Annotated in this window: 57 protein-coding genes (1 of these 57 running past the window's edge); 32 read left to right on the top strand and 25 right to left on the bottom strand. The window is 60.8% G+C overall.

All coding sequences use genetic code 11. The features are described 5' to 3' along the window. A protein-coding gene (locus ACP7A2_RS02735) for a methyl-accepting chemotaxis protein (RefSeq protein WP_426132989.1) crosses the window boundary here: on the top strand, positions 1-1,450 show its 3' portion. Its footprint begins 527 nt before the window's first position; only the last 1,450 of its 1,977 coding nucleotides appear in the window; its start codon lies beyond the left edge, outside the window; the stop codon is at positions 1,448-1,450. Between the two features lie 76 nt (positions 1,451-1,526). Here the strand turns inward: ACP7A2_RS02735 and ACP7A2_RS02730 are convergent, their stop codons facing one another. Both ACP7A2_RS02730 and ACP7A2_RS02725 read right to left on the bottom strand, forming a co-directional pair. Then, a complete protein-coding gene (locus tag ACP7A2_RS02730; RefSeq protein ID WP_426132988.1) occupies positions 1,527-3,023 on the bottom strand; it encodes a YifB family Mg chelatase-like AAA ATPase in 1,497 nt (498 codons plus the stop codon). Between the two features lie 216 nt (positions 3,024-3,239). Further along, entirely contained in the window at positions 3,240-3,503 is a 264-nt protein-coding gene (locus tag ACP7A2_RS02725) for an accessory factor UbiK family protein (protein WP_348061344.1), read from the bottom strand. 423 nt (positions 3,504-3,926) lie between these two features. Between ACP7A2_RS02725 and glnK the strand changes: the two genes are divergently transcribed. The 4 genes from glnK to sutA all read left to right on the top strand — a co-directional run bounded on the left by glnK (position 3,927) and on the right by sutA (position 6,712). Continuing rightward, on the top strand, positions 3,927-4,265 hold the full coding sequence (glnK, locus tag ACP7A2_RS02720) for a P-II family nitrogen regulator (protein ID WP_002555808.1): 339 nt from the start codon (positions 3,927-3,929) through the stop codon (positions 4,263-4,265). 35 nt (positions 4,266-4,300) lie between these two features. Then, positions 4,301-5,641: an ammonium transporter gene (locus ACP7A2_RS02715; protein ID WP_426132987.1), complete on the top strand. Its 1,341-nt coding sequence runs from the start codon at positions 4,301-4,303 to the stop codon at positions 5,639-5,641. Positions 5,642-5,852: 211 nt separating this feature from the next. After that, positions 5,853-6,278: a secondary thiamine-phosphate synthase enzyme YjbQ gene (locus ACP7A2_RS02710; protein WP_375065487.1), complete on the top strand. Its 426-nt coding sequence runs from the start codon at positions 5,853-5,855 to the stop codon at positions 6,276-6,278. A gap of 101 nt (positions 6,279-6,379) precedes the next feature. Further along, entirely contained in the window at positions 6,380-6,712 is a 333-nt protein-coding gene (sutA, locus tag ACP7A2_RS02705) for a transcriptional regulator SutA (protein WP_375065485.1), read from the top strand. A gap of 105 nt (positions 6,713-6,817) precedes the next feature. Here sutA and ACP7A2_RS02700 read toward each other — a convergent pair whose 3' ends face one another. From ACP7A2_RS02700 to lptM, 6 genes are read right to left on the bottom strand one after another with little or no spacing between them, the layout of a single operon-like run. Then, positions 6,818-7,513, bottom strand: a complete 696-nt coding sequence (locus ACP7A2_RS02700) for an HAD family hydrolase (RefSeq protein WP_426132986.1) — start codon at positions 7,511-7,513, stop codon at positions 6,818-6,820. After that, the gene (gene xerC / locus ACP7A2_RS02695) at positions 7,510-8,409 is read right to left on the bottom strand and encodes a tyrosine recombinase XerC (protein WP_426132985.1); all 900 of its coding nucleotides are present in this window, start codon (positions 8,407-8,409) and stop codon (positions 7,510-7,512) included. Before xerC ends, ACP7A2_RS02700 begins: the two co-directional genes overlap by 4 nt. Positions 8,410-8,411: 2 nt before the next feature. Beyond that, the gene (locus tag ACP7A2_RS02690) at positions 8,412-9,128 is read right to left on the bottom strand and encodes a DUF484 family protein (protein ID WP_426132984.1); all 717 of its coding nucleotides are present in this window, start codon (positions 9,126-9,128) and stop codon (positions 8,412-8,414) included. 13 nt (positions 9,129-9,141) lie between these two features. Continuing rightward, positions 9,142-9,972 carry a diaminopimelate epimerase gene (gene dapF, locus ACP7A2_RS02685; protein ID WP_426132983.1) on the bottom strand — a complete coding sequence of 277 codons (831 nt, stop codon included), beginning with the start codon at positions 9,970-9,972 and terminating at the stop codon, positions 9,142-9,144. Positions 9,973-9,975: 3 nt separating this feature from the next. Continuing rightward, positions 9,976-11,223, bottom strand: coding sequence for a diaminopimelate decarboxylase (gene lysA, locus ACP7A2_RS02680; protein ID WP_426132982.1), 1,248 nt, complete (start codon positions 11,221-11,223; stop codon positions 9,976-9,978). Positions 11,224-11,232: 9 nt separating this feature from the next. Further along, positions 11,233-11,403, bottom strand: coding sequence for an LPS translocon maturation chaperone LptM (lptM, locus tag ACP7A2_RS02675; RefSeq protein ID WP_078739734.1), 171 nt, complete (start codon positions 11,401-11,403; stop codon positions 11,233-11,235). 238 nt (positions 11,404-11,641) lie between these two features. On the opposite strand from lptM, the gene cyaY reads away from it, so the two are divergent. The 3 genes from cyaY to rnk all read left to right on the top strand — a co-directional run bounded on the left by cyaY (position 11,642) and on the right by rnk (position 12,737). Then, on the top strand, positions 11,642-11,974 hold the full coding sequence (cyaY, locus tag ACP7A2_RS02670; RefSeq protein WP_426132981.1) for an iron donor protein CyaY: 333 nt from the start codon (positions 11,642-11,644) through the stop codon (positions 11,972-11,974). Positions 11,975-11,976: 2 nt separating this feature from the next. Continuing rightward, positions 11,977-12,195, top strand: coding sequence for a DUF1289 domain-containing protein (locus ACP7A2_RS02665; protein WP_426132980.1), 219 nt, complete (start codon positions 11,977-11,979; stop codon positions 12,193-12,195). A 131-nt stretch (positions 12,196-12,326) separates the two neighbouring features. After that, a complete protein-coding gene (gene rnk, locus ACP7A2_RS02660; protein WP_426132979.1) occupies positions 12,327-12,737 on the top strand; it encodes a nucleoside diphosphate kinase regulator in 411 nt (136 codons plus the stop codon). 11 nt (positions 12,738-12,748) lie between these two features. On the opposite strand, the gene ACP7A2_RS02655 is transcribed toward rnk, so the two are convergent. The 3 genes from ACP7A2_RS02655 to ACP7A2_RS02645 form a co-directional block, all read right to left on the bottom strand. After that, positions 12,749-15,589, bottom strand: a complete 2,841-nt coding sequence (locus ACP7A2_RS02655; protein ID WP_426132978.1) for a class I adenylate cyclase — start codon at positions 15,587-15,589, stop codon at positions 12,749-12,751. Between the two features lie 168 nt (positions 15,590-15,757). Further along, complete coding sequence (locus ACP7A2_RS02650) at positions 15,758-16,012, bottom strand: TIGR02647 family protein (protein ID WP_078739728.1); 255 nt, start codon at positions 16,010-16,012, stop codon at positions 15,758-15,760. 198 nt (positions 16,013-16,210) lie between these two features. Continuing rightward, positions 16,211-16,495, bottom strand: coding sequence for a hypothetical protein (locus ACP7A2_RS02645; protein ID WP_395610020.1), 285 nt, complete (start codon positions 16,493-16,495; stop codon positions 16,211-16,213). A 127-nt stretch (positions 16,496-16,622) separates the two neighbouring features. On the opposite strand from ACP7A2_RS02645, the gene ACP7A2_RS02640 reads away from it, so the two are divergent. Further along, a complete protein-coding gene (locus tag ACP7A2_RS02640) occupies positions 16,623-17,282 on the top strand; it encodes a glutathione S-transferase family protein (RefSeq protein ID WP_426132977.1) in 660 nt (219 codons plus the stop codon). A 116-nt stretch (positions 17,283-17,398) separates the two neighbouring features. Here the strand turns inward: ACP7A2_RS02640 and argH are convergent, their stop codons facing one another. Beyond that, positions 17,399-18,793, bottom strand: coding sequence for an argininosuccinate lyase (gene argH, locus ACP7A2_RS02635; RefSeq protein ID WP_078739725.1), 1,395 nt, complete (start codon positions 18,791-18,793; stop codon positions 17,399-17,401). A 501-nt stretch (positions 18,794-19,294) separates the two neighbouring features. Here argH and ACP7A2_RS02630 point away from each other — a divergent pair. The 7 genes from ACP7A2_RS02630 (at position 19,295) to rsd (ending at position 25,700) form a co-directional block, all read left to right on the top strand. Beyond that, on the top strand, positions 19,295-20,041 hold the full coding sequence (locus ACP7A2_RS02630; protein ID WP_375065462.1) for a LytR/AlgR family response regulator transcription factor: 747 nt from the start codon (positions 19,295-19,297) through the stop codon (positions 20,039-20,041). Between the two features lie 138 nt (positions 20,042-20,179). Continuing rightward, entirely contained in the window at positions 20,180-21,121 is a 942-nt protein-coding gene (gene hemC / locus ACP7A2_RS02625) for a hydroxymethylbilane synthase (RefSeq protein ID WP_426132976.1), read from the top strand. Continuing rightward, positions 21,118-21,867, top strand: a complete 750-nt coding sequence (locus tag ACP7A2_RS02620) for a uroporphyrinogen-III synthase (protein WP_426132974.1) — start codon at positions 21,118-21,120, stop codon at positions 21,865-21,867. The genes hemC and ACP7A2_RS02620 overlap by 4 nt, the downstream gene beginning before the upstream one ends. A 41-nt stretch (positions 21,868-21,908) precedes the next feature. Next, the gene (locus tag ACP7A2_RS02615) at positions 21,909-23,024 is read left to right on the top strand and encodes a uroporphyrinogen-III C-methyltransferase (RefSeq protein ID WP_426132973.1); all 1,116 of its coding nucleotides are present in this window, start codon (positions 21,909-21,911) and stop codon (positions 23,022-23,024) included. A gap of 5 nt (positions 23,025-23,029) precedes the next feature. Further along, the gene (locus ACP7A2_RS02610; protein WP_426132972.1) at positions 23,030-24,271 is read left to right on the top strand and encodes a heme biosynthesis protein HemY; all 1,242 of its coding nucleotides are present in this window, start codon (positions 23,030-23,032) and stop codon (positions 24,269-24,271) included. Positions 24,272-24,510: 239 nt separating this feature from the next. After that, positions 24,511-25,032 carry a disulfide bond formation protein B gene (locus ACP7A2_RS02605; protein WP_426132970.1) on the top strand — a complete coding sequence of 174 codons (522 nt, stop codon included), beginning with the start codon at positions 24,511-24,513 and terminating at the stop codon, positions 25,030-25,032. A gap of 209 nt (positions 25,033-25,241) precedes the next feature. Beyond that, positions 25,242-25,700 (top strand): sigma D regulator, encoded by a 459-nt coding sequence (rsd, locus tag ACP7A2_RS02600; protein WP_426132969.1) that lies wholly within the window; start codon positions 25,242-25,244, stop codon positions 25,698-25,700. Between the two features lie 54 nt (positions 25,701-25,754). On the opposite strand, the gene ACP7A2_RS02595 is transcribed toward rsd, so the two are convergent. After that, a complete protein-coding gene (locus ACP7A2_RS02595) occupies positions 25,755-26,426 on the bottom strand; it encodes an FKBP-type peptidyl-prolyl cis-trans isomerase (RefSeq protein WP_426132967.1) in 672 nt (223 codons plus the stop codon). A 192-nt stretch (positions 26,427-26,618) separates the two neighbouring features. Here ACP7A2_RS02595 and ACP7A2_RS02590 point away from each other — a divergent pair, with 192 nt between their 5' ends. After that, positions 26,619-27,785, top strand: a complete 1,167-nt coding sequence (locus tag ACP7A2_RS02590; RefSeq protein WP_426132966.1) for an AlgP family protein — start codon at positions 26,619-26,621, stop codon at positions 27,783-27,785. Here the strand turns inward: ACP7A2_RS02590 and ACP7A2_RS02585 are convergent. Next, the gene (locus ACP7A2_RS02585; protein ID WP_426132965.1) at positions 27,782-28,240 is read right to left on the bottom strand and encodes a TIGR02444 family protein; all 459 of its coding nucleotides are present in this window, start codon (positions 28,238-28,240) and stop codon (positions 27,782-27,784) included. The two genes, ACP7A2_RS02590 and ACP7A2_RS02585, sit on opposite strands and share 4 nt — an antisense overlap. Before the next feature lie 50 nt (positions 28,241-28,290). On the opposite strand from ACP7A2_RS02585, the gene ACP7A2_RS02580 reads away from it, so the two are divergent. From ACP7A2_RS02580 to ACP7A2_RS02570, 3 genes are all read left to right on the top strand, one after another. Continuing rightward, complete coding sequence (locus tag ACP7A2_RS02580) at positions 28,291-30,201, top strand: ATP-binding cassette domain-containing protein (RefSeq protein ID WP_426132964.1); 1,911 nt, start codon at positions 28,291-28,293, stop codon at positions 30,199-30,201. Next, positions 30,201-30,773, top strand: coding sequence for a mechanosensitive ion channel family protein (locus tag ACP7A2_RS02575; protein WP_348058798.1), 573 nt, complete (start codon positions 30,201-30,203; stop codon positions 30,771-30,773). Before ACP7A2_RS02580 ends, ACP7A2_RS02575 begins: the two co-directional genes overlap by 1 nt. Before the next feature lie 88 nt (positions 30,774-30,861). Continuing rightward, a complete protein-coding gene (locus tag ACP7A2_RS02570) occupies positions 30,862-31,494 on the top strand; it encodes a LysE family transporter (protein ID WP_348058796.1) in 633 nt (210 codons plus the stop codon). 79 nt (positions 31,495-31,573) lie between these two features. Here ACP7A2_RS02570 and ACP7A2_RS02565 read toward each other — a convergent pair whose 3' ends face one another. From ACP7A2_RS02565 to ACP7A2_RS02550, 4 genes are read right to left on the bottom strand one after another with little or no spacing between them, the layout of a single operon-like run. Continuing rightward, a complete protein-coding gene (locus ACP7A2_RS02565) occupies positions 31,574-32,314 on the bottom strand; it encodes a penicillin-binding protein activator LpoB (RefSeq protein WP_426132963.1) in 741 nt (246 codons plus the stop codon). Positions 32,315-32,317: 3 nt separating this feature from the next. Next, entirely contained in the window at positions 32,318-32,905 is a 588-nt protein-coding gene (gene lpoB, locus ACP7A2_RS02560) for a penicillin-binding protein activator LpoB (RefSeq protein WP_348058792.1), read from the bottom strand. A gap of 35 nt (positions 32,906-32,940) precedes the next feature. Further along, positions 32,941-33,312: a YcfL family protein gene (locus tag ACP7A2_RS02555; protein ID WP_003214024.1), complete on the bottom strand. Its 372-nt coding sequence runs from the start codon at positions 33,310-33,312 to the stop codon at positions 32,941-32,943. A gap of 10 nt (positions 33,313-33,322) precedes the next feature. Continuing rightward, positions 33,323-34,717 carry a COG3014 family protein gene (locus ACP7A2_RS02550; RefSeq protein ID WP_426132962.1) on the bottom strand — a complete coding sequence of 465 codons (1,395 nt, stop codon included), beginning with the start codon at positions 34,715-34,717 and terminating at the stop codon, positions 33,323-33,325. Between the two features lie 269 nt (positions 34,718-34,986). Between ACP7A2_RS02550 and ACP7A2_RS02545 the strand changes: the two genes are divergently transcribed. Both ACP7A2_RS02545 and ACP7A2_RS02540 read left to right on the top strand, forming a co-directional pair. Continuing rightward, the gene (locus ACP7A2_RS02545; RefSeq protein ID WP_426132961.1) at positions 34,987-36,882 is read left to right on the top strand and encodes an FTR1 family protein; all 1,896 of its coding nucleotides are present in this window, start codon (positions 34,987-34,989) and stop codon (positions 36,880-36,882) included. A gap of 134 nt (positions 36,883-37,016) precedes the next feature. Beyond that, positions 37,017-37,472: a YaiI/YqxD family protein gene (locus ACP7A2_RS02540; protein WP_348058785.1), complete on the top strand. Its 456-nt coding sequence runs from the start codon at positions 37,017-37,019 to the stop codon at positions 37,470-37,472. Between the two features lie 209 nt (positions 37,473-37,681). On the opposite strand, the gene elbB is transcribed toward ACP7A2_RS02540, so the two are convergent. Then, complete coding sequence (elbB, locus tag ACP7A2_RS02535) at positions 37,682-38,347, bottom strand: isoprenoid biosynthesis glyoxalase ElbB (protein WP_375069178.1); 666 nt, start codon at positions 38,345-38,347, stop codon at positions 37,682-37,684. A 116-nt stretch (positions 38,348-38,463) separates the two neighbouring features. On the opposite strand from elbB, the gene ACP7A2_RS02530 reads away from it, so the two are divergent. After that, complete coding sequence (locus ACP7A2_RS02530) at positions 38,464-39,699, top strand: sterol desaturase family protein (RefSeq protein WP_426132960.1); 1,236 nt, start codon at positions 38,464-38,466, stop codon at positions 39,697-39,699. Here ACP7A2_RS02530 and ACP7A2_RS02525 read toward each other — a convergent pair. Beyond that, positions 39,680-40,315 carry a DedA family protein gene (locus ACP7A2_RS02525; protein WP_426132959.1) on the bottom strand — a complete coding sequence of 212 codons (636 nt, stop codon included), beginning with the start codon at positions 40,313-40,315 and terminating at the stop codon, positions 39,680-39,682. The genes ACP7A2_RS02530 and ACP7A2_RS02525 overlap by 20 nt on opposite strands. A gap of 208 nt (positions 40,316-40,523) precedes the next feature. Here ACP7A2_RS02525 and hemB point away from each other — a divergent pair, with 208 nt between their 5' ends. Together hemB and ppk1 are read left to right on the top strand one after the other, a co-directional pair. Then, complete coding sequence (gene hemB / locus ACP7A2_RS02520) at positions 40,524-41,537, top strand: porphobilinogen synthase (protein ID WP_426132958.1); 1,014 nt, start codon at positions 40,524-40,526, stop codon at positions 41,535-41,537. 18 nt (positions 41,538-41,555) lie between these two features. Then, entirely contained in the window at positions 41,556-43,781 is a 2,226-nt protein-coding gene (gene ppk1 / locus ACP7A2_RS02515; RefSeq protein ID WP_426132957.1) for a polyphosphate kinase 1, read from the top strand. Between the two features lie 243 nt (positions 43,782-44,024). On the opposite strand, the gene ppx is transcribed toward ppk1, so the two are convergent. Next, positions 44,025-45,527 (bottom strand): exopolyphosphatase, encoded by a 1,503-nt coding sequence (gene ppx / locus ACP7A2_RS02510; protein ID WP_348058775.1) that lies wholly within the window; start codon positions 45,525-45,527, stop codon positions 44,025-44,027. A 483-nt stretch (positions 45,528-46,010) separates the two neighbouring features. Here ppx and ACP7A2_RS02505 point away from each other — a divergent pair, with 483 nt between their 5' ends. The 4 genes from ACP7A2_RS02505 (at position 46,011) to ACP7A2_RS02490 (ending at position 50,526) form a co-directional block, all read left to right on the top strand. Further along, complete coding sequence (locus ACP7A2_RS02505) at positions 46,011-46,658, top strand: DUF1120 domain-containing protein (protein ID WP_426132956.1); 648 nt, start codon at positions 46,011-46,013, stop codon at positions 46,656-46,658. Positions 46,659-46,792: 134 nt separating this feature from the next. Then, complete coding sequence (locus tag ACP7A2_RS02500) at positions 46,793-47,479, top strand: fimbria/pilus chaperone family protein (RefSeq protein ID WP_426132955.1); 687 nt, start codon at positions 46,793-46,795, stop codon at positions 47,477-47,479. Positions 47,480-47,486: 7 nt separating this feature from the next. Continuing rightward, complete coding sequence (locus ACP7A2_RS02495) at positions 47,487-49,985, top strand: fimbria/pilus outer membrane usher protein (protein WP_426132954.1); 2,499 nt, start codon at positions 47,487-47,489, stop codon at positions 49,983-49,985. Continuing rightward, the gene (locus tag ACP7A2_RS02490; protein ID WP_426132953.1) at positions 49,975-50,526 is read left to right on the top strand and encodes a hypothetical protein; all 552 of its coding nucleotides are present in this window, start codon (positions 49,975-49,977) and stop codon (positions 50,524-50,526) included. Before ACP7A2_RS02495 ends, ACP7A2_RS02490 begins: the two co-directional genes overlap by 11 nt. Here the strand turns inward: ACP7A2_RS02490 and ACP7A2_RS02485 are convergent. Genes ACP7A2_RS02485 through ACP7A2_RS02470 form a run of 4 tightly spaced genes read right to left on the bottom strand, consistent with a single transcriptional unit; the run spans position 50,498 to position 53,340 of the window. Then, positions 50,498-51,235, bottom strand: a complete 738-nt coding sequence (locus tag ACP7A2_RS02485; RefSeq protein WP_426132952.1) for an amino acid ABC transporter ATP-binding protein — start codon at positions 51,233-51,235, stop codon at positions 50,498-50,500. The two genes, ACP7A2_RS02490 and ACP7A2_RS02485, sit on opposite strands and share 29 nt — an antisense overlap. After that, positions 51,222-51,872, bottom strand: a complete 651-nt coding sequence (locus tag ACP7A2_RS02480) for an amino acid ABC transporter permease (RefSeq protein ID WP_348058763.1) — start codon at positions 51,870-51,872, stop codon at positions 51,222-51,224. The genes ACP7A2_RS02485 and ACP7A2_RS02480 overlap by 14 nt, the downstream gene beginning before the upstream one ends. Further along, a complete protein-coding gene (locus tag ACP7A2_RS02475) occupies positions 51,869-52,537 on the bottom strand; it encodes an amino acid ABC transporter permease (protein ID WP_348058762.1) in 669 nt (222 codons plus the stop codon). Before ACP7A2_RS02475 ends, ACP7A2_RS02480 begins: the two co-directional genes overlap by 4 nt. Positions 52,538-52,554: 17 nt before the next feature. Beyond that, on the bottom strand, positions 52,555-53,340 hold the full coding sequence (locus tag ACP7A2_RS02470; RefSeq protein WP_426132950.1) for a transporter substrate-binding domain-containing protein: 786 nt from the start codon (positions 53,338-53,340) through the stop codon (positions 52,555-52,557). Between the two features lie 255 nt (positions 53,341-53,595). Here ACP7A2_RS02470 and ACP7A2_RS02465 point away from each other — a divergent pair, with 255 nt between their 5' ends. From ACP7A2_RS02465 to ACP7A2_RS02455, 3 genes are all read left to right on the top strand, one after another. After that, positions 53,596-54,291, top strand: coding sequence for a FadR/GntR family transcriptional regulator (locus tag ACP7A2_RS02465; protein ID WP_426132949.1), 696 nt, complete (start codon positions 53,596-53,598; stop codon positions 54,289-54,291). Positions 54,292-54,411: 120 nt separating this feature from the next. After that, the gene (gene trxA, locus ACP7A2_RS02460) at positions 54,412-54,741 is read left to right on the top strand and encodes a thioredoxin TrxA (RefSeq protein ID WP_003213989.1); all 330 of its coding nucleotides are present in this window, start codon (positions 54,412-54,414) and stop codon (positions 54,739-54,741) included. Between the two features lie 235 nt (positions 54,742-54,976). Beyond that, on the top strand, positions 54,977-55,094 hold a 118-nt coding region (locus ACP7A2_RS02455; RefSeq protein WP_426133096.1), incomplete at its 3' end, for a Rho termination factor N-terminal domain-containing protein.

Raw genomic sequence — 55,094 nt, 5'->3', positions numbered from 1 at the left:
CGCGGTGCTGTTTGATCGCTCCTACATGACCCAGTACAGCCCGGTGCGTGATGCCAGCGGCAAAGTTATCGCCGTGTTGTTTATTGGTTTTGATTACACCGACGAGCAGAAGGCCCAGTTCGATAACCTCAAGCGTTTCCGTATCGGCAAGACCGGTTCGCTGGCGCTGCTCGATGAGCAGAAACACTGGCTGGTGCCGCCAGCGGGCGTGGAGGCGCTGGATCAGGCGATCCCGGTGATGCTCGACCTGGCCAAAAAGCCGGGCGAAGGGCGGTTCTGGAGCGACAAGAACGAAGATTTCTACAGCGTCTCGGTACCGTTTGACGGCGGCCCGTGGTCGGTGGTGGCGAGCATGCCAAAATCCGAAATTCGCGCCGTTACGTGGGCGGTGGGCATTCGACTGGTGATTGGCAGCGTGCTGGCGATGTTGCTGGCGGTGGGCGCCGCGGTCTGGTTGCTGCGCAGCAAATTGCAGCCATTGAGTGACCTGGTGCGCCAGGCCGAAGCCTTGGGCGCAGGTGATTTGAGCGCGCGCTTGAATGTGTCCAGCCATGACGAAATCGGCCAGTTGGCCGGCAGCTTCAACCAGATGGGTGAAGCGCTGTCGACCATGGTGTCGCGCATTCGCACGGCGGCCGAAGAGGTCAACAGCCGGGCGCAGGCGCTGTCCGGTTTGTCGGGCGGTGCCTATGAAGGCATGGAGCAGCAGTCCGGCGAGATCACCAGCATGGCCGGCGCCGTGGAAGAATTCAGTGCCACGTCGCTGAACATCGCCGACAACATGGGCAACACCGAACGTCTCGCCCAGGAAAATGCGCAGCAGACCCGAATTGGTCGCACCTCGATGCAAGAGGCGTCGTCGTCCCTGGAACATATCGCCGCCTCCCTGAACAGCACGGCCACGGTGATCAACACCTTGGGCCAGCGTTCTCAGGAGATCGGCGGGATCGTTGGTGTGATCACCTCGATCGCCGAACAGACCAACCTGCTGGCGCTCAATGCTGCCATCGAAGCAGCCCGCGCGGGTGAGCAGGGCCGCGGGTTCGCCGTGGTGGCTGACGAAGTGCGTAACCTGGCATCGCGTACCCGTCAGGCCACTGACGAAATTTCGGTGATGATCCAGAGCATCCAGCAGGAAACCGGCAATGCCATCAGCACCATGGAGCACGGCAACACGCTGATGCAGGAAGGCCTGTCGCGTAACGCCGACGTGGCTTCGGCACTGGCGCACATTGATGAGCAAAGCCGCTCCGCCGGTCAGCAGTTCGCCGCGATTACCACCGCCACTCAGGAGCAAAGCAGCACCGCGACCTTGCTCAGCAGCAACTTGCAGAGTATTGCGCTGGCTAACAGCGAGCAGCGTGAAGTGGTGTCAAACCTGGCAATTACTGCCAAGGAACTGGAAACCCTGGCGGCCGGCTTGCGCCATGAAGTGGACCGGTTCCACTGAAACCCGGTTGTCCAGGCGCAGTTAATCCCATGTGGGCGAGGGCTTGCTCCTTCCCGCACCTGACCCGGCGCCAGGCTCAAGTCATTGCTGCCGGCCGGTATTGCAGCGCCTCTGCCAGGTGATGCCGGGCGATGTTCTCCACCCGTTCAAGGTCGGCCAGGGTGCGCGCGACCTTGAGCAACCGGTGGGCAGCCCGCAGCGACAGCGTCAGCCGCTCGCAGGCGCTTTCCAGCCAGCTTTCATCGACCTTCGCCAGTTTGCAGTGCACGCGTAATCCCGGCAGATCAAGGAAGGCATTGGCGCAGCCCTGGCGTTGTTGCTGGCGCTCACGGGCTTCGGCCACTTGCGCCGAGGCCTTTGCGGTGTTGTCGCCAGGCTGCAGGGTCGGATTGATTGCCGTCGTTTCGCGGGCGACGGTAAGGTGCAAATCGATACGATCCAGCAGTGGCCCCGAGAGTTTGTTGCGGTAGCGCTGGATCTGCTCCGGCGTGCAACGGCAGCGCCCGCTGGGCTCGCCGAGGTAGCCGCAGGGGCAGGGGTTCATGGCTGCGACCAGTTGGAATCGCGCCGGGAAGCTGACTCGGTCACGCGCACGGGAAATCACGATATGGCCTGATTCCAGCGGTTCGCGCAGCACCTCCAGCACTTTGCGATCAAACTCCGGCAGTTCATCCAGAAACAACACGCCGTGATGGGCTAGGGTAATTTCCCCCGGTTGCGGCTTTGACCCGCCGCCGACGAGCGCCGGGCCGGAGGCCGAATGGTGTGGCTGACGAAACGGCCGATGAGGCCAATGGCTCAGCGGCGCAAGGCTGACCACCGACTGAATCGCAGCCACTTCCAGCGCTTCATGCTCGCTCAAGGGTGGCAGTAACCCGGGAAGCCGGCTGGCGAGTAATGTTTTGCCAGTGCCTGGCGGGCCGCTGAACAGCAAGTTATGGGCACCCGCCGCCGCAATCAGCAAGGCGCGTTTGGCCGCCAATTGGCCCTGCACTTCACTCAAGTCTGGATAAGGTTTGTTCAGATACTGCAAGCCGTCGGACTTGTAGGGTTCAATCGGCACATGCCCATTCAAGTGCGCCACCACTTGCAGCAAGTGATCCACCGCAATGACCTTCAAGCCCGACGCCAGGCACGCTTCCTCGGCATTCGCTCGCGGCACTATCAAGGTGCGCCCGGCCTTACGCGCAGCCAACGCTGCCGGCAACACGCCTTTTACCGCGCGCACCTCGCCGGACAGCGCCAATTCGCCGAGGCACTCCACGTCATCGAGCATCAGTGACGGCACCTGCACACTCGCGGCAAGAATCCCCAGGGCAATCGCCAAATCAAAGCGCGCGCCGTCCTTGGGCAGGTCGGCAGGCGCGAGGTTGAGGGTGATGCGGCGGGCGGGGTATTGCAGCGCGGAATTGAGAATGGCACTGCGCACGCGGTCCTTGCTTTCCTTCACGGCAGTTTCGGGCAGGCCCACCAGCGTCAGGGACGGCAGACCATTGGCCATGTGCACTTCGACGGTGACGGCAGGGGCTTCAACGCCAATTTGGGCGCGGCTGTGGACGATGGCGAGGGACATGCTCGTTCCTTGAGTGGAGGGCCGCTTCCTGCGGGTGTTTCAAGGGTAGACGAGGTGGGAAGGGGTGAGGCCAGGGAGGTTTTACAGAACGTATCCGGTGTGGGTCACGGCGCTTCATGTGGGAGCTGGCTTGCCTGCGATACCGGCACCTCGGTGTATCGAGTGGACGCAGGTGACGCTATCGCAGGCAAGCCAGCTCCCACATTTGAACCGGGTTTATTCAGCCGAGGTCGGCGTCAATCGCGCTTCCAGCTCGGCGACTTTCGCTTCCAGGCTCTCCAGCCGTGCACGCGTGCGCGCCAACACCACCATCTGGCTATCAAACTCTTCCCGGCTCACGAGATCGAGCTTGCTGAAGCCGCTTTGCAGCAGCGCCTTGAACTGGCTTTCGATTTCATTGCGGGGCAGCGGGGTTTCGCCGCTGAATAGGCGAGAGGCGTGGCCGCTCAGGGCGTCGAGGAGGTCTTTGGGCGCGAGCATGGGAAATATTCCGGAAAAACTGTTGGCGGGCAGTGTATCACGCACCGTCTATAGTCTTTTTCACGGCTGGCGGCGCACGCTTTTCGCGCAGCGGGCCGGGCAGTCGCGCACTGTTTAGGTGCGCATTGGTGCTGCCGAAAAGCCCCGAAGGTGGGCTTAAGTGGGCAACGGACTGATTTCAGTGATTTTTACGGAGCTGGCAAGGTTTCTGCTTAGACGATCATGACCCATGCACTGATGCAGTCGCTGTGACGAATGCAGTGCGCCGACGGATCAGGGGTACAGGTTTAGTCACCAGTGGTTCGCTGGTGTCGCAACGGCAAATGCCGAGGCGACGACGCGTTACAAAGCCAGGCGCTGCGCTTAGACTTGAGACGGGTTTGTTTTCCTGGGGCAAGTCCACCAATTCGGGAGAGAGTTTTCATGAAGCTAGTCACTGCCATCATCAAGCCGTTCAAGTTGGACGATGTACGCGAGTCGTTGTCCGAGATCGGCGTGCAGGGCATTACCGTTACTGAGGTCAAAGGCTTCGGTCGGCAGAAGGGTCACACCGAGCTGTATCGCGGCGCGGAATACGTGGTCGATTTTCTGCCAAAGGTGAAGATTGATGTCGCCATTGACGACAAGGATCTTGACCGGGTTATCGAGGCGATAACCAAGGCGGCCAACACCGGCAAGATCGGTGACGGCAAGATCTTCGTGGTCAATCTGGAACAGGCTATTCGCATCCGTACCGGCGAAACCGATACCGACGCAATCTAAGCCGCCAAACCCCCAACGCCCCAGGAGAAAACAATATGACTCTGCGTAAATTCGCAGGGCTAGGAGCCCTGTTGTCCCTCGTAATGCCGGCCCTGGCATTGGCGGCGGACCCAGTCCCAGCTCCAGTCCTCAATTCCGGCGACACGGCGTGGATGCTCACATCCACCGCGCTGGTACTGTTCATGACTATTCCGGGCCTGGCGCTGTTCTACGGCGGCATGGTTCGCTCCAAAAACATTCTGTCGGTGATGATGCAGTGCTTCGCCATCACTGGCCTGATCTCCATTCTGTGGTTCGTGTACGGCTATAGCCTGGCATTCGACACGACCGGTATGGAAGCAGGCGTGGTCAACCTCAACTCGTTTGTGGGTGGCTTGTCCAAACTGTTCCTCTCGGGTGTGACCCCGGCCAGCATCACCGGCCCGGCGGCGTTGTTCCCTGAGTCGGTATTCATCACCTTCCAGATGACCTTCGCGATCATCACTCCGGCGCTGATCGTCGGTGCGTTCGCCGAGCGTATGAAGTTCTCCGCGATGCTGATCTTCATGGGCATCTGGTTCACCCTGGTTTACGCACCGATTGCCCACATGGTGTGGGGCGGTCCGGGCTCGTTGCTGGGCGACTGGGGCGTGCTGGACTTCGCTGGCGGCACCGTGGTGCACATCAACGCCGGTGTGGCTGGCCTGGTGGCGTGCCTGGTACTCGGCAAGCGTAAAGGCTTCCCGACCACCCCAATGGCACCGCACAACCTGGGTTATACCCTGATTGGCGCCGCGATGCTGTGGGTTGGCTGGTTCGGCTTCAACGCAGGCTCCGCTGCTGCGGCCAACGGCACTGCCGGCATGGCGATGCTCGTCACTCAGATCGCTACCGCGGCTGCGGCGCTGGGCTGGATGTTCGCCGAGTGGGTCACTCACGGTAAGCCAAGCGCACTGGGCATTGCCTCGGGTGTCGTTGCGGGCCTGGTGGCAATCACTCCGGCTGCCGGCACCGTGGGCCCAATGGGCGCTCTGGTGATTGGTCTGGCGGCTGGCGTAGTGTGCTTCTTCTGCGCCACTACCCTGAAACGCAAACTGGGCTACGACGACTCCCTGGACGCCTTCGGCGTGCACGGTATCGGCGGTATCCTCGGCGCGATCCTGACCGGCGTGTTCGCAGCGCCTTCCCTGGGCGGCTTCAACGCGGCCACCACTGACATCGCGGCGCAAGTCTGGATCCAGTGCAAGGGCGTCGGCTTCACCGTGATCTACACGGCCATCGTGACCTTCATCATCCTCAAGGTGCTGGATGCGGTCATGGGCCTGCGGGTTACCGACGAAGAAGAGGCCGTGGGCCTGGACTTGGCTCAACACAACGAACGCGGTTACAACTTGTAAGTACGTGTAAAAAAGATGCCCGGCTTGCCGGGCATTTTTTTGTCTGGCGTTTGTCTGTGATAGGAGGCTGTACCGGTTTTTACGCAAAGTTTGTGATGCAGCGCACGCGGCGCTTTTCAGCGTGCGAAAGTCTTACAGGTATGTAGGCGTATTCGACACTTTGTTTTTTCCCAGAGCGCGCTAGAATGCGCGCCGATGGGCGGAGAACTGTATGTGGCAACAGACCCTGATTACCCTGCGGGCCAAGCCCCGGGGCTTTCACCTGGTGACAGACGAGTTGCTCGCCGGCTTGCCTGAATTGAAGGCGTGCCGTGTGGGCCTGTTGCATCTGTGGCTGCAGCACACCTCGGCCTCGTTGACGGTCAACGAGAATGCCGACCCGGCGGTGCGCCGTGACTTCGAGCGTTTTTTCAACTCGCTGGTGCCGCAAGGGCGTGCAGGGTTCGAACATAACGACGAAGGCCCGGATGATCTGCCGGCGCACTTCAAGGCCAGTCTGCTGGGCTGCCAGCTGAGTTTGCCAGTGAACGCTGGCCGCTTGGCGATAGGGACTTGGCAAGGTGTTTATCTGGGCGAGCACCGTGATCATGGCGGTGCTCGTAAAGTCCTCGCCACCTTGCACGGTGATGGGGCATAAGCCGCTGGTCATCCAGCGGATGTTGATTTTATCCGGCGACCTCGACAGAGGGTGAAGCTGGGCTATAACTAATCTGCTTTTCGCAAGTCATGAGGTAGAACATGAGCGACGATGATCTGGAAACCGACGAACTCGAAGTAGGTGACGAAGACGACACCGAAGAAGGCCTTGAAGCGGCAGTCGAAGATGTTGCTGACGAGGGCGATGACGGTGGCGAAGACGCACCTGCCAAAGTTGCCAAAGGCAAAGCCAAGGCTGCGGTGTCGGTAGACGAGCTGCCAAGCGTTGAAGCCAAGAACAAAGAGCGCGATGCACTGGCCCGTGCGATGGAAGAATTCCTCGCTAAAGGCGGCAGAGTGGTCGAAGTTGAGCCTAACGTGGTTGCCGATCCGCCCAAGAAGCCGGATAACAAGTACGGCAGCCGCCCTATTTAAAGGGTTGTTGCAGGCTTATGTGAGAAAGCCCGCCGTCGCTGCGGGCTTTTTCATGCCTGGAATAAAGTTCTGCCAGTCACCATCATTCAAATGTGGGAGCTGGCATTACTGCCAGCTTTGCAGCAATGGCGGTAGCTCGTTCAGGTTACGAATCTGCGCATCCGGTTTTTTGTCCCCTTCCCAGGCTTTTCCCGTCGGGTTGAACCACACCGCCCGCAGCCCCGCCTGTTGCGCCCCGGCGATGTCATCGCCCGGGTGATCGCCGATATGCACCGCCTGGCTCGCGTCCACGCCACCGCGCTGTAACGCTTCATGAAACAGTCGCGCGTCCGGCTTGGCAATGCCGATATCTTCGGCGCGCAGGGCGAAGTGAAAGTAGTCGGCCAGGCCAACGCGCTGCACGTCAGCGTTGCCGTTGGTGATCACGCCCAGCAGGAAATGCTCGCGCAATGCCTGAAGCATGGGCTCAGCCTCGGGGAACGGCGTGAGTTGATGCCGCGCATGGATGAACGCCTCGTAGCACACGTCGGCCATTTCCGTGGCCTGCGGCTGTGGATAACCCGCCTCTTCAAACGCGTGCATCAGCACACGGTGGCGCAGGATGCTGATGCGGTATTTCAGCTCGGGATGGCGCTCCAGCACGGCCTGGCGCAGCTTGGCGAAGTGCTCCAGCGGCAGGTCGCCGACCTTTGAGGCATTTACCGCCAGCCATTCACGCATCGACGCTTCGGCGCCAATGATCACGGGTACGTTGTCCCAGAGCGTGTCGTCCAGGTCGAAGGTAATCAGCTTGATACTCATGAGTCGCCGCCCTTGATGCGTTTGGCCCGTGGATGGGCGTTGTCGTACACCGTTGCGAGGTGTTGGAAGTCGAGGTGGGTATAAATTTGCGTGGTCTTGATGTCGGCGTGGCCGAGCAGTTCCTGTACGGCGCGCAGGTCCTGGGATGATTCCAGCAGGTGGCTGGCAAAGGAGTGACGCAGCATGTGCGGGTGCAGGTTTTGCCCCAGTTCACGTTCGCCCGCCGCCTTGACCCGCAGCTGAATGGCGCGCGGGCCGAGGCGTCGGCCTTGCTGGCTGACAAACACCGCGTCGTCCGCCGGGTTGGTCAACAGGCGCAGTGGCAGCCACAGTTGCAGGGCTTCACGCGCCTTGCGGCCCACCGGCAAAACGCGAGTTTTGCTGCCCTTGCCGAGGACTTGCACCAGGCCGTCCGCGAGGTCGAGTTGATCGAGGTTGAGGCCCGTCAGCTCCGACAGGCGCAAGCCAGAGGAGTAAAACAGCTCAAGGATCGCCTGGTCGCGATGGGCCAGGAAGTCATCCTCGATGGCACCGTCGAGCAGTTGCAGAGCGCGGTCGGTATCCAGCGTCTTGGGCAGGCGCCGCTCGCCCTTGGGCGCAGACAAGCCATTGGCCGGGTCGTGGTCGCACAGGCCTTCGCGATTGAGGTAGTGATAAAGCCCGCGCACCGCCGACAACAGGCGAGACAGGCTGCGCGATGACTGGCCCGACTGGTGCAGGCGCGCGATCAGGCTGCGCAGGTTCTGGATATCCAGCGCCTTCCAACTGCTGATGTGCTGTTTTTCGCAGTACGCCAACACCTTGTTCAGGTCTCGCCGATACGCTTCCAGAGTATGGGGTGACACCTGGCGCTCGTTGCGCAGGTGAGCGCAGTAAGCGTCCAGTTGCCGTTCCATGGCTAGCGCACCGCGCGCAGGGCGGTGGTGAAGCGCGGCAGGACGCGGCCCAGCACTTCGGCGATGTAGGTCAAAAACAGCGTGCCCACCGAACTTTTATAGTGCGCAGGGTCTCGGCTGGCGATGGCCAGTACGCCGTGCAGGCCCTGGTGGCTGAGGGCGACCACGGCGGTAGAGCCGATTTGCTGGCGCTGTTCGGCGCCAAACAGGAAGTCCAGCTCGTGCTCACGCAAGGTGCCGCTGATGGTCTTGCCTTCCGATAGCAGGCCACCGATGGCGGTTTGTGCTTCGCTGCCGTTGACCCAGCGGCCCACGGGCATCGGGTTGTCGCTGAACAGGATCAGGCTGACAAACGGCACCTGGAAGTCCTGGCGCAGGCTGTCTTCCACGGCGATCACGGTTTCTTCCAGGCTGGTGGCGTCCATCAGCGTCAGAATCAGGCGGCGGGTTTTGTCGAAAAGGCGATCGTTGTCGCGGGCGACGTCCATCAGGTGCGAGAGCTTGTGGCGCATTTCGATATTGCGCTCGCGCAGGATCTTCATTTGCCGCTCCACCAGCGACACGGTATCGCCGCGCTGGTGGGGAATGCGCAAGGCCGGCAGCAGCTCTTCGTGTTCCACGAAGAAGTCCGGATTAGCTTCAAGGTACGCCGCGACTGCAGCGGCCTCCAGGCTGTCGCTCGGGGTTGCTTGGGCGGGTACTTGAGGCTTATCGGTCATTGGCTTGGCTCACTCATAGACGGACCTGTCCTTCGTATACACGCGAGGCCGGCCCGGTCATCAACACCGGGTGGCCAGGGCCTGCCCATTCGATGGACAAACGTCCGCCGGGCAGGTCGATCAGCAGGGGCGAATCCATCCACCCCTGGCTGATCGCGGCCACGGCAGCGGCGCAAGCACCGGTACCGCAGGCCTGGGTTTCGCCGGCGCCGCGTTCCCACACGCGCAATTGCGCGCGGGAACGGTCGATCACCTGCAGAAAGCCCACGTTCACCCGTGCCGGAAAACGCGGGTGATGTTCGATCTTCGGTCCCAGTTCATGCACCGGGGCGTTGTTGATGTCGTTGACCCGCAGCACGGCATGGGGGTTGCCCATGGACACGGCGGCGATGTCGACCGTCTGGCCATCCACATCAAGCGCGTAGCGGTTGGCCTGCTCCGTGGCCTGGAACGGAATGTCCGCCGGCACCAGGCGTGGCGCGCCCATGTTGACGCTGATCTGGCCGTCGCTGCGCACGTCCAGCTCGATCACACCGCTCTTGGTCTCGACGCGAATCTGGCGCTTGGCAGTCAGGCGTTTGTCCAGCACAAAGCGGGCAAAGCAGCGCGCACCGTTGCCGCACTGCTCCACTTCGGAACCATCGGCGTTGAAGATCCGATAACGGAAGTCCACGTCCGGGTTGCCCGGTGCTTCCACCAGCAGCAGTTGGTCAAAACCAATCCCGGTGTGACGGTCGCCCCACTGTTTGGCGTGTTTGGGCAGAATGTGCGCGTGCTGGCTGACCAGGTCGAGGACCATGAAATCGTTGCCCAGCCCGTGCATCTTGGTAAAACGCAGCAGCATGGCTTACTCCGGCAGCAGGCTTTCGCCAGCATACAACTCGGCTACCGTCTCGCGGCGACGCACTTCAAACGCTTGATCACCGTCCACCAGCACCTCGGCGGCACGGCCGCGGGTGTTGTAGTTGGAGCTCATGACAAACCCATAGGCACCGGCCGAATGCACGGCCAGCAAGTCGCCTTCTTCGAGGGTCAGCTGACGATCCTTGGCCAGGAAGTCACCGGTCTCGCAGATCGGGCCGACGATGTCATAGGCACGGCCAGCGCCTTCGCGCGGCGTTACCGCAGTGACATTCATCCAGGCCTGGTACAGCGCCGGGCGGATCAGGTCGTTCATCGCCGCATCGACGATGGCGAAATCCTTGTATTCGGTGTGCTTGAGGTACTCGACCTGGGTCAACAGCACGCTGGCGTTGGCGACGATATAACGGCCCGGCTCGAACATCAGGGTCAGGCCGCGGCCTTCAGTGCGCTCGCGCACAGCCTGGATGTAATCGGCGATTTGCGGCGGCTCTTCATCGCGATAACGCACGCCTACACCACCACCGAGGTCGATGTGCTGCAGGTAGATGCCGCATTCGCCGAGGCGATCGATCAGCGCCAGCAGGCGATCGAGGGCGTCCAGGAACGGCGGCAGGGTGGTCAGTTGCGAGCCGATATGGCAGTCAACACCCAGCACGTCCAGGTTCGGCAGTTGGGCGGCGCGGATGTACACGTCCTCGGCGTCGGCAATGGCGATGCCGAACTTGTTTTCTTTGAGGCCGGTGGAAATGTACGGGTGAGTGCCGGCATCGACGTCCGGGTTGACGCGCAGGGAGATCGGCGCGCGAACGCCCAGCTCGGCGGCAACAACCTGCAGTCGTTCCAGCTCGTCGGTGGATTCGATGTTGAAGCAATGCACGCCAACTTCGAGGGCGCGGCGCATGTCTTCGCGGCTTTTACCAACACCGGAGAACACAATTTTTTCAGGCTTGCCGCCAGCGGCCAGTACACGTTCCAGCTCGCCACGGGAAACGATGTCAAAACCGGCGCCAAGACGCGCCAGGACATTCAGTACACCCAGGTTGGAGTTGGCCTTGACCGCGTAGCACACCATGTGTGGAACGCCGGCCAGTGGGTCGGTAAAGGAGCGGTATTGGGCTTCGATGTGCGCACGGGAATACACATAGGTCGGGGTGCCAAAGCGTTCGGCAATCGCAGACAGCGCCACACCTTCCGCGAACAGCTCGCCGTCCCGGTAGTTAAAAGCGTCCATGGGTTTCCCTTATTCGTAGGTATCGTGCTTATGCGCTTTTGATGGCTTTTGCGACGATTGCGCCTGGTCATTAGGGTCTTTGCTGTCATCGGGCAGGTACAGCGGGCCTTTTTGACCACAGGCACTAACGAGGCAAGCGACCGCGACGAGCGCAGCAAGGGAAGAGATCAGGCGCTTCATGGCGAAATCCTTGAATATGCATTAATTGCGCCCGAGTATACCGACCACCCGCCAGCTTGCCTATGCGCTGAAATACCCGTCCGGCGGGGGTTTGCCGAGAGAGTTGCGAAGCAGGCTACGCTTGCTGAGTATTTTTCCTGCAGTTGGCGCGGATGAAATCGGTATCCTTTGCAATCGGCGAGGCTCGCCCGTATCGTGCGGCGCTTGAGCAAAACCAGACACTTTTGAGGTTGCCACAATGAGTTTGACCGAAGCCCGTTTTCACGACTTGGTGGATGCGACCCAGGAGAAGTTGGAAGATATTTTCGACGACAGTGGCCTGGACGTGGACCTGGAAAACTCGGCCGGCGTGCTGACCGTCAAGTTTGAAAACGGCACGCAGCTGATTTTCAGTCGCCAGGAGCCTTTGCGTCAGCTGTGGCTGGCCGCACGTTCCGGTGGCTTTCACTTCGATTACAACGAAGAAGACAACAATTGGCAGTGCGACAGCAGCGATGAACTGCTCAGCGAAATGCTCGCGCGCATGGTCCAGGAGCAAGCCGGCGTTGAGCTGGACTTCGAAGAGATTTGATTGTGACCCAGCCTTTACCTGTACGCCCGCCCAAGCCGTTGTTCAGCAATGTCAGCCCGGCGGTGCCGTCACCTTGTATCAGCTTGTGTCGCCTGGATGAGCAGAAAGTCTGCCTCGGTTGTTTCCGTCATGTGGAAGACATCCGGGAATGGCGCTCCGCCGACGATGCCCGCCGCCGGGTGATTTGTGCCCAGGCTGATCAGCGCAGGGCGCACGCCTGAGGTCGCCTTGTTTATTTGTGTCGCTGTGGTAGTGTCCGGGTACGCCTCAACTCACCGAGGCCCGTGAGAACCCCGCCTTTTCCTGGCGGGGTTTTGCTTTTTTGTGCAGAAAAAAGGAGTCTGCCTGAATCATGACCGCACCTTCCATCATCCTCACCCGTCTGGACGTGCAGCGTCTGGAGCAACTGATCGACCGCCTTGGCGAAGAGTTTCCCGGCGTAGAAGCGTTGCAAGCCGAACTCGACCGCGCCGAAGACGTGGTTGGTCACGATGAAGTGTCTGCAGGTGTCGTGACCATGAACTCCCGCGTGCATTGCCGTGAGCAAGGCAGCGGCAAGGACTACCACCTGACACTCGTCTACCCGAAAGAAGCAAATGCCGACGAAGGCAAGATTTCGATTCTGGCGCCCGTGGGCAGTGCGTTGCTTGGCCTGCAAGTGGGCCAGCACATCGACTGGCCGGCACCCGGTGGCAAAACCCTGAAGCTGGAATTGCTGAACGTTGAAGGCCAGCCGAAAGACGGTGGTGCATTCTCCTTGTAAACGGAGCTGCTTTAAATCTGGCTCAGCGCCTCGTTGAGCGACAGCTCCAGCTCGGCCTTGTAGCGCAAATACAAGTTGCTCGGGCTTTGCACATCACCGAGCAGTCCGGACAAATCCAGGTCGGTGATGTAGCAGCGGTAACGCTCGGTCTCCTGGCGTTGACCGACGATCTCCCGGGCGACCACTGCAAACAGTTGGTCGCCAAACTCCAGTTCGGAAAACTCCCGCTGATTGCAGTACAGAGTGATGCCCACCTGACCCGGTGCGGCCTTGCCGATAATCGCCTGCACGTCATAAAACGGCTTGTTGGCGGGGTTCGAAGGCGCTTGCCGCGCTTCGATGCCGCGCGCGCGCAGACCTCCTGACGGCAACAGTTGGTAATACAGGATTTGCACTTCGCCCAACGGCTGTTGCGAGTCCAGCGGGAAGAGCGCTTCCCGGCGGTAGATGATCGACTGCAGGAAGCGCTGCAACGGCGCCAGCAAGCTTTGCTCATCATGAAACGGCAAGCGCTGCTGCCAGAGCGCATTGAACTCATCCAGCACGTACAGCTCGGCGAGGCCTTCGTTGACCCGGTAGAACACCTGCACACACTCGGACAGGCCCATGGGCAGCAGCAGCGCCAGGTCGTGGTCTTCCAGCGCCATGGCGTCCAGGTGCAGCGGGCTGTACGCCGCCAGCTCTTCGCTGAGGTAGGCGATCAGCGCGTCCTGGGTCAGCAATGGCACGTGGGTGGCTTGGCCCGGCATCAGTTCCATCACGTGATAGTGCTGTTGCACCTGGAGCAGGTAGCGGTAATTGCCCTGGCTGAGCAGCAGGTTTTGCGCGGTATCAAAGACTTCTTCCACACGCTGTGCAATGAACTGCGCGCGGTTGTGACAGAAGCAGCGCACTCGCAACCGGGGCAGGTGGTTTGGCGGTAACTGGTTGAGGTAGTCGCGCAGGCAATCGAGCAGCGCGTGCGGGCCGTCGTAGCGGCTGACCATCACCTCATTCCAGCTGTTGAGCGTGACCTGATCCAGGGTCAGCACCAGGTTGTCGCGCACCCCGGCGTAGCTCAGGGAGTCGGTGCGCTCGGTGGTCATCAGAATATTCAGGTCGCGGTGATGCTTAAGCGGGTCGACGCCGACGTTGATCAGCAACAGTACGTCTTCCGGCACTGCCGAGCGCAGCAGGCGTTCTTCATCGACGCCTGTCAGGGGCAGGGTGATGGTCTGTTGCAGGCTGCCGAGCAGGTTGAACAGCTCGAACTCGGTCATGTCACTCACGCCCGGGTGCAGGGCGAGGCGGGTGCTGCTGTCGATCACGCCGTTGCGGTGGCACCAGGTAAGCATTTCCAGCAAGTCGCGGCTGCGCTTGATCGGCGCAAAGTGCTCCCATTCCAGGGCCGTGAGGTTGCCGTTGTACAGGCCCCAGTGGTGCTGGCCCGGCTCCTTGCGGTTGGGCGATTGCACCAGGGTCAGGGTGTCTTCGGCCAGGTCCGGGGAGATGCCTGGGTTAATGAACTCGACCTTGCCGGCTTTGCGCTCAAACGCCGCGTACAGGCGGCGGCCCAGCACATTGAGGTCGCGTTTGTTGATCAGGCTGACGGTTTGTTCGGTGCGGGCGAATTGATTCAGAAACCGATAGCTGTAATTCAGCTCATTCACCAGCGCACGTCGTTCGGACGCCACCTGGCGCACTTTCCACTGGCTGCGGCTGTCCAGCAGGGCCAGTTGGCGCGGGTCCCAACCCCATTCATCGGCCAGGCGCTCCAGCAGCAAACGCTGCCAACCGCAGGTGCGCTGACCCGTTGTGAGCTTGCGGTTGACCTTCAAATAGAGGGCGCGCCTTACCAGCTCCAGGCGTTCGGGCTCGTTGCGCGCCGTGAGGTATTCCTCGATGCGGCGGTAAACCACGATGTAGGGGTCCAGCTCATCCAGGTCCATCTGGTTGGCAAATACCGCGCGCTTGAAGCGCAGGCTGAGGCAGTGCACGTTCGGATGCTCGCTGGCGTAGACCTCGGTCAACAGCAGCTTGAGCACCGATTTGTAGGGTGACTCGATGCCCTTGAACAGTTGCCACAGCCCGGCGCCAATAAATTCCCCCGGCGGAATGCGCGCCAGATGGCCAAGGTCGAGGGTTTCATCGGCGCGGATAAAACGCTTGGAGATCAGCGCATGGGTGAACTCGGCGTAGCGGTTTTCTTCATAGACCGGCACCAGCCACCAGATTGGCGTGCGCCCGGCCAGCCAGATGGCAGTGCGGTAGAACTCATCCAGCAACAAATAATGCTGGGTAGTGCCGCAGTCATCGGAGCTGAGCTGTGTATCGCGTTCGCCCAGCACAAAGCGCGTGGGCTCGATCAGGAAGAAGTGCGCCTCGGCGCCCATACCCAAGGCCCAGGCCTCCAGCAGTTGGCACTTCTTGCGCAACTCGGCCAGTTCGCTTTCGCCAAGGTCCGGTGCGTGGCACACCCACACATCCATGTCGCTCTGATCCGCCTGGGCCAGGGTGCCGAGGCTGCCCATCAAGAACAACCCGTGGATCGGCCGGGGCGGGTTGCCATGGCGTGGCTTGTAGGAAAACGAGCGGGTCAGGCGCTGGGCTTCGGTCAGGGCCTGGGCGTCGGGTTCGAAGTTCGACAGGCCAGCGGGGGTGCTGCCCGATACATAGCCTGGCAACAGCGGGTGGTTGACGTGAAAAAACAGCGGCAACAGCGTCAATACGCTTTGCTGGCGCGGGGTCAGCCCCTCGACAGCCCGGGCCATGCGGCCTTCGTTGAGGGCCATGAAGCGCGCGCGCAGCTGGGCCAGCACCTTGCGGTCGATGCCTTCGTCCAGGTCGGGGCGGATTTCATGGGTGCGGGTCATGTCGAACTCGGTGGCTCGCAGGGCCCGACGTGGGCGGCCGTGTGTGAGTTTACAGACAGAAGCGCAGGAGGTTTAGAGGGAAATGGATTTTGGCGTCAGAATCTTGGGCGATCCACAGCAACGCCCTGGGAATCCGCAAAAGGCGGACCCCATGGGCGGTATCAGATATTACGCAGCTTCTTTGGTCGAGGCGGTGGTCAGGATGGTCAGCAGGGTTTGGGCTTGTTCTGCAGCGTCCCGACCCAGGCTGGTCAGGTAACCGCCATCCGGTTGATCGATAAGCCCTTTCGCGTGGAGGCGCTTGGCAGCGGCGATGGCAGTGGGAGCGGCGGTCTGGTGGACTTTCAGACCTTCCTGGGTGCTGCCCAGGCTGAAGAGTGTAAGGATTTCCAGTTCGGCAACCAATTCAGGGGTATACGACATAAGGACTCCAGACTTTCTAAGAATTTATTAGAGGCTAGCAGGGCATAAGGTGAACGCACTTTGCCGAACTGTCCAGCCAGTTGTGGGCGCTGGCTTGCCTGCGATGCTGGCGACTCGGTTTAACGGTTGCACAGAGGCGATGCCATCGCAGGCAAGCCAGTTCCCACAGGGGTCAGCACCCGCCTGGAGTTTTGGATGTTATTGGTTCTCTGGCGGCAACTCGGGCAACGCCCGCAGCGCGGTTTCGTACCACTGGGTATCGAAGGCGCGGTCCTCTTCGAGCATCTTGTCGATTTCGACGGCGAGCACGTGGGCCATCAGGTTCAAGATGTCTTCACGCTCGTAACCCACCAGGGTCAACTTGTTGAACGTCGCTTTGGCCGCAGGCGGGTTGTCGCTTTCGATTTGATTTTCGATGGCCTGGGTCAGCGTACTTTCGGTGAATTCTTCTTCGTCGTTGTCGATATCGGTTGGCTCGCTCATGGCAGGCTCCTCAAGGAAAAGGCCGCCAGTCTACGCCCATTCAGGTGGGTGATGCTGCTGGTCAGGAAGGGCCTTCGGCTCTATAACTCTTGCAGCCAACCCCACACCCGGCCTGGAGGCAGTCGCAATGCTCAAGCTCTACGGATTTTCGGTCAGCAACTACTACAACATGGTCAAACTGGCGCTGCTGGAGAAAGGGCTACCCTTTGAGGAGGTGCCGTTTTTCGCCGGCCAGACCCCCGAAGCGCTCGCCGTGAGCCCGCGCGGCAAGGTGCCGGTGCTGGGGGTCAAACAGGGCTTTATTAACGAAACCAGCGTGATCCTTGAGTACATCGAGCACACCCAGGAAGGCCCGGCGCTGCTGCCCGCTGAGCCATTCCAGCGCGCGCAAGTGCTGGCGCTATGCCGGGAAATCGAGCTGTACATCGAATTGCCTGCCCGTGCGTGTTTCGCCGAAGCGTTTTTCGGCATGCCGGTGCCGGAGGCGATCAAGGAGAAATCCAAATCCGAGCTGCTGCTGGGAATCTTTTCTTTGGGGCGGCATGGCAAGTTCGCGCCCTATGTGGCTGGGGAAAGCTTCACGATTGCGGATCTTTATTTTATGTACAGCCTGAACCTCGCCGTTGCGGTGGGCGAGAAGCTGTTTGGGCTGGATTTGCTGGCAGAGCTGCCTGCGGCGAAGGCGTTGCTGGAGAAGCTGAATGCAATGCCCAACGCGCAGAAGGTTGCGGCGGACAGGGAAGCGGCGATGCCGGCGTTTATGGCGATGATCGCGGCGAAGAAGTAGTTTCTCAGCGCTTATCAGAAAGCTATCGCGGGCAAGCCCGGCTCCCACCTTTGACCGAGTCGTCTGGAAGTACTCGGTACCTGTGGGAGCTGGCTTGCCTGCGATGCTCTTGGCATTTAGCGGCTGGCGAGCAATGCCTGGCCGCGCACCACGGCAGCTTTCACCTGCGCTGGCGCAGTGCCGCCGATGTGGTCGCGGGCATTCACCGAACCTTCCAGGGTTAGCACCGCAAACACGTCCTGCTCGATCTGGTCGCTGAATTTACGCAGCTCTTCCAGGCTCATTTCCGCCAGGTCCTTGCCCGTGTCCACGCCGTACTTCACCGCGTGGCCGACGATTTCGTGGCAGTCACGGAACGGCAGGCCGCGGCGCACCAGGTAGTCCGCCAGGTCAGTTGCGGTGGAGAAACCACGCAGCGCTGCTTCGCGCATGATCGCGTGCTTGGGCTTGATCGCCGGGATCATGTCGGCAAAGGCGCGCAGCGAGTCACGCAGGGTGTCGGCGGCGTCGAACAGCGGTTCCTTGTCTTCCTGATTGTCCTTGTTGTAGGCCAGAGGCTGGCCTTTCATCAAGGTCAGCAGGCCCATCAGTGCGCCGAATACACGGCCGCTTTTGCCACGTACCAGTTCGGGCACGTCCGGGTTTTTCTTTTGCGGCATGATCGAGCTGCCGGTGCAGAAGCGGTCCGGCAGGTCGATGAACTGGAATTGCGCGCTGGTCCACAGCACCAGCTCTTCGGAGAAACGCGACAAGTGCATCATCGCGATGCTGGCGGCGGCGCAGAATTCGATGGCGAAGTCACGGTCCGATACGCCGTCCAGGGAGTTGCCGCCCACGGCGTCAAAACCCAGCAGCTGCGCGGTGTATTCGCGGTCGATCGGGTAAGTGGTGCCAGCGAGTGCGGCGCTGCCCAAGGGCATGCGGTTGGCGCGCTTGCGGCAATCCACCAGGCGCTCGTAGTCGCGGCTGAGCATTTCGAACCAGGCCAGCAGGTGGTGACCAAAGGTCACAGGCTGCGCGGTTTGCAGGTGGGTGAAGCCCGGCATGATGGTGCCCGACTCACGCTCGGCCTGCTCCAGCAGGCCTTTTTGCAGGCGGGTGATTTCGCCAAGGATCAGGTCGATTTCATCGCGCAGCCACAGGCGAATATCGGTGGCCACTTGGTCATTACGGCTACGACCGGTGTGCAGTTTTTTACCGGTCACACCGATGCGATCGGTGAGGCGCGCCTCGATATTCATGTGCACGTCTTCCAGATCGACGCGCCAGTCGAACGTGCCGGCTTCGATCTCACCACGGATGGTGGTCAGGCCGTCGATGATGCTGTCGCGCTCGGCGTCGGTCAGCACGCCGACCTTGGCCAGCATCGTGGCGTGGGCGATGGAGCCCATGATGTCGTGGCGGTACAGGCGCTGGTCGAAGGTGACGGAGGCGGTGAAGCGGGCGACGAAGGCGTCGACGGGTTCACTGAAGCGGCCGCCCCAGGACTGGTTGGTCTTGTCGGTGCTCATGGATTCGCTCGTGATCTGCTTAAAAGAGGCGTGAAGGTGTGCCGCCGATAATAACAGGGTTGCCCGCGGAGGCGGTGCTGCGGGTGATCGGCATTTTTATTTGTGTCAGGCATGGCTAAGTGCCTTGCCGTCGACCGCGTCCGGGACGAGACTGCAAGCAGAGGCTTATTGATGCGATATTTTACGAATGAGCCCTATCGTCTCGGCGAGCGTCTACAGTTGGACTATTAGTGTGTGAATGCACCAAAGTCGGGTGATGCGGTCATACCCAGACTGTCCATTTAAAAGGGGGGTATTCGGATTGTGTATCAGCAAACCCTGGGACGATGCGCGAAAGCTGCAGGTCTTGGGCGTTATTGAACAGGTCCGGGTAAATTTGGGTGCCGCTCTCGGGGCACTTTTTGCCGCTCGCGCTAGTCTTAGCGTGGATCGCTGTGACGCAAGTCACCGCACCTGTCTACGCTATCCTTGTGCGAGACTCACGCAGGAATCCAGCGCTATATGAATGTCCTGATCGTTGATGACGAACCCCAAGCCCGCGAGCGACTGAGCCGTCTGGTCAGTGAACTCGAGGGTTATGCAGTCCTTGAACCGAGCGCCACCACGGGTGAAGAGGCGTTGACGCTGATCGACAGCCTCAAGCCGGATGTGGTGTTGCTTGATATCCGCCTGCCAGGCCTTGATGGCCTGCAGGTTGCCGCCCGACTGAGTGAGCGCGAATCGCCACCAGCCGTGGTGTTATGCGCGGCGCAAGATGAGTTCCCCGAGCAGACGCTCGAAGACAGCGGCGTCGCCTTCCTGCTCAAGCCAGTGGCAGGCGATGCGTTGCTCAAGGCCCTGAAAAAAGCCGAGCGCCCCAATCGCATCCAACTCGCTGCCCTGACTCAGCCAGCCGCTCAAAGTGGCAACGGGCCGCGCAGCCATATCAGTGCGCGAACCCGCAAAGGTATCGAGCTGATTCCCCTGAGCCAGGTGGTGTACTTTATTGCCGACCATAAATACGTGACCTTGCGTCACGAGGCAGGCGAAGTGCTGCTTGATGAGCCACTCAAGGCCCTTGAGGATGAGTTTGGCGACCGTTTCGTGCGCATCCACCGCAACGCGTTGGTGGCTCGAGAGCGAATTGAACGCTTGCAGCGTACGCCCCTGGGGCACTTTCAGCTGTTTTTGAAAGGGCTTAACGGCGACGCCCTGATCGTCAGCCGGCGCCATGTGGCTGGCGTGCGCAAGATGATGCAGCAGCTTTAGCCCGAGGGCTGTGGCGCGGTGTGTATTTCCTATCCCGGTGCGGCGTGGCCAGGGAGGCCCCGCACTTGCTGATTCAAATCAAAGCGCATTTGCCTGAGCTGTTATTATCTGCCGTATCTATTCAGTACGGATTGATCCATGTCCTCTCGCGAAATCCGCATCGCCACCCGTAAAAGTGCCCTGGCCTTGTGGCAGGCCGAATACGTTAAAGCACGCCTTGAGCTGGCCCATCCGGGCCTCAAGGTCACCTTGGTGCCCATGGTCAGTCGCGGTGACAAACTGCTGGACTCGCCGCTGTCGAAGATCGGCGGCAAGGGCCTGTTCGTCAAGGAACTGGAAACCGCGCTGCTGGAAAACGAAGCCGACATCGCCGTGCATTCGATGAAAGACGTGCCGATGGACTTCCCGGAAGGCCTTGGCCTGTATTGCATCTGCGAGCGCGAAGACCCACGCGACGCCTTCGTGTCCAACACCTACGCGTCTCTGGATGAACTGCCTTTGGGCAGCATCGTTGGCACGTCCAGCCTGCGTCGCCAGGCGCAGTTGCTGACCCGTCGCCCGGACCTGCAAATTCGCTTCCTGCGCGGCAACGTCAACACCCGGCTGGCCAAGCTGGACGCCGGTGAATATGACGCGATCATCCTCGCGGCAGCCGGTTTGATCCGCCTTGGCTTCGAAGACCGTATCACCTCGGCGATCAGCGTCGAGGACAGCTTGCCGGCAGGCGGGCAGGGTGCAGTGGGCATTGAATGCCGCACCGTCGACAGTGAAATCCACGCCTTGCTCAAACCCCTTGATCACGCTGACACCGAAGTTCGTGTCACGGCCGAACGTGCCCTGAACAAACACCTCAATGGTGGCTGCCAGGTGCCGATCGCCTGCTACGCCGTGCTCGAAGGCGAAAACCTTTGGCTGCGTGGTTTGGTCGGGGATCCAGACGGCGGATTGCTGCTCACCGCCGAGGTGCGCGGGCCACAGCGTGATGCCACGGCATTGGGCATCCAGGTGGCCGAAGAGCTGTTGGTAAAAGGCGCTGGCGCCATTCTGCAAAAGGTCTACGGCGAGGCGGGCCCGCAGTGACCCAATGGCGTGTGTTGCTGACGCGGCCTGCCGAGGAGTCAATGGCCCTGGCGGCGTCGTTGGCTGACGCCGGCATCTTCAGCAGCAGCCTGCCCTTGCTGGACATTGAAGCGCTGCCGATCACAGCCGAACAACAGGCTGTGTTGGCTGACCTGAGCCGCTATTGCGCGGTGATCGTGGTGAGCAAACCGGCTGCGCGCCTGGCCTTGCAACATTTGGATCAAACCTGGCCGACGTTGCCGTGGTTCAGCGTTGGCGCGGCTACCGCGCAAGTATTGGCCGATTACGGCCTCAACGTTCAGTGTCCTGCTACCGGCGACGACAGCGAGGCCTTGCTCGCACTGCCGGCCTTGCGCGAGGCTGTCGCACGCCCTGGCGCGCGGGTGCTTATCCTGCGCGGCGAAGGAGGGCGGGAATTGCTCGCTGAGCGTTTGCGCGAGGGAGGTGCTAGTGTCGACTATCTGGAACTGTATCGGCGTTTCCTTCCGGCATACGATGCCGGGGAGTTGCTGCAGCGCATCCAGTTGGAACGCTTGAACGGCCTGGTGGTCAGCAGTGGGCAGGGTTTTTTACACTTGCAGGCCCTGGCCGGCGGCGATTGGCCGCAGGTGGCGCAGCTGCCGTTGTTCGTGCCCAGCCCGCGCGTGTATGAAATGGCGCGCGCCGCTGGCGCAGAAAAAGTTGTGGATTGTCGCGGCGCAAGTGCCGCGGCTTTGTTAGTGGCGTTGCGCAGTTCTGCCTTGTGAAGCAGGCCGCCCCCACTCTCTGATACGCAAAGGACGGATACGTGAGCGAAACAGCCTTGCCTAAAGATGAAACCCAACCCGCACTCGATGCGCCGGTTGAGTCACAGGTTACCGCGCCACGCCGTGGCAACGGCCTGGCAGTCGTCGCCCTGTTGCTCGGCGCCGCAGGTGTTGGCGCCGGCGGTTGGGGGATCTGGCAGGTCCGCGCCCTGCAAGCCAGCAGCCAGCAACAGCTTGGCCAGGTGCAGACCCTCGATGACCAATCCCAATCCCTCAAGCAGAGCCAGCAGCAGTTGGCCGCTCGCCTGGCGCAGTTGCCCGCAGCCGATGAGCTGGAGGAGCGCCGTCGTCTGGTCGCCCAATTGCAGGGTGATCAGCAGCGCTTGAGCCAGCGCCTGGAAACCGTGCTGGGTGCCAGCCGCCAGGATTGGCGCCTGGCTGAGGCCGAGCATTTGATCCGTCTGGCCAGCTTGCGTTTGTCAGCCTTGCAGGACATCAACAGCGCCCAGTCGCTGGTCCAGGGCGCCGACGAGATTCTTCGCGAACAGAGCGACCCGGGTGCCTACGCTGCTCGCGAGCAATTGGCCAAGAGCCTTGCCGCGCTGCGCAGCACCGAACAACCGGACCGCACCGGGCTGTACCTGCAATTGGCGGCGCTGCGCGATCAGGTGGTTCAACTGGCCGCGATCGCCCCGGAATACCAGCTGACCGAGCCGGGTTCCGAAGGGCGCTCGACCACGGATACGGATAACCGTTGGAGCCAATGGTGGGAGCAGATTTCCCGCTACTTCCGCATCGACTTCAACCCGGACGATAACATTCGTCCGTTGCTCGCCGGCCAAGGCTTGAACCAGGTGCGCCTGGCCCTGAGCCTCGCTCTGGAGCAAGCGCAATGGGCTGCACTGAATGGCGAAGCCGCGGTGTACAGCCGCTCCCTGGGTGAAGCGCGCAGCGTACTGCAAGACAACTTCAATCAGGACAACCCGCAGAGCAAAGCCATGCTGGCGCGTATCGCCGAGCTTGAGCCCAAGGCTGTCTCCGTGGTCACGCCGGACCTGGCCGCAAGCCTGGCAGCGGTGCAGGCTTATCTCGAGCGCCGCCATCTGTCTGCCGATGAAGCCAAGGCGTCGGCGAGCACGCCGGCGACCCAGGAGTAGAGCCGATGAAGCGTTTCTATGTGATCCTGGTGTTGGCAATTGCCATCGCCCTGGCGCTGGCTGTGGGCATTTCGAAACACACCGGCTACGTGCTGATTACCTATCCCCATGTGCTGCATTACGAGTCGAGCCTGTGGGCCACGCTGGTGGCGCTGTTTGCCGTGGGCTTGGCGATTTACCTTGTTCGTGTGCTGCTGAGCCTGATCACCACTTCCGGTGGCGTGGTCAACCCGTGGTCGCGGCGCAACCGCAGCCGACGTGTGCAGGTCGCCATCGAACAAGGCCAGATGGACCTCGCCGAAGGACGCTGGGCCAGTGCCGAGCGCTATTTGCACCGTGCCGCCGAGGCTGAACGTCATCCGTTGCTGTACTACCTCGGCGCAGCGCGCGCAGCCAATGAGCAGGGCCGTTATGAGGAGTCTGACGGTTTACTGGAGCGCGCCCTGGAGCGCCAGCCGCAGGCTGAACTCGCCGTCGCCTTGAGCCATGCGCAATTGCAGATGGACCGCGGTGACACGGAAGGCGCGTTGGTCACATTGCAGGCCATGCACGCGCGTCATCCTCATAACCCGCAGGTTTTGCGTCAGTTGCAGCGCCTGCACCAACAGCGAGGCGATTGGTCATCGGTAATTCGTCTGTTGCCTGAACTGCGTAAAGACAAAGTGTTGCCCGCGACCGAGCTTGCCGAACTGGAGCGCCGTGCCTGGGGTGAAAACCTGGGGTTGGCTGCCCAGCGTGAAGAGCAGGGCGAGGCAGGGTTGCAGGGCCTTGAGCGGGCATGGGAGCAGCTGACTTCCGCGCAGCGCCAAGAGCCACAATTGGTCCTGGCATACGCTGAGCAACTGCGTCGACTGGGCGCCGATGCCAGCGCGGAAGAAGCGCTGCGTGGCGCGATCAAGCGTGGTTACGACAGCCATCTCATCCGTCTTTATGGCTTGCTGCGCGGCAGTGACCCGGCACGGCAGTTGAAGTTTGCCGAAGGTTGGCTCAAGGATCATCCGGGGGACGCCAGCCTGCTGCTGACGCTCGGGCGCCTTTGCCTGCAAAACAGTTTGTGGGGCAAAGCGCGGGACTATCTGGAGAGCAGCCTGCAGGTGCAGCGTAACCCGGAAGCCTGTGCTGAATTGGCGCGACTGCTGGCCCAATTGGGTGATACCGAACGCAGTAATCAACTGTTCCAGGAAGGCCTTGGGCTTCTGGACAGCCGTCTGCTGGCAGCGCCTTTGCCGGTGCCTGCACGGGTCTGAAGTCTGTAGGACGAGTGTCAGGGCTGGCCCGGAAACTTCTGAGGGCCAGCCTTGAGTTACCGCGCTGATGCCCGACTTAAAGCGCTATGTAGCAAATTCCTACTGCCATTTGATTGAAGTCATCCAGGCTCTGACGGCATATCCCTATGCTCTCGCGGAATTGTCCGCTCTAACGCGTATTGAAAGGGGTCGGGCCTTTCCTCTACCGTAACGACCTATCTTTTGCGGTACGGATAAAAATGTCTTTGGCCCCTTCACGTTCCCTGTTTCTCCTGGCGTTCATGGCTGGTGCGCTGACGTTGGGCGTGTCTTTTTACCTTGAGTACCGCGCGCTGCTGCGCCCGTGCTTTCTGTGCCAACTGCAACGCATCCTTCTGGCAACATTCACGCTGATCAACCTGATCGCAGCGGCCCACGGCCCAAAACGCTCTGCTGCCTACCTTTACGGGCTGGCGAGTTCGGGGTGTGCATTGCTTGGCTCGATTACCGCTGTGCGCCAGGTACTGCTGCAAAATGCCGCACCGGAGCAAGTCAGGGATTGTTGGCCCAGCCTGCACGACATGATTGAGAACCTGTCGATTTGGCAAGCGCTGCAATCGACGGTCAAGGGCACCGTTGACTGTGCCGAGATTAACTGGACCCTGTTTGACCTGAGCCTGCCCGAGTGGAGCCTGTTGTTCTTCGTGGCAATGCTGATCCTGGGCATCATGCAGTTTTCACAGTCGCTGCTGAACCGGCGCATGCAGCTGATGCAGCACTAAAAGCATGTCGCGGTTTGTCGGGCAGGATTAAACACTTGTATGAACTTTCTCTCCTGCGTACCTTGAAGCCACAGTCATGCGGGCATAATCTGGCCCGCACGCGTTAACGAAACCGTATGTCAGACGCGGCCTTGTCCGCCTGCTGCTGCCTCCCTGAAGTATCGAGCGGGCACAGGGCAGCAGCGCCCCTATAGGGAAGAGAGATCATCATGCTGGAAAGTTGTCAGAATGCTCAGGAACGCTGGGGTGGGGTGCACAAGCTGATCGACAGCTGGTTGAAGGCACGTCACGAACTGGTTCGGGCCTTTGATGCTCTCGGCGCCAAGCCCGAGGCACTGGCTGAGAATCGCGAACCGTTGCAGGACTTCTGCGGGGTGTTGGTGGACTACGTATCTGCTGGTCATTTCGGCGTCTATGAGCAGCTGACCAAGGAGGCGCAAGCCTTTGACGATCAGCGCGGCCTGGAGTTGGCCGAGACCATTTACCCACGGATCGATGTCATCACCGAGAAGCTGCTGGCATTCACTGACCTGTGTGATGCCGGTAAATGTGTTGCCGAAAAATTCAAAGAGTTGGGTGGGTTGCTGCATGAGCGTTTCGAACTGGAAGACTGCCTGATCGAAGTGCTGCACAACGCCCACAAGGAAGAGGCCGCTACCCAGGCGTGACCTTTTGCTGGCGAGATAAAAAACGGTGCGCATTGCGCACCGTTTTTTATTGGCTCAGTGGCGAATGCCGAGAAGCTCTATCTCGAAGACCAGGGGTGTATACGGCGGGATCAGCTCACCGGCGCCGTCGGCACCATAAGCCTGAGCCGATGGAATCACCAGGCGCCACTTCGCGCCCACCGGCATTTGTTGCAGCGCACTGCTCCAACCGCTGATCACACTGTCGAGGCGAAACCATTGCGGTTGAGTGCTTTTGTCGAAGACGGTCCCATCGGGCAGGCGCCCCACGTATTTCACTTGCACCTCATCACTGGCCAACGGCTTGCTGCCGGTGCCGGGTGTCAGCTCGGTGAGCAGAATTCCATCCGCTAATTCACGCACGCCGCTGGCGGCTTTTTCCCTGGCCAAAAATTGTTGTTCACCCGCGAGTGCCTTTTCGCTTTGGGGGACCTCGGCTGCGGTCTTCGCTTCGTGAATCGCGAGAATTTGCTCGATGCGGGTAGCGTCCAGAGCCAGTGGTTTGCCTTGATAGGCTTGCTTGAGGCCGTCGAGCAGCGCCTGGATTTGCAGGTCGGGGACTTCCTCGCGCAAGCGTTCGCCGAGGCTTGCGCCCAGGCTATAGGCGAGGTCGTGAGGGTCTTGCTCAGCTGTTTTGGACGGCGCTTGCGCGCTCGCATTCGCCACCGAAATCGCCAGGCCAAGCATTAGAAAAAGGTAACGCGACATGGGGATTCTCCCGCCGAAAGTGCGACGGATTATGCCAGCGTGAGTGCGTAAAAAGTGCCGTGGTTTTCCGTTATATCGATAAGAATTTTCTCACGGTGCAACGCAAGGCAAACGATACTGTCAACATGCCCTAGCGGCGGTAAGAGCAGAGGGCTAGTATGAGCCGCACCCAAGTCAGCCAGGAGGTAAACCATGTCGGCCAAACAGAAGCCTGTAAATACCCCGTTGCATTTACTCCAACAACTGTCGAGCAGCCTGCTCGAACATCTGGAAAGCGCGTGTTCTCAAGCGTTGGCTGATGCAGAAAAACTGCTCGCCAAGCTGGAAAAACAACGCGGTAAAGCGCAAGAAAAGCTGCACAAATCCCGCACTAAATTGCAAGACGCCGCCACTGCCGGCAAGGCCAAGGCTCAAGCTAAAGCCAAAGACGCAGTCAAAGAACTTGAAGACCTGCTAGACGCTCTCAAGGATCGCCAGGCTGAAACCCGCACCTACATTTCCCAACTCAAAAAAGATGCTCAGGAAAGCCTGAAACTGGCCCAGGGCGTTGGTCGTGTGAAAGAAGCTGTGGCAAAAGTACTGGGTACGCGTACCCCGGCAAAAGCGGTTGCAGCGAGCACGGCGAAAAAGCCTGCGAGCAAAGCAGTTGCTGCCAAGCCAGCGGCAAAGGCGGCTGCGAAACCAACCGCTAAAACGGCAGCTGCAAAATCAGCCGCCAAGCCAGCTGCCAAGACTGCTGCCGCAAAACCGGCCGCCAAGCCAGCTGCTAAAACTGCTGCTGCAAAACCGGCCGCCAAGCCAGCTGCCAAGACTGCTGCTGCAAAACCAGCCGCCAAGCCAGCTGCTAAAACTGCTGCTGCAAAACCGGCCGCCAAGCCAGCTGTCAAGACTGCTGCTGCCAAACCAGCCGCCAAGCCAGTTGCTAAAACTGCTGCTGCCAAACCAGCCGCTAAGCCAGCTGCCAAAACTGCCGCTGCAAAACCAGCCGCCAAGCCAGCTGCCAAAACTGCTGCTGCCAAACCAGCCGCCAAGCCAGCTGCCAAAACTGCTGCTGCCAAACCAGCCGCCAAGCCAGCTGCCAAAACTGCCGCTGCCAAGCCAGCTGCCAAAACTGCTGCTGCCAAACCAGCCGCCAAGCCAGCTGCTAAAACTGCTGCTGCCAAACCAGCCGCCAAGCCAGCTGCTAAAACTGCTGTTGCAAAACCAGCCGCCAAGCCAGCCGCTAAACCCGCTGCCGCCAAGCCAGCGACCGCGGCAGCACCTGCTGCTACCCCGGCAGCTTCCACCGCTCCAACTGCATCGGCCAGCAGCACGCCTGCGCCCGTAGCGCCAAGCTCCACTCCAACCAGCGCTTCCTAAGTGCCGGTGGCCACGACGCGCAGCAACTGCAGCGCGTCGTGGTCAAGGTTGGCGGCTTCGGTCGCCAAGCCTTCAAGCCAGCTGTGCTGACCCTTCTCTGGCGGCCATGGCTGCGCCAGCGTTTCCAGACGCACCAATAATTGCCGTTCGGCCTCCAGTTCCAGGGTTTTGACCCGCTCGCGTAACCCCGCCAATTGTTCATCTCGCTGCGCCATAGCTCGCCATTGCACGCGCACCTGCCGCAACGGCTCGATCACCTGCGACTGCCAGGGCTTGGCAACCTGTTCAAGCGCCTCTATCCGTTCGGCTGTCACCGCCACACCGCGTTGTTCCAGCCACGCCCCGCAAAGCAGCAGGCACACATCCGCCCCGTGGTTCTGCAAGCGCAGGCAAGCGGCTTCGCACCCTGAGCGGGCGTAAGTCGAAAGGGCAAAGCTCCACAGGTCAGCGCACATATTCTCACCCAAGCCAGCGGCCAACGAAGCTGGTAGACTCCGCCGCCATTATGATCCGACTTCAAAGCCTAACATTACAGCGTGGCCCGCAACGTCTTCTTGAAGACGCCGAGCTGACCCTGCACGCCGGTCACAAAGCCGGCCTGATCGGTGCCAATGGCGCCGGCAAATCCACGTTGTTCGCCTTGTTGCTGGGTGAGCTGACCCCGGACTCCGGGGACTGCTTGATGCCCGCCGACTGGCGCATCGCCCATATGCGCCAGGAGATCGATACCCTCGATCGCATCGCGATCGACTACGTGCTCGATGGCGACCTGCGCCTGCGCCAGGTGCAACACGACCTCGCCGAGGCCGAGAAAGCCCAGGATGGCGCCGCTCAGGCCCGCCTGCACTCCGAACTCGACAGTGCCGACGGCTACACCGCCGACGCCCGCGCGCGCAAAATGCTTGCCGGTCTTGGCTTTACCAACGAGCAGATGGATCGTCCCGTCGCCGACTTCTCCGGCGGCTGGCGCATGCGCCTGAACCTGGCGCAGGCACTGATGTGCCCCTCGGACCTGTTGCTGCTCGATGAACCGACCAACCACCTGGACCTCGATGCGATCCTGTGGCTGGAAGATTTCCTCAAAAGCTACCCGGGCACTTTGCTGCTGATTTCCCACGACCGGGATTTTCTCGACGCCGTGGTCGACAACATCGCTCACGTCGAGCAGAAGAAAATCACGCTCTACCGTGGCGGCTACACCGCGTTCGAACGCGCGCGTGCCGAGCGTATGGCCCAGCAGCAGCAGGCCTACGAGAAGCAACAGGTGCAGCGTGCGCACATGGAAAGCTACATCGCCCGGTTCAAGGCCCAGGCCACCAAGGCCCGTCAGGCCCAGAGCCGGATCAAGGCGCTGGAGCGCATGGAAGAACTGTCGGCAGCGCACGTCGATTCGCCGTTCGACTTTGTGTTCCGCGAGTCGGTGAAAATTTCCAGCCCGTTGCTCGACCTCTCGGATGCGCGCCTGGGTTATGGCGACAAAACCATCCTGGAGAAGGTCAAGCTGCAGCTCACGCCGGGCGCGCGCATTGGTTTGCTTGGCCCTAACGGCGCGGGCAAGTCGACGCTGATCAAGAACCTCTCGGGTGAACTGCAACCGTTGGCTGGCCGCCTGACCCGTGGCGAGAACCTGGTGGTGGGCTATTTCGCCCAGCATCAGCTCGACTCCCTCGACGCCAAGGCCAGCCCTTTGCTGCACCTGCAGCGCCTGGCGCCAACCGAGCGCGAGCAGCCCCTGCGCGACTTCCTTGGCGGTTTCGACTTCCGTGGTGCGCGCATCGACGAGCCGGTGCTGAATTTCTCCGGTGGCGAAAAAGCCCGTCTGGCCTTGGCGTTGATCGCCTGGGATCGCCCTAACCTGTTGCTGCTCGATGAGCCCACCAACCACCTCGACCTGGAAATGCGCCTGGCGCTGACCATGGCGCTGCAGGAATTCAGCGGTGCGGTGTTGGTGGTGTCTCACGATCGCCACTTGCTCAAAAGCACTACCGACAACTTCCTGCTGGTGGCCGACGGTAAAGTCGAAGAGTTCGACGGCGACCTCGACGACTACGCACGCTGGCTGACCGATTACCGCCTGCGCAACGCACCGGCCAGCAACACGCCGGTCAACCCGGACAAAACCGACAAGAAAGCCCAGCGCCAAGCTGCCGCTGCGTTGCGCCAGCAATTGGCCCCGCACAAACGCGAAGCCGACAAGCTGGAAGCCGAACTGGGCAAGGTGCACGAGCGCCTGGCCAGGATCGAAGCGAGCCTGGGCGACAGTGCCGTGTACGAGGCGGCACGCAAGGACGAGCTGCGCGACCTCTTGGCCGAACAGGCCAAACTCAAGGTGCGTGAAGGGCAATTGGAGGAAACCTGGATGGAAGCCCTCGAACTGCTCGAAACCCTGCAAGCGGAGCTGGAGGCGCTGTCCTGATGGAAGCGCTGCAACTGCCGCTGCCGGCGCAATGGGTCGAGCCTGTGTGGATCGGCGTGCAAATCTTGCTGATCCTGCTGGCCGGCTACCTTGCGCAACGCTTCGTCGCCAAAGGACTCACGCGCCTGGGCGAGCGCTACCCGTTACCGCCGCAACTGCTGATGCCGCTGCGCGGTGGTTTGCGCTGGCTGATCATGGGCAGTGCGCTGATCTTCGTTCTCGGCCGCCTGGGTGTGTCCGCCACCGTGTTGTGGACGGCTCTGTCGGGGTTTGTCGCAGTGGCTGCCGTGGCGTTCTTTGCCATGTGGTCAGTGTTGTCGAACCTGCTGTGTGCGATTTTGATCTTCACGGTCGGGCCATTCCGCCTCGGTGACATCGTCGAGCTGGTGGATACCGTCGACAAGCCTGGTGTGAAAGGGCGGGTAGTTGCGATCAATCTGCTCTACACCACGCTGATCGAAGTGGCAGAGGCAGGTACCGATAGCGCAATGGTGCAGGTGCCCAACAGTCTGTTCTTCCAGCGCTCTGTGCGCCGTTGGCCAGGTACCCACGTATTCCCCGGCGACCGCTAGCACTCACACCGTGTAAAAATTGATAGCCAGCCTCTGGCCCGCGGAGTTAGCTTTGGCCACAACCGCTAACTTTCTCCTGAGGTGTGTAATGGCACTCGACACATGGCTGGCCTTTTTCGTGGCCAGTTGGATCATCTCCCTTTCTCCTGGCGCTGGCGCCATCGCGTCGATGTCCAGCGGCCTGCAATACGGTTTCCTGCGCGGTTACTGGAACGCCATTGGCTTGCAACTGGGACTGGCGATGCAAATCGCCGTGGTGGCGGGCGGGTTGGGTGCCATTCTCGCGACGTCCTCTACCGCGTTCTATGCGATCAAATGGTTTGGTGTGGCGTACCTGGTGTACCTGGCCATCAAGCAGTGGCGCGCCGTGCCGATGGACATGTCCGATGATGCGGCCGTGCGCCCGATCGGCAAGCCGATGGCGATGATGTTCCGTGGTTTCCTGGTTAATGCCAGTAACCCAAAGGCCTTGGTGTTCATGCTCGCGGTACTGCCGCAGTTTGTGGACCCGCACGCGCCGCTGCTGACCCAGTACTTGATCCTGGGCGCGACAATGATCAGCGTCGATATGATCGTGATGGCGGGGTATACGGGGCTGGCGTCGAAAGTGTTGCGGCTGTTGCGCACGCCTAAACAGCAGAAGCGCATGAACCGTACGTTCGCCGGGTTGTTTGTCGGGGCGGCGGGTTTTCTCGCCAGCCTGCACCGCGCAACGGCATAACTGACTAAACCGGATCAAAAATGTGGGAGCTGGCTTGCCAGCTCCCACAGTCGTTTTTGGTTGGCTGATTTACCCGATATCAGTGCAAAATTTTCGGCGCTTCATCCCGTGGCAGGTTATTGCGCAATGCAGGCTTGCCCGGGTCTTGGTAGCCCCCGCCCAACTGCTCTGCCAACTGCCGTGCGACATCCTCACCCAACGCTTTCGACACTTCCCTCACCACACGTGGCCGGTTCAGGCTCACGCGCACATCTCGGCTGTTCACCAGCTTGGTGTCCTGGCCTTCACCCATGGCGGTAAACGCCGAGGTGATTTCGAAAGTGCGGGTGTTGATCAGGCTGAAATCCGCCACCAGTGTCAGGCCCAGTACGGCCGAGTAGCTGTTTGTGTGGTCCAGGGCGTTGATGTCCTGGGTGAAATCGATATCCGACAGCGTGCCGAACAGCACGTAGTCCGCACCTTTGAAGTTACCGGCCTTGATGCGCTTGATCACATCGTAGACGTCCCCTTTGGCGTCGGCAGTGTATGGCGTGCCTTGCACCAACTGGAATTGGTGCGACTTGAGGATCTCACCCTTGATGTCGCCGCTGAATTTGCGCAGCTCGGCCTGTTCGATGTAGCTGGTGCGGCTTTCGTACTCGCTGTAGCTCGACGCGCCGCTGGCTTGATAGGGGCTGGCCTGGAAGTTGTTGCTGGCCGAGACCTGGTGAATGTACTCCTCAACCCGCGCCTCATAGGCCAGGTCGGTCACCGCGATCTTCGGGGCGGCTGAGGCGCCAAAGGCGCACAGCAGGCCGATCATGCCGATCCATGCACGCATCTGTCAGCGCTCCGTGGTCTTGCGGATTTCTTTTTCGTCCATCCATTCGGCCAGGCCGCTTTCGACGTCGATCAGTTGCAGGCTGAACTTGTAGAACACGTCCTTGTAGTCCGAGCTACGCTTGACGATGGAGCTGATGGAGCCTTCCAGGCGGTACTTGGCCGCGACCATGTTGCCGGTTTTGCTCACGGAGGACTTTTTGTACAGGCCGCTCTGGTTCTGCAGCTTGAGTTGGTCGACCTGGCTTTGCATGTCGGTGTTGTCGCTGGCGAAACGTGCCGTGCCGGTCTTCATCAGTTGGGTCTTGATCGACGTGGTGATCTCGCGGGTATCAATGTACTCGCTGGTCTTGTTCTTCACGTCATACACCTGCACCACAGGGCGGCCTTGCAGGATGCCGGACTGCGCCAGGGAGCGGGTCATGCTTTCGGCGATCATCTGCAGGTCGGTGGAGCCGAACTCGTTGGTCACCAGCTCCACGGCTTTGGAGTCGCCATAGCTGATGTTCTTGCCGCCGAGTACCGGCGAGGTGTTGGCGCAACCGCTGGCCAGAAGGGCGACCACGGCGAGGAACGAAAAGCGTGCAAACATGGGGAAATCTCTCTGGAGCGTAAGAAAAGGAAGGCTCAAGGGGTTTTAACTTCGAGACGGAAATCTGCTGCCTGCGGCAGGTTGGCGATGGCCGGCAGGAAGGTCGCCTGATTCGCGTACAGATTCAGCACTTTCCAGGTTTCTTCATCGCCCACCGGGAAACCGTCGGCACCCAACCAGGCGAAGCGGTAATACATCATCTGGTTGCTGCTGGTGATGTTGCTCAGTTGCACCTTGGCGGTCAGAAAGCCATTTTCGCGGGCGACACGAATGGCGCCGACAGCAATGCCCTTGAACTTACCCATCACCACGATTTTGCTGGCCGCGCTGCCCGGTTCCGGTGGCGGTGGGGTAGCGCAGCCGGCGAGTAGGATCAGCGCCAAAGCGCCGAGGATGAAATGACGCATAGCGTGCTCCTTAAGGTTGTTTGAGGGCGATGGTCTGGCTGGCGGCACCAGGCACTACCTGAGCGGCGAGGCCACCGGCGAATACCTGATTGCCGACCACACGCAGCGTGATCACTTGGTAGCGTTGGTCGGCCTTGACTGTTACCAGCGTGCCGCCCAGTGCGCTGGGCAGGCTGACGTGGTGCTCGCCCCGCTTGAGTCGCAGGCGCGTCACTTGGGTCATGTCTGGCAGGGTGCGCCAGGTGCGAGTGTCGGCGCCTTCGGTGACGGCCGAGGCGATGCCCAGCACCAGGCCGGCCATGGGGTTGGTTTTATTCAGATTGTTTTGCGTTATGCCACGGGAGACGGCACGTACGGTGGTGCGCAGGATTATCCCTGGCATGTCGTCACGCAGGGCGCGGCGAGACATGGCGGTGGTGCTGTTGAGCACGGTGAGGTTCTGCGGCTTGCCGTCGACACCGATCTGGGCGAAGGCTGAGGTAGACGTGTCGGCCTTGATTACCGGGAACGACAGCGGAGTGATCACCAGGTTGCCGTCGATAGGGATTGGCAGTGGCAACCGAATCGAATCGCGCGCAGGTGCCAGGCCGCTTTGGACGACGATCAGCACGTCGGTCTCATCGGCGCCGACCCTGGATTTGTCCAGGTCCAAAAGGGCTTGTTCAAGCAACGGTGTATTGGGGCGCAACTCGGCGGCCTTGCGGTAGCCGGGTGCAGCCAGGTCTTTCTCGCCCAGGGCTTCATAGACAAAGCCTGCCAGGTAATGGCTGAACGCGCTCTGGTAGCTGTTCTTGAGGCCAACCACTTCCGGCGCATTCAGTGCTTCGATGGGGTAGCCGCGCAGGTCTTTGATCTGGGTGGTCACGCCCTGGCGCTCGGCTTCATTCTCGCGCTTGAGGTATTCCTTGTCGCGCAGGTCGGCGATCACGGCTTCGCGTTCGTGGGTTTTCTTGATTTCGGTACGCGCGCCGTCGAAGTCGTTCAGGGCCAACAGATTCAGGGCCATCTGCGTGGTGAGCATGACTTTTTCGTAGTCATAGCCTTCGTAGCGGCGCACTTTGTCGTTGACCAGAAAGCTGCCGAACTGAGCGAGGTATTTTTCGCTGTCGAACTTGACCGACTCTTCCCACTTGAAGACTTGCAGGTCGGCGCTGCGCCAGGCGGTCTGGCTGCCCGTGAGGTCGCCTTTGGCTCGCAGCAATTCGCCTTTTTCGAAGAAATAGAGCAGGTCTTTGTCTTGGCCGGTGTTGTTTTTTTCCAACAGCGTCAGGGCGCCGTCGACATTGCCCGTCGCCAGTTGCTGGTTAGTGGCTTGCAGCTCAGTGTCGTAGCTGCGAAACATCGAGCAGCCGGAAAGCAAGGTAACCGCCACGAGCGCGAGCGGGGGTAAGGCGCGAAATGCCATGTAAACTTCTTCCCTGAAAGTGTCCAACTGATGTGATGAATCCTCATAAAAAAGAGGATTTAAATTCCCTTTCGAGCTAACAGGGCGCGGCATTATAAGCGGCATTACTGGCAAAACAATGGCTTTTTGCTGCTATGGAGGCGGCTGAAGTGCTATCGGGCTGCGTGAAAAACCCCCTCGCCCCACACACGGCAAATCACATACGCCTTGAGTCAAACCCGTTAAGCCTTAACAATGTGTTACTTCGTATTTCCCTTTGAGATTCATTCATGATTGCGCCTTTCCGTTTTCTGGCCTGGCTAATGCTGCCGGCCCTGATGTCGTGCAGTTTCAATCTGCTGGCCGCGACGGCCGAGGGTGCACCGCAAGCCCTGCACTTGCTGGACTACATTGGTGCTGACTACCCTCCCACAGTGAAAGCGGGGGAGGTTATCGACGAATCCGAATATCGCGAACAAGTGGAGTTTCTCGGGGTGTTGCAGGGGTTGGTGGCAGAACTGCCGCAGAGGCCGGAACACGCGGAGTTGGTCAAGGGTGTCGAGGAATTGTCAGCGGCTGTAACTGCCCGCCAGGACGGCGCAACAGTCGCCCGTCAGGCGCGTCAATTGGGCGCCAAACTGGCGGTGGCGTACGAAGTCAGCCAGGCGCCGGCAATCACGCCTGACCCCACACGCGGTGCGCCGCTTTACGTGCAGCAGTGTTCGGTGTGTCACGGCGCCACCGGTGCCGGTGATGGCCTGGCGAGCGTGGGCATGACGCCGCCGCCCGCCAACCTGCGCGATGCCACGCGCCTGGACCGCTTGAGTCTCTACGCGATTTACAACACCCTCGGCCTGGGCGTCGAAGGCACTGACATGCCTTCGTTTGCCGACCAACTGGATGACCGCCAGCGCTGGGATTTGGCCACCTACATTGCCGGTTTCACCGCCGACGCGGCTTCTGCCAAGAGCGAACAAACGTTCAATCTGGCCGACTTGGCGCGTTTGACGCCCAATGAAGTGCTGGCAGCAAGCGGCCCCGCTGCCGCCGCGACCTTCCGCGCACAGCGCGCGCAGCCTCCACAGGTCAAACGTGGCCCGGCGCAGTTGCTCGACTACACCGCCACCACGCTGGACAAAAGCCTCGCCGCGTTCCGCAACGGTGACCACGAACAGGCCTATGACCTGTCGGTGGCCGCGTACCTGGAAGGTTTTGAGCTGGTGGAAAGCTCCCTGGACAACGTCGACGCCAACGTGCGCAAAGACACCGAGAAAGCGCTGATGGCTTATCGGCAGTCGTTGCAGGACGGTTTGCCGATCGAGCAGGTGCAGCAGCGGCTGGACGTGGCCAAGGGCAAACTTACCGAATCTGCAGGCTTACTGGGCAGCGACGGCCTGAGCTGGTCGTTGAGCTACATCTCCGGCTTGCTGATCCTGTTGCGCGAAGGCCTGGAAGCCATTTTGGTTCTGGCGGCGATCCTCGCCTTTCTGCGTAACACCGGCCAGCAATCGGCGGTGCGCAGCGTCAACGTCGGTTGGGGCTTGGCGTTGTTGGCCGGTTTGGCCACGTGGGCGTTGGCCGCGTATGTGATTGACGTGAGCGGCGCCCAGCGCGAATTGCTCGAAGGCTGCACGGCGCTGTTCGCCAGCGTGATGGTGCTGTGGCTGGGCGTGTGGATGCACGACCGACGCCACGCGGCGGCCTGGCAGGACTACATCAAGAGCAGCCTGGTGGGCGGCGGCGGGCGGTTCGGGTTTGCCATGCTGGCGTTCTTCTCGGTGTACCGCGAACTGTTTGAAGTGATCCTGTTTTACGAAACCCTGTGGCTGCAAGCGGGCCCGGCCGGGCACAACGCGGTACTGGCCGGTGGCGCCACGGCGCTGGTGCTGCTGGTGGGGTTGGCGTGGGTGATCCTGCGCGGTTCGGCGAAACTGCCGCTGGCGTTGTTCTTTGGTATCAACGCGGCGCTGCTGTGTGCGCTGTCGGTGGTGTTCGCCGGGCATGGCGTGAAAGCCTTGCAGGAAGCCGGCATCTTCGGCACGCGGCCAGTGGCGTTCTTTGACTTTGACTGGCTGGGTATTCATGCCGATGCGTATTCGCTGAGTGCGCAGGCGGTGGCGATTCTGGCAATTGTGGTGCTGTATGGCCGCAGCCGCTTGGCCGAGAAGCGCCGAATTACCGCTTAGGCGGTTACGGTCAGTGTGGGAGCGGGCTTGCCTGCGATTGCGGCGTGTCGGTTGATGGAAGGTTGACTGATCCACTGCTATCGCGGGCCAGCCCGTTCCCACATCAGGATGTGTGGTGGATGTGAGGAGTGTTTATGCGCGTATGGATCGATGCCGATGCCTGCCCTCGGGCAGCCAAGGATCAAGTGGTGAAGTTCGCCCTCAAGCGCCAGTTCGAGGTGGTGCTGGTGGCCGGTCAGAGCCAGATCAAGCCAGGCTTTTCATGCGTAAAGCTGATCGTGGTGCCCAGCGGCCCGGACGCGGCGGATGATTATCTGGTGGAGCACGCAGTGCCCGGCGAGCTGGTGATCTGCAGTGACGTGCCGCTGGCCGACCGTCTGGTTAAGAAGGGCGTAACGGCCCTCGACCCGCGCGGCAAGGAGTTCAGCCCGGCGAACATGAGCGAGCGGCTGGCGGTGCGCAACCTGTTCACCGATCTGCGCGAGCAGGGCCAGATGGGCGGCGGCCCGCCGCCCCACGGGGAAAAGGACAAACAAGCGTTCGCCAATTCTCTGGACCGAATCCTTACTCGGTTGATGCGCCAAGCCTGAACGGTGGTGAGAGCTCGTGGCGAACCGGTTAACTGTGGTGCGCAGGCTTGTTGTGGCGAGCGGGCTTGCCCCGCGTTGGGTGGCGAAGCCGCCCCAATTTCAAGCTGCGCGGTGTGCCAGTTAATCCGCGGTCTCAGGGTTTGGGGCCGCTACGCAGCCCAACGCGGGGCAAGCCCGCTCGCCACAACAAGCCTGCTGGCCACAACTGATCAATCGTTCTCGTGAGTCAGTTCCAACACCCGGTCGACCAGCTTGTTGATCCCCGACGCGACCTCACTGATGCTCTTGCCCACCATGTAGGCAGGTGTGCTCACCAACTTGCGCGCGGTGTCTTCGACGATGTCTTCCACCGAGCATTCGTGGTGGGTGGCGCCCATTTTGTCCAGCGCTGCTGCGGTGTCGGGGCAGTTGCCGATGGTGCAGATCACGCCCGGGCCGTAGATTTTCGCAGCCAGCGCTGGCGAAATGCAGATCAACCCCACCGGCTTGCCGGCTTCGGCAAAGGCCTCGGCCAACGCCAGAACCTGCGGGTTGACACTGCAACCGGCGCCCTCAACGGCGAAGTTCGACAGGTTCTTCGCCGCGCCAAACCCGCCCGGTACGATCAGCGCATCAAACGCGTTGGCGTCGGCTTCGCTTATGTCTTTCACCTCGCCTCGGGCGATGCGCGCCGATTCCACCAACACATTGCGTGACTCGGGCATCTCTTCGCCGGTGAGGTGGTTGATGACGTGCAACTGCGCAATATCTGGCGCAAAACATTGGACCTGAGCGCCGCGCTGGTCCAGGCGCAGCAAGGTGATCACGCTTTCGTGGATCTCTGCGCCGTCGTACACGCCACAGCCGGAAAGGATCACTGCAATCTTTTTGCTCATGGGCATTTCTCCATTTTTTGTGGCGTTAAATGTCTACTAATTTGTCACCTGTTGCCAATGGGATCTCGGGCCGCTACACCTAATCTTGATGTAACAAAAACAAACCGGACTAGCCCATGGACTTCGTGCCTTACGCGGTACCGTTTTTCATCGCCTTGATCGTGGTGGAGCTGCTCGCCGACCGCTGGCGGGGCGCGCACAATTATCGGGTGGCCGACGCCATCAACAGCCTCAGCACCGGCGTGCTGTCGACGACAACGGGCCTGCTGACCAAAGGCGTGGGGTTGCTGACCTACGCGTTCGCCCTCAACCACCTGGCATTGACCGAGCTGCCTACCCAAAGCGTATGGACCTGGGTATTCGCTTTCGTGTTCTACGACTTTTGTTACTACTGGCTGCATCGTATGGGCCACGAGCGCAACATCCTGTGGGCCGCGCACTCGGTGCATCACCAAAGTGAGGAGTACAACCTCACCACCGCCCTGCGCCAGACCAGCACCGGCTTTCTGTTGAGCTGGATTTTCTACCTGCCCCTGGCCGTGCTCGGCGTGCCGCTGGTGGTGTTTATCACTGTGGCCTCGCTCAACCTGCTGTACCAGTTCTGGGTGCATACGCGCCATGTGCCAAAGCTCGGATGGTTTGAGTGGTTCTTCGTCACGCCGTCCAATCATCGGGCTCATCACGCACAGAACGCTCTCTACATGGATCGCAACTACGGCGGCGTGTTCATTATTTGGGACCGACTGTTTGGATCTTTCCAGGAAGAAGACGACAACGAACCGGTGATCTTTGGTGTGACCACGCCGTTGGCAAGCTGGAACCCGCTGTGGGCCAACCTGCAGTTTTATGTGCAGTTATGGCGTGATGCGCGACGCACTGAGCGTTGGCGGGACAAGCTGCGTATCTGGTTCATGCGCACTGGCTGGCGCCCTGAAGACGTGAAAGCCAGGTACCCGCTGGCCCACCACGACCTGAGCCAGTTCCGCAAATTCGACGTGCCGCTGGATGCGCGCCAGCACCTCTACATTGCTCTGCAATTTGCGGCATACGTGGGTTTTGGCAGCTACTTGATGAATGTCGGCGAGGGGTTGCCGGCGGTTGCGCGGGTGCTGGGCTGGAGCGCGATGGCGGTCGGGTTGTTTACCCTCGGCGTGGCCCTGGAGAACCGCCCGTGGGCGCTGAGGGCCGAGCTTTTGCGGCTGGGGCTGAATGTGCCGTTGGTATGGCTGGCGCCATTGGTCGGGTTGTGGCCAGCGAGCAGCGTGGGCTGGCTGGGTCTGCTGAGTTACAGCGCTCTGAGCGTGATCGGTCTCTACTGTTGCAGAGACCGGCTCACTCGACTGGCGTCTTAGGCGCTTCCACCTGAGCGGGCTCGGCGGCAAGCCGGGCCCTGGCGTCAGCGTCGGCCTGGCGGGCAATGCGTGCGTTTTTAAAACGGCGGCGCAACCACAGGCCGAGGCCCAGCAACAGCAATGCACCCAATACCCACAGCTCATACTTCTTGACGCTGCCCAGCATGCCTTCCAGCACGGCGCCGAAGTGATAAGCCGCAGACCCGAGCGCAGCGGCCCAGACGGCTGCGCCGATTCCGTTGAGGATCAGGTAGCGCACCGGCGGGTAGCCCGACAGGCCGATTGCCACTGGCATGACCGTGCGCAGGCCATAAACGAAGCGGAAGCTCAGCACCCAGATATCCGGATGCTTGCGGATGTGTTCCAGCGCCTTGTCGCCCATCAACTGCCAGCGTGGCTTGCGCGCCAACAGTTTGCGGCCGTGCTTGCGCCCAAGGAAGTACCACAGCTGGTCGCCGGCGTAGCTGCCGAAAAAGGCAACGACCACCACCAGATTGATATCCATGTATCCACGGAACGCCAGGAAGCCTGCGAGTACCAGAATGGTCTCGCCTTCGAAGAACGTGCCTAGGAAGAGGGCAAAGTAGCCGAAGTCATGCAGAAATTGTTGAAGCATGGTCTAGGGTGCTGGCGAAATGAACGCGCAGCCTACGCCTTCACGAAGATTCATGAAAGTATCGAGATGTGTCACGAAGTGAACAATTCCTACGGAAATGGCGAATGCGACTACAGGTCGCATCGATAAGCACAACTGTCATTCCTTCGTCATAATGGCCGCTTATAACTGCAACGCTCGCCCGTAAACGCGGGCTCAGGAGTCTGTCGTGAGCTTTACCCCTGCCAATCGCCTGTTCCCAGCCACCCGCCTGCGTCGCAACCGCCGTGATGATTTTTCTCGCCGTCTGGTCCGTGAAAACGTGCTGACGACAAACGATCTGATCCTGCCGGTCTTCGTGCTGGACGGTGAAAACCGTCGCGAGGCCGTAGCGTCGATGCCCGGTGTGGAGCGCTTGAGCATTGATCAGTTGCTGATTGAGGCGGCGAACTGGGTAGAACTGGGGATCCCGGCAGTAGCGCTGTTTCCGTTTACGCCGCCCGCGCTCAAATCCCTCGATGCCGCCGAAGCCTGGAACCCTGAAGGTATCGCCCAGCGCGCTACCCGCGCCTTACGCGAGCGTTTCCCTGAATTAGGTGTGATTACCGACGTGGCGCTGGACCCGTTCACCACCCATGGCCAGGACGGCATTCTTGACGAAGAAGGCTACGTGGAGAACGACATCACCGTCGACGCGTTGGTCAAGCAGGCCTTGTCCCACGCGGCTGCCGGCGCCCAGGTGGTTGCGCCATCGGACATGATGGACGGTCGCATCCAGGCGATTCGTGAAGCCCTGGAGCTGGCCGGTCACGTGAATGTGCGGATCATGGCCTACTCGGCCAAATACGCCAGCGCCTACTACGGCCCGTTCCGCGATGCGGTGGGTTCGGCGTTGAACCTGGGCAAGGCCAACAAGGCCTCGTACCAGATGGACCCGGCCAACAGCCAGGAAGCCCTGCACGAAGTGGCGGCCGACCTGGCCGAGGGCGCCGACATGGTAATGGTCAAGCCCGGTATGCCGTATCTGGACATCCTTTACCGGGTCAAAGAGGAATTCAAGGTGCCGACCTTTGTCTATCAGGTCAGCGGTGAATACGCCATGCACATGGCCGCAATCCAAAATGGATGGTTGAGTGAAGGGGTGATCCTCGAATCCCTGACTGCCTTTAAACGTGCGGGCGCTGATGGCATTCTGACCTACTTCGCCGCCCGCGCCGCCCAATTGCTTAGAGAGCAACAATAGCCCTCACAGGAACACTCGATGAATACCGAAGGACTCTCCGAAGTTGCCGTAAAAGACGCTCACCCGGTGGTGGAACAAGTCGCCGAGACCCCGCCCGAGCATGAGCCGGTCATGCCAGTGGTAGTGGCTGAAACGCCTGCCCCGGCGACCCCGGTGGTCGCGGTGACCAACCTGGATGACAGCAGCCTGTACATCCACCGCGAGTTGTCACAACTGCAATTCAACATTCGCGTGCTGGAACAGGCGCTGGATGAATCCTACCCGTTGCTGGAGCGGCTGAAATTCCTGCTGATTTTTTCCAGCAACCTGGACGAGTTCTTCGAGATCCGTGTTGCCGGGCTCAAGAAACAAATCACCTTCGCCCGCGAGCAAGCCGGCGCAGACGGCCTGCAGCCGCATCAGGCGCTGGCACGCATCAGCGAACTGGTGCACGGCCATGTGGACCGCCAATACGCGATCCTCAACGACATCCTGCTGCCGGAACTGGAAAAACATCAGGTTCGCTTCATCCGTCGCCGTCACTGGACCACCAAGATCAAGACCTGGGTGCGCCGTTATTTCCGTGACGAGATTTCACCGATCATCACCCCTATCGGCCTCGACCCGACGCACCCGTTCCCGTTGCTGGTGAACAAGAGCCTCAACTTCATCGTTGAGCTGGAAGGTATCGACGCCTTCGGTCGCGACTCGGGCCTGGCGATTATTCCGGCACCACGTCTGTTGCCACGCATCATCAAAGTACCGGAAGAGGTGGGCGGCGCTGGCGACAACTATGTGTTCCTGTCGTCGATGATCCACGCGCATGCCGATGACCTGTTCCAGGGCATGAAGGTCAAGGGCTGCTACCAGTTCCGCCTGACCCGAAACGCCGACCTGGCGCTGGACTCCGAAGACGTCGAAGACTTGGCCCGCGCCCTGCGCGGTGAGCTGTTCTCGCGACGCTACGGCGATGCGGTGCGTTTGGAAGTGGCCGACACCTGCCCTAAACACCTGTCGGACTACCTGCTCAAGCAGTTCAACCTGGCCGAGTCCGAGCTGTACCAGGTCAACGGCCCGGTGAACCTGACGCGCCTGTTCAGCATCACCGGCCTGGACAGCCACCCGGAGCTGCAATACACGCCGTTCACGCCGCAGATCCCGAAATTGCTGCAAAACAGCGAGAACATTTTCAGTGTGGTGAGCAAGCAGGACATTCTGCTGCTGCACCCGTTCGAGTCGTTTACCCCGGTGGTCGACCTGCTGCGTCAGGCCGCCAAAGACCCGCACGTGTTGGCCGTACGCCAGACCCTGTACCGCTCCGGCGCCAACTCGGAAATCGTCGACGCGCTGGTCGACGCCGCGCGTAACGGCAAGGAAGTCACGGCAGTCATCGAGCTGCGTGCGCGCTTCGACGAAGAATCCAACCTGCAGCTGGCCAGCCGCCTGCAAGCGGCCGGCGCGGTCGTCATTTACGGTGTGGTCGGCTTCAAGACCCACGCCAAGATGATGCTGATCCTGCGCCGCGAAGCCGGTGAGATTGTGCGTTACGCCCACTTGGGCACCGGCAACTACCACGCCGGCAACGCCAAGCTCTACACCGACTACAGCCTGCTGACCTCCGACGATGCCTTGTGTGAAGACGTCGGCAAGTTGTTCAGCCAGTTGATCGGCATGGGCAAGACCTTGCGCATGAAGAAGCTGCTGCACGCGCCGTTCACCCTCAAGAAGGGCATGCTCGACATGATTGCCCGCGAGACCCAGTTCGCCCTCGACGGCAAGCCGGCGCACATCATTGCCAAGTTCAACTCGCTGACTGATCCGAAGATCATCCGCGCGCTGTACAAGGCCAGCCAGTCCGGTGTACGTATCGACCTGGTGGTGCGTGGCATGTGCTGCCTGCGCCCGGGCATTGTCGGGGTGTCGCACAACATCCACGTGCGCTCGATCATCGGCCGCTTCCTGGAACACACCCGCGTGTTCTACTTCCTCAACGGTGGCGAGGAGCAGATGTTCCTCTCCAGCGCCGACTGGATGGAGCGCAACCTCGACAAGCGTGTGGAGACCTGCTTCCCGGTGGAAGGCAAGAAGCTGATCATGCGGGTCAAGAAGGAGCTGGAAAGCTACCTCACCGACAACACCCACAGCTGGAGCCTGCAGTCGGACGGCCGTTACGTGCGCAATACGCCAACCGGCAACCAGAACCCGCGCAGCGCGCAGGCGACGTTGCTGGAGAGGTTGGGCAGCCCGATTCTTACGGTGAACTAAACCCTGCGCCTACCCAAGTGGGAGCAGGCTTGTGTGGCGAGCCCGCTTGTTGTGGCGAGCGGGCTTGCCCCGCGTTGGGCTGCGAAGCAGCCCTAAAACCAAACGCCGCATTCCGTCAGACAGAATGCGGCGTTTTTATTGGGGCTGCTTCGCAACCCAACGCGGGCGGTGCGACGATTCGACAAGCCCGCTCGCCACGACAAGCCCGCTCCACACAACCAGCGTCTCTGGCCGCCTGCGCGATTAGCGCAAGTTCAGGCTGAACCCCACCCGCGTCAACCACTCCGCTTCCTGGGCGAAATCCGCCTGGGTCAGCTGATTCTCATCCAGCCAGCCTTTGGGGAACACCACGTCGAGGCTGTCGCCGTTGGCGCGCAGGGTTACCTGGGGCATTTCCTGAGTGCCACGGATATGGTGGAACAGGATCGCAAAACGCAGCAGCACGCACAGGCGAATCAGCTTGATGCCGTCGTCGCCGAACTCGGCAAACTTGTCTTTAGGGATATTGCGGCGATGGCCGCGCACCAGCAGTGCGAGCATCTGTTGGTCTTCGCGGGAGAAACCGGCGAGGTCCGAGTGCTCGATCAGGTAGGCGCCGTGCTTGTGGTAATGGTAGTGGGCGATGTCCAGGCCCACTTCGTGCACCTTGGCGGCCCAGCCAAGCAGCTCGCGCCACACGCCGTCTTCCAGTTCCCAGTCTTCGGCCACTTGGTCGAAGGCATGCAGGGCTTTGCGCTCCACGCGGGCGGCTTGCTCCAGGTCGACGTGATAACGCTCCATCAGTGAGCTGAGCGTACGCTCACGCACGTCTTCGTGGTGATGGCGACCCAGCAGGTCGTAGAGCACGCCTTCGCGCAGGGCACCGTCGCAGTGGTCCATGCGTTGCAGTTCGAGGGCATCGAAGATCGCTTCGAGAATCGCCAGGCCCGCCGGGAAAATGGTGCGGCGGTCGGGCTTGATACCGTCAAAGTCGATTTTCTCTGCATCGCCCAGCTTGAACAGCTTGCGCTTGAGCCATGCCAGGCCTTCGGCGTTAACCTCGCCCGTACCGTGGCCGCCAGCTTTGAGGGCCAGGCCAATGGCGCGAATCGTGCCGGACGAGCCAATCGCCTCATCCCAGGTCAGGCGGTGCAGGGCGTGCTCGATGCTCATGATCTCAAGCCGCGCAGCCGTGTAGGCCTGGGCATAGCGTGCCGGGGTGATCTTGCCGTCCTTGAAGTAGCGCTGGGTGTAGCTGACGCAGCCCATCTGCAGGCTTTCGCGCAGCAATGGCTCGAATCGTTGCCCGATGATGAATTCGGTACTGCCGCCGCCGATGTCGGCGACCAGGCGTTTGCCGGGGGTGTCGGCCAGGGTGTGGGACACGCCTAAGTAAATAAGCCGCGCTTCTTCACGCCCGGAGATGACTTCTACCGGGTGCCCGAGGATTTCCTCGGCGCGGCGGATGAATTCGCCACGGTTGCGGGCTTCGCGCAGGGCGTTGGTGCCGACGATTCGCACGGCGCCAAGGGGCATGCCGTTGATCAATTGGGCAAAACGCTTGAGGCAGTCGAGCCCGCGCTGCATGGATTCTTCGTTGAGCTGACGCGCGTCGTCGATCCCGGCGGCCAATTGCACTTTTTCGCCGAGCCGCTCAAGGATGCGGATTTCACCGTTCTGGGCCTTGGCCACGACCATGTGAAAGCTGTTGGAGCCCAGGTCGATGGCGGCGATCAGGGACAGATTCTTGGCTTGGAATTGCGGCATGGTTTGGGGGTCTCGGTCGATAACCCAGCCATCGTGCCACGATCGACCGCTGACGCCAACGCGTTGTGCCTTAGTAATTTTCCTGACGCTGTCTGTGGGGATTTTTCGTAGGAAATGTAGGGCGGTTTTGTAAGCGTGTGATGAATACCCCGCCGGACGATGTAGGGCGTTTTAACTGTGCACTGTTGCAAGACTGCTTGTGAAATTGCCTACAGTAATGACGAAGATGTTCACCTGGTTATTTTGGTCGGGACTACCGTATGAATGGGTTATAGCCACTGCTTATATTCATGGCTCCCACAGTGACCGCTGTGTTGTCTGATTCTTTAATGAAGGGCCAAAGCGACAGACTGGCACCCGGCAATTTTGCCTGGGTGTTATTTATTTATAGTTGTGCATGTCCGGGAAGATAACGCGTGGGGCGATGGAGTCGCCAACACACAAATAAACAGCGCCTGATAACTTTTTAGTGACAGGACAAGCATGAAAAAGATTGTTGGATTGACTCTCGGTATCGTGTGCCTGGCTTCTGCCCTGAGCGCCCAGGCAACCACCAGTGCCCAGCTGGTCGTCAGGGGTACGATTACGCCTGCGGCGTGCAACCTCAGCCTGGCCGGCAGCGGCATTATCGATTACGGCACCATCCGCTCCGGCGAATTGTCCCAGACGGCGTTCAACCCGCGCGAAGAGCGGAGTACTTCACTGGTCGTCAATTGCGGCGCTACGCCTGCCCGGTTCGGCATCGCCTTTACCGACCTGCAAGCGGGCAGCAAGGTCACGGGTATTCTGGGGGCCGGTTTCACTGAGGCTCAGAACTTCGGTTTGGGTGCGGTCGCAACCCGTCGTACGGGCGGTTACTCCGTGACCCTCAGGGATTTGCGCACCTCCGGTGCAGCCCTGCTCCCCATCGTGCGCGCAGGTGCGGGCGCCTGGCACTACAGCGATGGCAAGGTCGCTCAATCGCCTAGCCAGTACTCGTGGCGCAATAGCACCGCGATCACGCCTGCCGCTATTTCCCAACTGACCGGCACTCTTGTGGTGAAGGCCGTCATCAACAGGGCCCAGGACCTCGACCTGAGTCGCGACATCGCTATTGATGGGCGCGCCACGCTGGTACTGAGTTACATCTAAGCGACTGATAACAGCCAATCAAGAACTTCATACTTTCTGATTGGCTGTTTTTTGTGGGCGCTTGGCTGCCAATCATCAACTTGATTAGTTGCGGGGAACATGGAGTGCGTGGTTTTTCAATAGTAAGTAGCGCGTTGTTAGCGTGTGCAAGTGCGTGCGTTTTTTATACCGCTGTTGTGGCAGCGGACGGCATGTTGCCTGAAACAACCGTTGTCGTGCTGTATGAAGAAGACGGTGAAGCCACCCTGAATATCAAAAATACCGATGCGGGCCCGGCCCTGCTGCATTCAGTCGTGGAAAACGTTCCGCAGGATCTGGAGCCACTGTTGATTGTCACGCCGCCCATCTCCCGCGTGGAGGCGGGCGATACCCAGTTGGTGCGATTCATCAGCACCCTTAAAGAGCCGCTCAAGACTCAGCGGCTTAAACGCGTGTCCTTTGAGGGCATCCCCCAGGCGCGTGCTGCGGGCGGAGCGACCATCGGCATTACCTTGCGCCAGAATTTGCCGCTGATCCTGCACCCACAAGGGCTGCCTCGGCACCCTACGCCGTGGGAGTTGCTGAAGTGGAAGCGCGCAGGCGAGCAACTGACGGTTCACAACGACAGCGCCTACGTGGTGCGTCTGGCGCCGGATGTGCAGTTGCTGCCCCAAGGCATTCAGGCCACGTTACCGCGCACTTATATTTTGCCGGGCGAGGCGCTCGCGGCAACGGTCGACGGCCCTCTGGGCGGTGTGACTGAAGTCGACATTCAGCCCGCCACGGTCTACGGGTTTTCGGTGGATCACTACCGGGCGCCGATCATTGCCAATGAGGGTTGATCGACGCATGAACAACTCGCCATGTCGCCGCTTCGCGGCCTCTGCCTGGCCGCGGGGACCGTCACTGCTGGTTGGCTTTGCGACCCTGTGGAGTTTGCCCGGCCTGGCCATTGCGCTGGAACTGGGCGAGGGCTTTGATCTGGCGGCCCTCACTGCCCATGGCATTGACCCCAAAGTCTCAGACTACTTTCGCAGTGCGGCGCGCTTTCGCGAAGGTGTCCAGGTGGTGGGGTTGCGGGTCAATGGCAACCCGCTCGGGCTGGTGGATGCGCGGTTCGACCCACAGGGCCGACTGTGTTTTACCCCAGGGTTACTCCAAAAAGCCGGGCTGGTTAAACCCGGCACGATCCTTCTTGAGGGCGACACGCCAGACAAGGCTTGCCATGACTTTCTCGGGGCGTTCCCGACGACGATGGTGCGGCTGCGCCCCGGCACGGATGAGGTGGCGCTGGTGGTGCCGACCCAGTCGTTGCGTGGGCCCGAATGGGACGCCGGAAACTTCTCCAGGGGCGGGGCTGCGGCGTTGTTCAACTATGACGTGCTGGGTTTCGACAGCCACTCGCGCAGTGGGCCCAGCCGGTTCCTGTCGGCTTATACCGAGGCGGGCTTTAACCTTGAGGACTGGATTGTTCGCAGTCGCCAGTTCTACGTGTCCGACAACGGCAAGGCCCGCACCGAGCACCTGTACGCTTTTGCCCAGCGGGATATCGCTGCGCTGCAATCGACGTTTCAGGTAGGCCAGATTTCCAGCAACAACCCGGTGTTTGGCGGCATCCAGTTGTCCGGCCTGCAGTTTTCACCGGATGGCCAGTCGCGCGCTCCCGCAGGCCATAACAATGCGGTGGTCGAGGGCCTTGCCCAAAGCCAGTCACGGGTTGAGGTTCGCCAGTCCGGCGTATTGATCCATACCACGCTGGTGCCCGAAGGCCCATTCCGGCTGACAGGCCTGCCATTGCTCAATGGCACGAGTGACCTTGAAGTCAGCGTGATCGATGTGCGCGGTGCCAGGCGCAATTTTGTGGTGCCGGCGGCATCGTTCGCCGGGGCTTTAGCGGCTGCACCCGGCTATTACTTTTCACTGGGCAAGTTGCGCAGGAGCGCCGGTGAAGACGGCCCGTCTCCCGTGGTTGCGATGGGCAGTGGCACTTGGGGAGTGGGCCGCGATTCGTCTGCCGGCTTTGGCCTGCTCAGTACCGATGACTACTGGTCGGCCGGTGGCACCCTGAGCAGCGTGTTTTTCCAGCGGGTGACTGTGACCGCCCGTCAAAACGTGTCACAGGACAGCAAAAGCAACGTGTCCGGCGCACGCACCAGCGTGTCCCTGAGCAGCCCGGTGGCCGCCACGCTCGACGTCAACCTCAGCGCCACCGCTCAGACCCGGGGTTATCGCGAGGTGCTTGAAGCGGGCCGCTCGACGAAGGCCGATGAGCTGGGTTCACGCTTCAAAAACCAATACACGGCAGGCATGAGCTGGGCCGACCCCATTCTCGGGGTGTTTTCCCTGGGCTACACCCGCAGTGCTCAGTTTGATCGGCAAACCGCCGAACATGTGTTTGCCTCGTGGAACAAGTCTTTCAAGCGTGCGGATGTGGCATTTATTGCGGATTCGCAGGTAGGCGGCACGCGGACGAACCGGGGGGAGGCGCGGGCGGGAGGGCACCGCGAGCGCGCCTTGGAGAATGACCTGTCCGTGCGGTTGCAGGTGAGTGTGCCGCTGGGCGGTGATCGTCGCGTGCACATTTACACCAGCCGTCGTGGTGACCAGTTCACTGCCGGTACAGCACTCAGCGACCGGGTTAACGAGTATGTGAATTACGAGGTGGGCGTGGAGCGCGACCTCAAGGCCCGTGAGCAGTCCATTCGTGGGCAGGTGGATATCCTGCCGCGCTACACCCGCGTTGGCTTGGGCATCAATCGGGACCCGCTGGGCACCAGCTACACCGGGCAATTGCAGGGCGGCGTGGTGGCTCACCCAGGCGGGCTGACCTTCTCGCCCTACGCTGTGCAGGATACGTTCGGCGTGGTGAAGGTGGGCGACATCGGTTCGGCCAAAATCGAGACCCCGCAGGGCCCGGTGTGGACCGACTTCCGCGGGCAAGCGGTGATAGCCGGTTTGCCGGCGTACACCCCCAGCCGGGTTGAAGTGCAGACCCGCTCCCTGCCCAAGCGTGTTGACCTGAAAAACGGCACCCAGGTGCTGGCGGCGGGCCGTGGGTCTTTTAATCCGGTGGGTTTCGATGTGGTGAAAGTACGTCGTGTGCTGCTCACCGCCAGCGATCAACAGGGCCGGCCCTTGCCCCAAGGCGCGGCAGTGTTCGGCAAGGGTGACCGCTTCCTGACCAATGTGGTGGGCGACGGCATGATTTTTCTCAACGACGCCACTGAGCAAAGCCTGCGGGTTGCTCTGCCGGACGCTTCTACTTGCCTGTTGCGCATCGACCCCGGAGCCCAGCCTGATCATGACAAGTTCTACGAAACCACCTCGGCGGTGTGCCATGCCCGTTAAGTTTAAAAGTTTGCCCTGGATACTGCTCGGCCTGGTGCTGGCCGTGCCTGGCGTTTCGGCGCAAAACTGTCGATTGTCGCTAAGCCAGCCGCGCATCGACTACGGCGCTATACGTCGGGAGGTGCCCGGTGACAGCGCAACCCTGGCGCTCGGCACTCGGGTGCTGCACGTCAACGTGCTGTGCGCAGAACCTGCGGCCATGGGCTTGCGTTTTATCGGGGTTGCCGCCGATGGGCAGGGGTTTCAGTTCGGTCGTCAGGGGCGTTTTCGCCTGAGCCTCACACACGCTCAAATTGACGGGCATGCCATCGGCTGGGCGGCGGCGCATTTGCCGGGCGAACCGGCCACTGGCCAATTGCTCCCCGGCCAGACCTTGATGGCGCGGGTCGCAGGCATGCCCATGATTGGCCGGCGGCTGACAGCTCAAGTCGAGATCGACACCGAGCTGCCCGCCGACGCACTGGAGGTGCGCAGCCAGGCGCACCCGGAGGGGCGGGGCAGTTTCGAACTGATCAGCCCGGCTGTTCCACCGAACCAATGAAGTTGGCGAGTTCCGGTGTCCTGGGGTTGGCGAACAGGGTTTTGGGGTCGCCCACTTCATGCACCTTGCCCTGGTGCATGAACACCAGTTTGTCGCCGACTTCCCGGGCAAAACGCATTTCGTGGGTCACCATGATCAAGGTCATGCCGTCTTTGGCCAGTTGGCGCACCACGCTGAGCACTTCATTGACCAGTTCCGGGTCCAGCGCCGAGGTGATTTCGTCGCACAGCAGCACTTTGGGCGACATGGCCAGGGCGCGTGCAATCGCCACGCGCTGTTGCTGGCCGCCGGACAGGCGATCGGGGAAGGCGTCGAACTTCTCCCCCAGCCCGACGCGCTCCAGCATTTGCCTGGCAAGCTGCGCCGCCTTGGCCTTGGGCACTTTCTGCACCACTTGTGGCGCAAGCATCACGTTCTCGCCCACCGTCAGGTGCGGGAACAGGTTGAATTGCTGGAACACCATGCCGACTTTCTGCCGCAGGGTGCGCAGGTCGGCGCGGGCGGCATCGAGGTATTCGCCATCGACTTCAATCACGCCGTCGTTGATCGATTCCAGGCCGTTGAGGGTGCGCAGCAAGGTGGACTTGCCCGAGCCGCTGCGGCCGATGATCGCCACCACCTGGCCTTCTTCAACCGTCAGGTCGATGCCCTTGAGTACGTGGTGATCGCCGTAATACTTATGCAGGGCAGAAATTCTAAGCAGAGGCATGCAGTCTCCTTTCCAGGTAGCGCGCACTGAGGGACAAGGGGTAGCAGAGCAGGAAGTAACCCAGCGCCACCAGGCCGTAGACCATGAATGGTTCGAAGGTAGCGTTGGCGAGCATGCCGCCGGTTTTGGTCAATTCGGTGAAGCCGATGATCGAGGTCACAGCGGTGCCTTTGACCACTTGCACCGAGAAACCCACGGTAGGCGCTACGGCAATGCGCAGGGCTTGGGGCAGGATCACGTAGCGCAGTTGCTCAAACGGGTTGAGCGCCAGGCTGGCCGAGGCTTCCCACTGCCCATGGGCGATGGACTCGACGCAGCCGCGCCAGATTTCAGCGAGGTAGGCGCTGGTAAACAGGGTCAACGCAATCGCCGCCGCCAGCCAGGGCGAGATGTCGATGCCGAGCAACGCGACACCAAAGAACACCAGGAACAGCTGCATCAACAGCGGCGTGCCCTGAAACAGTTCGATGTAGGTGCGCGCGACATTGCGCGGGAACGCCTTGCTGCTGATGCGCATCGTCATCACCAGCAAACCGATCACGCCACCGCCGATGAACGCCACCAGCGACAGCAACAGGGTCCACTGCAAACCGGTGAGCAGGTTGCGCACGATGTCCCAAAAGGAGAAATCACTCATCGGCTGTTCCTCATCACATAGCGACGGCCGATCCAGTTGAGCAACTGGCGAATCATCAACGCCATGCACAGGTACACCAGGGTGGTCAGGGCATAGGTTTCAAAGGCGCGGAAGTTGCGCGACTGGATAAAGTTGGCGGCAAAACTGAGTTCTTCGGTGGCGATTTGCGAACACACCGCCGAGCCGAGCATCACGATGATGATCTGGCTGCTCAGGGCCGGCCACACCTTGCCCAGTGCCGGCAGCAGCACCACGTGGCGGAACGCCTCGAAACGCGTCATTGCCAGCGCGGCGGCGGCTTCCAGTTGGCCGCGAGGGATGGCCTGGATGCCTGCGCGGATGATCTCTGTCGAATAGGCGCCCAGGTTGATCACCATCGCCAGCACCGCGGCTTGCCACTCGGTAATTTTCAGGCCCAGGGACGGCAGGCCGAAGAAGATAAAGAACAACTGCACCAGAAACGGTGTGTTGCGAATCAACTCGACATACACGCCGAAGAACCAGGCAAACGGCTGGATCTTCCACGCCCGCACCACGGCGCCGACGGTGCCCAGCGCCACGCCGAGGATCGCGCCGATGGCCGTCAGCTCAAGCGTGAACAGGGCGCCGCGCAACAGCAGGTCGGTATTGGCCAGCACCGGCATAAAGTCAAATTGATACGCCATGAATCAGCTCCGTCGCTTCAGAGGTCGGCTGGCAGCGGCTCTTTAAGCCATTGCATTGCGTTCTTTTCCAGGCTGCCGTCGGCTTTGGCCGCGACCAGGATCTGGTTGACCTTCTCCAGCAGCGCCGGCTCGTTTTTGTTCACGCCCACGTACACCGGCGAGTCCTTGAGTTTCACTTTCAGCGCCGGGACGCGTTTCGGGTTGCGCTCGCTGATCGCGACCATCACCACGTTGCCGCTGGCGATCAGGTCAACCTGGCCGGCCAGGTAGGCGGCGATGGTCGAGTTGTTGTCTTCGAAGCGTTTGATGGTGGCTTCCTTGGGCGCTACGGCGGTCAGCTCGATGTCTTCGATGGCGCCACGGGTCACGCTGATGGTTTTGCCCTTGAGGTCGTCAGTGGTGCTGATGGCTGCGTCAGGTGGGCCGAATACGGCCAGGTAAAACGGTGCGTAAGCCTTGGAGAAGTCGATGACCTTTTCCCGCTCGGGGTTCTTGCCGAGGCTGGAAATCACCAGGTCGACCTTGCCGGTGGTGAGGAACGGGATGCGGTTGGTGCTGTTGACCGGGGTCAGCTCCAGCTTGACCTTGAGCTGCTCAGCCAGCAGCTTGGCGGTATCGATGTCCAGGCCGCGAGGTTTCATGTCTGGGCCGACCGAGCCGAATGGCGGGAAGTCCTGGGGCACGGCGACCTTGAGGGTGCCACGGGCGACGATATCGTCCAGACCGTTGGCCTGGGCGGGTGCCTGGCTCAGCATCAGGCTGGCAAACAAGGCAGTGAGCAGGGCGCTGTAACGCTTGGTCATGGCAACTCTCCGAGAAGGGCGAAGGAATTTTCTGTTTTTGGGCAGTGCACAGCCCATGCCATCACTGACTGGATCGTCTGCAACGCCGGAGTTCATTGAGCTGCGGTGGTCTTACTGGTCTGAACAGTGCGCTGACTTTTCGCACCGTTATCGAGCGTCGCCAAAACCCCGCGAGCCCCTTTGGGGCGTGGCTTGCCGCCAGCCGCGAATAGCTTTACAACTAGCCGTTCAGTTGTCTGGAAGCTTGAGTTTTTTATGAATTCCATCGCCCAAGCGGTACCGGAAGCGGCCCTGCAGGCCATCCGTAAACTGATCAAGGAACAGGGCTTCGGCGCGGGTGATGCGTTGCCGTCCCAGCGCGACCTGGCGGTGCAATTGGGCGTCAGCCGGGCGTCTTTGCGTGAAGCGTTATCGTCCCTGAGCGCGTTGGGGGTGGTCAGTGTGCAGCCGGGCAAGGGCGTGTTCGTGCAGGCGGTGGATGACACGCCGGGGTTTGCGTGGCCGTTTGCAGCGCAGGCCACGCCGCTGGATATTTTCCAGCTGCGTTATGCCCTTGAGGGGTTTGCAGCAGGGCTGGCAGCGATGACCCTGACCCTTGATGAGCTGGACAGCCTGGAAGATAACGTCGAGGCGATGCGCAAGGTGCTCAAGGCCGGCGACTTCGAGGCGGCTGCCCGGCTGGACTTCGAATTTCACCAGCGCATCCTGCTGGCCAGCGGCAACCAGGCGATGGTGAGCATCCTGAGTGCCAGCGCCGAGGTGTTCCTGGAGAGCCAGAAACTACCGTTCATCCGGCCGGAGCGGGCCATGGAAACCTGGCAGGAGCACCGCAGGATCCTGCGTGCCCTGGCCCGGCGCGCCAGTGCGACGGCGCAGAAAACCATGCAGGAACACGTGCGCAATGCCGCCTTGCGCACCGGCATTGCCTTCGTAACGCCCGTGACCCCGTGAGTGGGCGATACCCAAAGTCATGCGCCACCATAGCAAGACTCAATCAGACGCGGCTTCCTGAACGGGGGAAGGGCGGCTATGATGGGCCACGTTTTTTTTGCTTACAATCCGGAGACATCCATGAGCAACGATCTTATCAAGCACGTCACCGACGCGACCTTTGAGGCCGAAGTACTCAAGGCTCAAGGCCCGGTGCTGGTTGACTACTGGGCTGAATGGTGTGGCCCTTGCAAAATGATCGCGCCTGTTCTGGACGATATTGCGACCACCTACGAAGGCAAACTGACCATTGCCAAGCTGAACATCGACGACAACCAGGAAACCCCGGCCAAGCATGGCGTGCGTGGTATCCCGACGCTGATGCTGTTCAAGAACGGCAACGTTGAAGCCACTAAAGTAGGCGCGCTGTCGAAGTCCCAGCTGCAAGCTTTCCTCGACGCGAACATCTAAGCGTCGTCAAAAAAGCCCCGCAAATTAGCGGGGCTTTTTCGTGAAACAGGGCTAGACGCTCCGAAACTCAGGTGTTACATTCGGCCCCGCACTGGTTTCTCCAGTGCCCCCTGCAAGCCGTCGCCGACGCATTCCTTTTCGATTAGTACGCGATCCTGTCGCCTTCTCCGCGGCGCGGCCTCATTAAGCCAAAAGCTTAATTTCCCCCCTCCATAAATGATTACGTCATTCCTATATGAATCTGACTGAACTCAAGCAAAAGCCGATTACCGACCTGCTCCAGCTGGCCGAAGAAATGGGCATAGAAAATATGGCCCGTTCGCGCAAGCAGGACGTGATTTTCTCCCTGCTGA

This window comes from Pseudomonas sp. PWP3-1b2 (genome assembly GCF_049896045.1).
GTDB lineage: Bacteria > Pseudomonadota > Gammaproteobacteria > Pseudomonadales > Pseudomonadaceae > Aquipseudomonas > Aquipseudomonas antarctica_B.
This window is presented reverse-complemented; position numbering and strand designations above follow the sequence as displayed.

Bases quoted from the DNA above. Each gene is read 5' to 3' on its own strand.
- ACP7A2_RS02565 (WP_426132963.1), bottom strand. From the start codon at position 32,314: ATGCGTGCATGGATCGGCATGATCGGCCTGCTGTGCGCCTTTGGCGCC.
- ACP7A2_RS02655 (WP_426132978.1), bottom strand. From the start codon at position 15,589: ATGACCCGCACCCATGAAATCCGCCCCGACCTGGACGAAGGCATCGAC.
- ACP7A2_RS02540 (WP_348058785.1), top strand. From the start codon at position 37,017: ATGCGCGTATGGATCGATGCCGATGCCTGCCCTCGGGCAGCCAAGGAT.
- xerC (WP_426132985.1), bottom strand. From the start codon at position 8,409: ATGGAACGGCAACTGGACGCTTACTGCGCTCACCTGCGCAACGAGCGC.
- ACP7A2_RS02470 (WP_426132950.1), bottom strand. From the start codon at position 53,340: ATGACCAAGCGTTACAGCGCCCTGCTCACTGCCTTGTTTGCCAGCCTG.
- ACP7A2_RS02640 (WP_426132977.1), top strand. From the start codon at position 16,623: ATGCTCAAGCTCTACGGATTTTCGGTCAGCAACTACTACAACATGGTC.
- elbB (WP_375069178.1), bottom strand. From the start codon at position 38,347: ATGAGCAAAAAGATTGCAGTGATCCTTTCCGGCTGTGGCGTGTACGAC.
- hemC (WP_426132976.1), top strand. From the start codon at position 20,180: ATGTCCTCTCGCGAAATCCGCATCGCCACCCGTAAAAGTGCCCTGGCC.
- ACP7A2_RS02550 (WP_426132962.1), bottom strand. From the start codon at position 34,717: ATGGCATTTCGCGCCTTACCCCCGCTCGCGCTCGTGGCGGTTACCTTG.
- ACP7A2_RS02490 (WP_426132953.1), top strand. From the start codon at position 49,975: ATGCCCGTTAAGTTTAAAAGTTTGCCCTGGATACTGCTCGGCCTGGTG.
- ACP7A2_RS02575 (WP_348058798.1), top strand. From the start codon at position 30,201: ATGGAAGCGCTGCAACTGCCGCTGCCGGCGCAATGGGTCGAGCCTGTG.
- ACP7A2_RS02505 (WP_426132956.1), top strand. From the start codon at position 46,011: ATGAAAAAGATTGTTGGATTGACTCTCGGTATCGTGTGCCTGGCTTCT.
- lpoB (WP_348058792.1), bottom strand. From the start codon at position 32,905: ATGTTTGCACGCTTTTCGTTCCTCGCCGTGGTCGCCCTTCTGGCCAGC.
- trxA (WP_003213989.1), top strand. From the start codon at position 54,412: ATGAGCAACGATCTTATCAAGCACGTCACCGACGCGACCTTTGAGGCC.
- ACP7A2_RS02525 (WP_426132959.1), bottom strand. From the start codon at position 40,315: ATGCTTCAACAATTTCTGCATGACTTCGGCTACTTTGCCCTCTTCCTA.
- ppx (WP_348058775.1), bottom strand. From the start codon at position 45,527: ATGCCGCAATTCCAAGCCAAGAATCTGTCCCTGATCGCCGCCATCGAC.
- ACP7A2_RS02480 (WP_348058763.1), bottom strand. From the start codon at position 51,872: ATGAGTGATTTCTCCTTTTGGGACATCGTGCGCAACCTGCTCACCGGT.
- ACP7A2_RS02710 (WP_375065487.1), top strand. From the start codon at position 5,853: ATGTGGCAACAGACCCTGATTACCCTGCGGGCCAAGCCCCGGGGCTTT.
- ACP7A2_RS02495 (WP_426132954.1), top strand. From the start codon at position 47,487: ATGAACAACTCGCCATGTCGCCGCTTCGCGGCCTCTGCCTGGCCGCGG.
- sutA (WP_375065485.1), top strand. From the start codon at position 6,380: ATGAGCGACGATGATCTGGAAACCGACGAACTCGAAGTAGGTGACGAA.
- glnK (WP_002555808.1), top strand. From the start codon at position 3,927: ATGAAGCTAGTCACTGCCATCATCAAGCCGTTCAAGTTGGACGATGTA.
- lptM (WP_078739734.1), bottom strand. From the start codon at position 11,403: ATGAAGCGCCTGATCTCTTCCCTTGCTGCGCTCGTCGCGGTCGCTTGC.
- ACP7A2_RS02650 (WP_078739728.1), bottom strand. From the start codon at position 16,012: ATGTCGTATACCCCTGAATTGGTTGCCGAACTGGAAATCCTTACACTC.
- ACP7A2_RS02610 (WP_426132972.1), top strand. From the start codon at position 23,030: ATGAAGCGTTTCTATGTGATCCTGGTGTTGGCAATTGCCATCGCCCTG.
- ACP7A2_RS02465 (WP_426132949.1), top strand. From the start codon at position 53,596: ATGAATTCCATCGCCCAAGCGGTACCGGAAGCGGCCCTGCAGGCCATC.
- ACP7A2_RS02645 (WP_395610020.1), bottom strand. From the start codon at position 16,495: ATGAGCGAGCCAACCGATATCGACAACGACGAAGAAGAATTCACCGAA.
- ACP7A2_RS02725 (WP_348061344.1), bottom strand. From the start codon at position 3,503: ATGCTCGCGCCCAAAGACCTCCTCGACGCCCTGAGCGGCCACGCCTCT.
- dapF (WP_426132983.1), bottom strand. From the start codon at position 9,972: ATGCTGCTGCGTTTTACCAAGATGCACGGGCTGGGCAACGATTTCATG.
- ACP7A2_RS02590 (WP_426132966.1), top strand. From the start codon at position 26,619: ATGTCGGCCAAACAGAAGCCTGTAAATACCCCGTTGCATTTACTCCAA.
- ACP7A2_RS02690 (WP_426132984.1), bottom strand. From the start codon at position 9,128: ATGACCGATAAGCCTCAAGTACCCGCCCAAGCAACCCCGAGCGACAGC.
- ACP7A2_RS02605 (WP_426132970.1), top strand. From the start codon at position 24,511: ATGTCTTTGGCCCCTTCACGTTCCCTGTTTCTCCTGGCGTTCATGGCT.
- argH (WP_078739725.1), bottom strand. From the start codon at position 18,793: ATGAGCACCGACAAGACCAACCAGTCCTGGGGCGGCCGCTTCAGTGAA.
- ACP7A2_RS02530 (WP_426132960.1), top strand. From the start codon at position 38,464: ATGGACTTCGTGCCTTACGCGGTACCGTTTTTCATCGCCTTGATCGTG.
- cyaY (WP_426132981.1), top strand. From the start codon at position 11,642: ATGAGTTTGACCGAAGCCCGTTTTCACGACTTGGTGGATGCGACCCAG.
- ACP7A2_RS02580 (WP_426132964.1), top strand. From the start codon at position 28,291: ATGATCCGACTTCAAAGCCTAACATTACAGCGTGGCCCGCAACGTCTT.
- ppk1 (WP_426132957.1), top strand. From the start codon at position 41,556: ATGAATACCGAAGGACTCTCCGAAGTTGCCGTAAAAGACGCTCACCCG.
- ACP7A2_RS02485 (WP_426132952.1), bottom strand. From the start codon at position 51,235: ATGCCTCTGCTTAGAATTTCTGCCCTGCATAAGTATTACGGCGATCAC.
- ACP7A2_RS02730 (WP_426132988.1), bottom strand. From the start codon at position 3,023: ATGTCCCTCGCCATCGTCCACAGCCGCGCCCAAATTGGCGTTGAAGCC.
- ACP7A2_RS02595 (WP_426132967.1), bottom strand. From the start codon at position 26,426: ATGTCGCGTTACCTTTTTCTAATGCTTGGCCTGGCGATTTCGGTGGCG.
- ACP7A2_RS02475 (WP_348058762.1), bottom strand. From the start codon at position 52,537: ATGGCGTATCAATTTGACTTTATGCCGGTGCTGGCCAATACCGACCTG.
- rsd (WP_426132969.1), top strand. From the start codon at position 25,242: ATGCTGGAAAGTTGTCAGAATGCTCAGGAACGCTGGGGTGGGGTGCAC.
- lysA (WP_426132982.1), bottom strand. From the start codon at position 11,223: ATGGACGCTTTTAACTACCGGGACGGCGAGCTGTTCGCGGAAGGTGTG.
- ACP7A2_RS02715 (WP_426132987.1), top strand. From the start codon at position 4,301: ATGACTCTGCGTAAATTCGCAGGGCTAGGAGCCCTGTTGTCCCTCGTA.
- ACP7A2_RS02555 (WP_003214024.1), bottom strand. From the start codon at position 33,312: ATGCGTCATTTCATCCTCGGCGCTTTGGCGCTGATCCTACTCGCCGGC.
- ACP7A2_RS02630 (WP_375065462.1), top strand. From the start codon at position 19,295: ATGAATGTCCTGATCGTTGATGACGAACCCCAAGCCCGCGAGCGACTG.
- ACP7A2_RS02570 (WP_348058796.1), top strand. From the start codon at position 30,862: ATGGCACTCGACACATGGCTGGCCTTTTTCGTGGCCAGTTGGATCATC.
- ACP7A2_RS02700 (WP_426132986.1), bottom strand. From the start codon at position 7,513: ATGAGTATCAAGCTGATTACCTTCGACCTGGACGACACGCTCTGGGAC.
- ACP7A2_RS02545 (WP_426132961.1), top strand. From the start codon at position 34,987: ATGATTGCGCCTTTCCGTTTTCTGGCCTGGCTAATGCTGCCGGCCCTG.
- rnk (WP_426132979.1), top strand. From the start codon at position 12,327: ATGACCGCACCTTCCATCATCCTCACCCGTCTGGACGTGCAGCGTCTG.
- ACP7A2_RS02585 (WP_426132965.1), bottom strand. From the start codon at position 28,240: ATGTGCGCTGACCTGTGGAGCTTTGCCCTTTCGACTTACGCCCGCTCA.